The sequence below is a fragment of the Pantoea sp. PA1 genome (genome assembly GCF_056856975.1).
On sequence record NZ_JBXGEE010000004.1, the window covers coordinates 1 to 57671 of the forward strand.

Annotated in this window: 51 protein-coding genes, 4 tRNA genes and 2 rRNA genes (1 of these 57 running past the window's edge); 34 read left to right on the forward strand and 23 right to left on the reverse strand. The window is 56.5% G+C overall.

What is annotated here, in order from left to right; genetic code table 11:
- Position 1 precedes the first annotated feature (1 nt).
- The 3 genes from rrf (AC1V0D_RS15565) (at position 2) to rrf (AC1V0D_RS15575) (ending at position 357) form a co-directional block, all read left to right on the forward strand.
- A 5S ribosomal RNA gene (gene rrf, locus AC1V0D_RS15565) occupies positions 2-117 on the forward strand.
- A gap of 14 nt (positions 118-131) precedes the next feature.
- Positions 132-207, forward strand: a tRNA-Thr gene (locus AC1V0D_RS15570).
- A 34-nt stretch (positions 208-241) separates the two neighbouring features.
- Positions 242-357 (forward strand): 5S ribosomal RNA (gene rrf, locus AC1V0D_RS15575).
- Positions 358-584: 227 nt separating this feature from the next.
- Here rrf (AC1V0D_RS15575) and AC1V0D_RS15580 read toward each other — a convergent pair.
- From AC1V0D_RS15580 to msrP, 14 genes are all read right to left on the reverse strand, one after another.
- A complete protein-coding gene (locus AC1V0D_RS15580; RefSeq protein WP_009087542.1) occupies positions 585-1346 on the reverse strand; it encodes an amino acid ABC transporter ATP-binding protein in 762 nt (253 codons plus the stop codon).
- A gap of 8 nt (positions 1347-1354) precedes the next feature.
- A complete protein-coding gene (locus AC1V0D_RS15585) occupies positions 1355-2455 on the reverse strand; it encodes an amino acid ABC transporter permease (protein ID WP_009087540.1) in 1101 nt (366 codons plus the stop codon).
- A gap of 15 nt (positions 2456-2470) precedes the next feature.
- Positions 2471-3649: an amino acid ABC transporter permease gene (locus AC1V0D_RS15590; protein ID WP_046102627.1), complete on the reverse strand. Its 1179-nt coding sequence runs from the start codon at positions 3647-3649 to the stop codon at positions 2471-2473.
- A gap of 68 nt (positions 3650-3717) precedes the next feature.
- Positions 3718-4743 carry an amino acid ABC transporter substrate-binding protein gene (locus AC1V0D_RS15595; RefSeq protein WP_009087536.1) on the reverse strand — a complete coding sequence of 342 codons (1026 nt, stop codon included), beginning with the start codon at positions 4741-4743 and terminating at the stop codon, positions 3718-3720.
- A gap of 543 nt (positions 4744-5286) precedes the next feature.
- Positions 5287-5583 carry a DNA-binding transcriptional regulator Fis gene (gene fis, locus AC1V0D_RS15600; protein WP_003855228.1) on the reverse strand — a complete coding sequence of 99 codons (297 nt, stop codon included), beginning with the start codon at positions 5581-5583 and terminating at the stop codon, positions 5287-5289.
- Between the two features lie 23 nt (positions 5584-5606).
- Positions 5607-6572 carry a tRNA dihydrouridine synthase DusB gene (dusB, locus tag AC1V0D_RS15605; protein WP_009087532.1) on the reverse strand — a complete coding sequence of 322 codons (966 nt, stop codon included), beginning with the start codon at positions 6570-6572 and terminating at the stop codon, positions 5607-5609.
- A 367-nt stretch (positions 6573-6939) separates the two neighbouring features.
- A complete protein-coding gene (prmA, locus tag AC1V0D_RS15610; RefSeq protein WP_111209016.1) occupies positions 6940-7821 on the reverse strand; it encodes a 50S ribosomal protein L11 methyltransferase in 882 nt (293 codons plus the stop codon).
- A gap of 16 nt (positions 7822-7837) precedes the next feature.
- A complete protein-coding gene (gene panF / locus AC1V0D_RS15615; RefSeq protein ID WP_046102624.1) occupies positions 7838-9283 on the reverse strand; it encodes a sodium/pantothenate symporter in 1446 nt (481 codons plus the stop codon).
- Positions 9273-9515: a YhdT family protein gene (locus AC1V0D_RS15620; protein WP_009087527.1), complete on the reverse strand. Its 243-nt coding sequence runs from the start codon at positions 9513-9515 to the stop codon at positions 9273-9275. Before AC1V0D_RS15620 ends, panF begins: the two co-directional genes overlap by 11 nt.
- A 73-nt stretch (positions 9516-9588) precedes the next feature.
- Positions 9589-10938 (reverse strand): acetyl-CoA carboxylase biotin carboxylase subunit, encoded by a 1350-nt coding sequence (gene accC, locus AC1V0D_RS15625; RefSeq protein ID WP_009087525.1) that lies wholly within the window; start codon positions 10936-10938, stop codon positions 9589-9591.
- 11 nt (positions 10939-10949) lie between these two features.
- Positions 10950-11411: an acetyl-CoA carboxylase biotin carboxyl carrier protein gene (gene accB, locus AC1V0D_RS15630; RefSeq protein WP_009087523.1), complete on the reverse strand. Its 462-nt coding sequence runs from the start codon at positions 11409-11411 to the stop codon at positions 10950-10952.
- Positions 11412-11436: 25 nt separating this feature from the next.
- The gene (gene aroQ / locus AC1V0D_RS15635; protein WP_009087521.1) at positions 11437-11889 is read right to left on the reverse strand and encodes a type II 3-dehydroquinate dehydratase; all 453 of its coding nucleotides are present in this window, start codon (positions 11887-11889) and stop codon (positions 11437-11439) included.
- Between the two features lie 232 nt (positions 11890-12121).
- Complete coding sequence (gene msrQ / locus AC1V0D_RS15640) at positions 12122-12724, reverse strand: protein-methionine-sulfoxide reductase heme-binding subunit MsrQ (RefSeq protein ID WP_140924845.1); 603 nt, start codon at positions 12722-12724, stop codon at positions 12122-12124.
- Positions 12725-12727: 3 nt separating this feature from the next.
- Positions 12728-13732, reverse strand: coding sequence for a protein-methionine-sulfoxide reductase catalytic subunit MsrP (gene msrP, locus AC1V0D_RS15645; RefSeq protein WP_482907740.1), 1005 nt, complete (start codon positions 13730-13732; stop codon positions 12728-12730).
- A 284-nt stretch (positions 13733-14016) separates the two neighbouring features.
- Here msrP and csrD point away from each other — a divergent pair, with 284 nt between their 5' ends.
- The 8 genes from csrD to tldD all read left to right on the forward strand — a co-directional run bounded on the left by csrD (position 14017) and on the right by tldD (position 26526).
- Positions 14017-15966: an RNase E specificity factor CsrD gene (gene csrD, locus AC1V0D_RS15650; protein WP_058956523.1), complete on the forward strand. Its 1950-nt coding sequence runs from the start codon at positions 14017-14019 to the stop codon at positions 15964-15966.
- Positions 15967-16277: 311 nt separating this feature from the next.
- Positions 16278-17321 carry a rod shape-determining protein MreB gene (gene mreB / locus AC1V0D_RS15655; RefSeq protein WP_003855260.1) on the forward strand — a complete coding sequence of 348 codons (1044 nt, stop codon included), beginning with the start codon at positions 16278-16280 and terminating at the stop codon, positions 17319-17321.
- A 147-nt stretch (positions 17322-17468) separates the two neighbouring features.
- Entirely contained in the window at positions 17469-18491 is a 1023-nt protein-coding gene (mreC, locus tag AC1V0D_RS15660; RefSeq protein ID WP_009087515.1) for a rod shape-determining protein MreC, read from the forward strand.
- Positions 18488-18976, forward strand: a complete 489-nt coding sequence (gene mreD, locus AC1V0D_RS15665; RefSeq protein ID WP_009087513.1) for a rod shape-determining protein MreD — start codon at positions 18488-18490, stop codon at positions 18974-18976. Before mreC ends, mreD begins: the two co-directional genes overlap by 4 nt.
- A gap of 8 nt (positions 18977-18984) precedes the next feature.
- On the forward strand, positions 18985-19578 hold the full coding sequence (locus AC1V0D_RS15670; RefSeq protein ID WP_167429631.1) for a Maf family protein: 594 nt from the start codon (positions 18985-18987) through the stop codon (positions 19576-19578).
- Positions 19568-21037, forward strand: coding sequence for a ribonuclease G (rng, locus tag AC1V0D_RS15675; protein WP_009087509.1), 1470 nt, complete (start codon positions 19568-19570; stop codon positions 21035-21037). Before AC1V0D_RS15670 ends, rng begins: the two co-directional genes overlap by 11 nt.
- Positions 21038-21185: 148 nt before the next feature.
- Positions 21186-25016: an AsmA2 domain-containing protein YhdP gene (gene yhdP, locus AC1V0D_RS15680; protein WP_482907741.1), complete on the forward strand. Its 3831-nt coding sequence runs from the start codon at positions 21186-21188 to the stop codon at positions 25014-25016.
- A 64-nt stretch (positions 25017-25080) separates the two neighbouring features.
- Entirely contained in the window at positions 25081-26526 is a 1446-nt protein-coding gene (gene tldD, locus AC1V0D_RS15685; RefSeq protein WP_009087505.1) for a metalloprotease TldD, read from the forward strand.
- Between the two features lie 33 nt (positions 26527-26559).
- Here the strand turns inward: tldD and aaeR are convergent, their stop codons facing one another.
- A complete protein-coding gene (gene aaeR, locus AC1V0D_RS15690; protein WP_009087503.1) occupies positions 26560-27477 on the reverse strand; it encodes an HTH-type transcriptional activator AaeR in 918 nt (305 codons plus the stop codon).
- Between the two features lie 232 nt (positions 27478-27709).
- On the opposite strand from aaeR, the gene aaeX reads away from it, so the two are divergent.
- From aaeX to AC1V0D_RS15715, 5 genes are all read left to right on the forward strand, one after another.
- Positions 27710-27913 (forward strand): p-hydroxybenzoic acid efflux pump operon protein AaeX, encoded by a 204-nt coding sequence (aaeX, locus tag AC1V0D_RS15695; protein ID WP_009087501.1) that lies wholly within the window; start codon positions 27710-27712, stop codon positions 27911-27913.
- A 7-nt stretch (positions 27914-27920) separates the two neighbouring features.
- Positions 27921-28853, forward strand: a complete 933-nt coding sequence (aaeA, locus tag AC1V0D_RS15700) for a p-hydroxybenzoic acid efflux pump subunit AaeA (RefSeq protein WP_009087499.1) — start codon at positions 27921-27923, stop codon at positions 28851-28853.
- Between the two features lie 9 nt (positions 28854-28862).
- Positions 28863-30815 carry a p-hydroxybenzoic acid efflux pump subunit AaeB gene (gene aaeB / locus AC1V0D_RS15705; protein WP_046102620.1) on the forward strand — a complete coding sequence of 651 codons (1953 nt, stop codon included), beginning with the start codon at positions 28863-28865 and terminating at the stop codon, positions 30813-30815.
- Positions 30816-30928: 113 nt separating this feature from the next.
- On the forward strand, positions 30929-32380 hold the full coding sequence (locus AC1V0D_RS15710; protein ID WP_482907742.1) for an NAD-dependent succinate-semialdehyde dehydrogenase: 1452 nt from the start codon (positions 30929-30931) through the stop codon (positions 32378-32380).
- Positions 32381-32435: 55 nt separating this feature from the next.
- On the forward strand, positions 32436-32705 hold the full coding sequence (locus AC1V0D_RS15715; RefSeq protein WP_009087492.1) for a barstar family protein: 270 nt from the start codon (positions 32436-32438) through the stop codon (positions 32703-32705).
- Between the two features lie 53 nt (positions 32706-32758).
- Here the strand turns inward: AC1V0D_RS15715 and yhcN (AC1V0D_RS15720) are convergent, their stop codons facing one another.
- The 4 genes from yhcN (AC1V0D_RS15720) to argR all read right to left on the reverse strand — a co-directional run bounded on the left by yhcN (AC1V0D_RS15720) (position 32759) and on the right by argR (position 34694).
- The gene (yhcN, locus tag AC1V0D_RS15720) at positions 32759-33022 is read right to left on the reverse strand and encodes a peroxide/acid stress response protein YhcN (protein WP_009087490.1); all 264 of its coding nucleotides are present in this window, start codon (positions 33020-33022) and stop codon (positions 32759-32761) included.
- A 91-nt stretch (positions 33023-33113) separates the two neighbouring features.
- Complete coding sequence (locus AC1V0D_RS15725) at positions 33114-33377, reverse strand: YdgH/BhsA/McbA-like domain containing protein (protein ID WP_482907743.1); 264 nt, start codon at positions 33375-33377, stop codon at positions 33114-33116.
- 74 nt (positions 33378-33451) lie between these two features.
- A complete protein-coding gene (gene yhcN / locus AC1V0D_RS15730) occupies positions 33452-33715 on the reverse strand; it encodes a peroxide/acid stress response protein YhcN (RefSeq protein WP_009087487.1) in 264 nt (87 codons plus the stop codon).
- Between the two features lie 508 nt (positions 33716-34223).
- Positions 34224-34694, reverse strand: coding sequence for a transcriptional regulator ArgR (argR, locus tag AC1V0D_RS15735; RefSeq protein ID WP_009087485.1), 471 nt, complete (start codon positions 34692-34694; stop codon positions 34224-34226).
- Positions 34695-35122: 428 nt separating this feature from the next.
- Between argR and mdh the strand changes: the two genes are divergently transcribed.
- The gene (gene mdh / locus AC1V0D_RS15740) at positions 35123-36061 is read left to right on the forward strand and encodes a malate dehydrogenase (RefSeq protein ID WP_009087483.1); all 939 of its coding nucleotides are present in this window, start codon (positions 35123-35125) and stop codon (positions 36059-36061) included.
- Positions 36062-36332: 271 nt separating this feature from the next.
- On the opposite strand, the gene mscM is transcribed toward mdh, so the two are convergent.
- The 3 genes from mscM to rsgA form a co-directional block, all read right to left on the reverse strand.
- A complete protein-coding gene (gene mscM, locus AC1V0D_RS15745; RefSeq protein ID WP_046102617.1) occupies positions 36333-39665 on the reverse strand; it encodes a miniconductance mechanosensitive channel MscM in 3333 nt (1110 codons plus the stop codon).
- A 14-nt stretch (positions 39666-39679) separates the two neighbouring features.
- Positions 39680-40579 (reverse strand): archaetidylserine decarboxylase, encoded by a 900-nt coding sequence (asd, locus tag AC1V0D_RS15750; RefSeq protein WP_009087480.1) that lies wholly within the window; start codon positions 40577-40579, stop codon positions 39680-39682.
- Between the two features lie 170 nt (positions 40580-40749).
- A complete protein-coding gene (rsgA, locus tag AC1V0D_RS15755) occupies positions 40750-41799 on the reverse strand; it encodes a small ribosomal subunit biogenesis GTPase RsgA (RefSeq protein WP_009087478.1) in 1050 nt (349 codons plus the stop codon).
- A 101-nt stretch (positions 41800-41900) separates the two neighbouring features.
- Between rsgA and orn the strand changes: the two genes are divergently transcribed.
- From orn to AC1V0D_RS15775, 4 genes are all read left to right on the forward strand, one after another.
- Positions 41901-42449 (forward strand): oligoribonuclease, encoded by a 549-nt coding sequence (orn, locus tag AC1V0D_RS15760; protein ID WP_337021882.1) that lies wholly within the window; start codon positions 41901-41903, stop codon positions 42447-42449.
- 154 nt (positions 42450-42603) lie between these two features.
- Positions 42604-42679, forward strand: a tRNA-Gly gene (locus AC1V0D_RS15765).
- 24 nt (positions 42680-42703) lie between these two features.
- Positions 42704-42779: transfer RNA gene (locus AC1V0D_RS15770), tRNA-Gly, on the forward strand.
- A 25-nt stretch (positions 42780-42804) separates the two neighbouring features.
- A tRNA-Gly gene (locus AC1V0D_RS15775) sits at positions 42805-42880 on the forward strand.
- Positions 42881-43230: 350 nt separating this feature from the next.
- On the opposite strand, the gene queG is transcribed toward AC1V0D_RS15775, so the two are convergent.
- Positions 43231-44370, reverse strand: coding sequence for a tRNA epoxyqueuosine(34) reductase QueG (gene queG, locus AC1V0D_RS15780; protein WP_046102615.1), 1140 nt, complete (start codon positions 44368-44370; stop codon positions 43231-43233).
- On the opposite strand from queG, the gene nnr reads away from it, so the two are divergent.
- The 13 genes from nnr to rnr form a co-directional block, all read left to right on the forward strand.
- Positions 44369-45889, forward strand: a complete 1521-nt coding sequence (nnr, locus tag AC1V0D_RS15785; RefSeq protein ID WP_072052749.1) for a bifunctional ADP-dependent NAD(P)H-hydrate dehydratase/NAD(P)H-hydrate epimerase — start codon at positions 44369-44371, stop codon at positions 45887-45889. The two genes, queG and nnr, sit on opposite strands and share 2 nt — an antisense overlap.
- On the forward strand, positions 45886-46362 hold the full coding sequence (tsaE, locus tag AC1V0D_RS15790; protein ID WP_150030246.1) for a tRNA (adenosine(37)-N6)-threonylcarbamoyltransferase complex ATPase subunit type 1 TsaE: 477 nt from the start codon (positions 45886-45888) through the stop codon (positions 46360-46362). The genes nnr and tsaE overlap by 4 nt, the downstream gene beginning before the upstream one ends.
- Positions 46359-48020: an N-acetylmuramoyl-L-alanine amidase AmiB gene (gene amiB / locus AC1V0D_RS15795; protein ID WP_058956517.1), complete on the forward strand. Its 1662-nt coding sequence runs from the start codon at positions 46359-46361 to the stop codon at positions 48018-48020. The genes tsaE and amiB overlap by 4 nt, the downstream gene beginning before the upstream one ends.
- A 48-nt stretch (positions 48021-48068) precedes the next feature.
- Positions 48069-49925, forward strand: a complete 1857-nt coding sequence (mutL, locus tag AC1V0D_RS15800; protein ID WP_482907744.1) for a DNA mismatch repair endonuclease MutL — start codon at positions 48069-48071, stop codon at positions 49923-49925.
- Positions 49918-50868: a tRNA (adenosine(37)-N6)-dimethylallyltransferase MiaA gene (gene miaA, locus AC1V0D_RS15805; protein ID WP_046102612.1), complete on the forward strand. Its 951-nt coding sequence runs from the start codon at positions 49918-49920 to the stop codon at positions 50866-50868. Before mutL ends, miaA begins: the two co-directional genes overlap by 8 nt.
- Before the next feature lie 104 nt (positions 50869-50972).
- The gene (gene hfq / locus AC1V0D_RS15810) at positions 50973-51284 is read left to right on the forward strand and encodes an RNA chaperone Hfq (protein WP_009087468.1); all 312 of its coding nucleotides are present in this window, start codon (positions 50973-50975) and stop codon (positions 51282-51284) included.
- A 73-nt stretch (positions 51285-51357) separates the two neighbouring features.
- A complete protein-coding gene (gene hflX / locus AC1V0D_RS15815; protein ID WP_009087467.1) occupies positions 51358-52638 on the forward strand; it encodes a ribosome rescue GTPase HflX in 1281 nt (426 codons plus the stop codon).
- 92 nt (positions 52639-52730) lie between these two features.
- Positions 52731-53969: an FtsH protease activity modulator HflK gene (gene hflK / locus AC1V0D_RS15820; protein WP_009087466.1), complete on the forward strand. Its 1239-nt coding sequence runs from the start codon at positions 52731-52733 to the stop codon at positions 53967-53969.
- Positions 53970-53972: 3 nt separating this feature from the next.
- Entirely contained in the window at positions 53973-54977 is a 1005-nt protein-coding gene (hflC, locus tag AC1V0D_RS15825) for a protease modulator HflC (RefSeq protein WP_009087465.1), read from the forward strand.
- Between the two features lie 56 nt (positions 54978-55033).
- Entirely contained in the window at positions 55034-55234 is a 201-nt protein-coding gene (locus tag AC1V0D_RS15830; RefSeq protein WP_009087464.1) for a DUF2065 domain-containing protein, read from the forward strand.
- 166 nt (positions 55235-55400) lie between these two features.
- A complete protein-coding gene (locus tag AC1V0D_RS15835; RefSeq protein WP_009087463.1) occupies positions 55401-56699 on the forward strand; it encodes an adenylosuccinate synthase in 1299 nt (432 codons plus the stop codon).
- Between the two features lie 218 nt (positions 56700-56917).
- Entirely contained in the window at positions 56918-57361 is a 444-nt protein-coding gene (gene nsrR, locus AC1V0D_RS15840) for a nitric oxide-sensing transcriptional repressor NsrR (protein ID WP_111208582.1), read from the forward strand.
- A gap of 16 nt (positions 57362-57377) precedes the next feature.
- Positions 57378-57671: the 5' end (the start) of a ribonuclease R gene (rnr, locus tag AC1V0D_RS15845; protein ID WP_009087461.1), read on the forward strand. It continues 2199 nt past the right edge of the window; 294 of the gene's 2493 nt are visible here — the first part of the coding sequence; it begins with the start codon at positions 57378-57380; its stop codon lies beyond the right edge, outside the window.

Here is a 57671-nt window from a genome sequence, read left to right on the forward strand (position 1 = left end):
GCCTGGCGGCTTTAGCGCGGTGGTCCCACCTGACCCCATGCCGAACTCAGAAGTGAAACGCCGTAGCGCCGATGGTAGTGTGGGGCCTCCCCATGCGAGAGTAGGGAACTGCCAGGCATCAAATTTAGTGTGCTGATATGGCTCAGTTGGTAGAGCGCACCCTTGGTAAGGGTGAGGTCCCCAGTTCGACTCTGGGTATCAGCACCAGTTAAGACACGAGTTCGGTAAAGAAAAGAATTTGCCTGGCGGCTGTAGCGCGGTGGTCCCACCTGACCCCATGCCGAACTCAGAAGTGAAACGCCGTAGCGCCGATGGTAGTGTGGGGTCTCCCCATGCGAGAGTAGGGAACTGCCAGGCATCAAATAAGAGAGAGCCCTTCGCGTATGCGAAGGGCTTTTTTCGTTGTGGCTGCAGAAAACGGAGCAGCGCCTTTTCCGGTTATCATTAGGAAGAAAAAGCGTCGTCGCCTCAGCCTGTGCTCCTGTGCTACCCAGCCCCAGCCCGAAACCCCTTTACTGACCTTTATTCGGGCCATAAAAAACCCGGCACCAGGCCGGGTTGTAAATAGCGAGCAGTAGTGCCGGTCAGTGAATAACCTGAGATAAAAACGCCCGGGTCCGTTCCGATTTAGGATTCGCAAAGAACTCCTGCGGCGGAGCCATTTCAACGATCTCACCGCGATCCATAAAGATCACCCGGTCTGCAACGGTGCGGGCAAAGCCCATCTCATGCGTCACGCACAGCATGGTCATCCCATCCTCTGCCAGACCAATCATGGTATCCAGTACCTCTTTTACCATCTCCGGATCCAGCGCCGAGGTTGGCTCATCAAACAGCATAATTTTCGGCTTCATGCAGAGTGAACGGGCAATAGCAACGCGCTGCTGCTGACCCCCCGAAAGCTGACCGGGGAATTTATGGGCATGTTCCGCAATGCGCACGCGTTGCAGATAGTGCATGGCCAGCTCATCGGCTTCTTTTTTAGGTATCTTTCTCACCCACGTCGGGGCCAGTGTGCAGTTCTGCAGGACCGTCAGATGCGGAAACAGATTAAAGTGCTGAAAGACCATTCCTACTTCGGTGCGCACGCGTTCAATGTTACGGATATCATCGTTAAGGTGAATACCGTCAACAACAATACGTCCCTGCTGATGCTCTTCCAGATGGTTAATACAGCGGATCGTGGTCGATTTGCCGGAACCAGAAGGCCCGCAAAGCACAATGCGTTCACGCGGCTTAACCTGCAGGTTAATGTCTTTCAGTACATGGAATTGTCCGTACCATTTATTCACGTTCTCAAGCGAAATCATCAACGCGTCGGAAGAGTGTGTCATAGAGTCAGTCATGTAAAACCTCAGTGCGATGTACGCCCGGTGTGAAAGCGCTTTTCCAGATACTGGCTGTAGCGCGACATGCTAAAACAGAAGATCCAATAGACCAGTGCAGCGAAGACGTAGCCTTCGGTCGACATGCCCAGCCAGGTGGGGTCCACCGTGGCCTGCTGAACGCTGCTGAACAGATCGAAAAGACCGATGATGATGACCAGGCTGGTATCTTTAAACAGAGCGATGATGGTATTTACCAGCCCGGGGATGGTGAGTTTCAGTGCCTGTGGCAGGATCACCAGCATCTGGGTTTTCCAGTAACCCAGCGCCAGAGACTCAGCCGCTTCATACTGACCTTTCGGCAACGCCTGCAATCCCCCGCGTACCACTTCCGCTACATAGGCGGACTGAAACAGAATGACGCCAACCAGGGCGCGCACCAGCTTATCGATGGTGGTGCCTTCAGACATAAACAGCGGCAGCATCACCGACGACATAAACAGCACGGTAATCAGCGGCACGCCGCGCCAGAACTCAATAAAGATAACCGACAGCGTGCGCACCACAGGCATACGGGAGCGACGGCCAAGAGCCAGCAGAATCCCCAGCGGCAGTGCGCCCGCAATCCCAACCGATGCAATAATCAGCGTCAGCGTTAATCCACCCCACTGACGTGTCTCAACGCGCTCCAGTCCCAGATAGCCGCCATACAGCAGAAACCAGACAATCACCGGATAGATGACGGCCCAGGCAGCAATATAGCGCCCGCGGAAGGGCAGGCTCTTCAGGAACATCGGCACAATCGACACCAGGCCAATGATCAGCGCCAGGTTGATACGCCAGCGCAACTCATGCGGATAGAGGCCATACATGAACTGACCGAAACGGGCATGGATAAAGACCCAGCAGGCGCCCTCTTTCGTACAATCGGCGCGGGTGGAGCCGATCCAGTTAGCCTGAAAGACCAGCCAGTTCAGCGCAGGCGGGATCACATGCCAGATTATCCAGATGCACAACAGCGTCAGTAACGTGTTAAACCAGCTGGAAAAGAGATTTTTACGCGCCCAAAGCCAGGCGCGACTGACCGGCGTCGTCGGGACGGGGGTCGTTTCATGCGTAGTTACAGACATAGTCATCCCGTTCTCTTAACGCTCAACCAGCGCAATTTTGCGGTTGTAGACATTCATAAGCAGTGATATCAGCAGGCTGATGATCAGGTACACGCCCATCGTGATAGCAATCGTTTCGATGGCCTGGCCGGTCTGGTTCAGGACCGAGCCGGCAAACAGCGACACCATATCGGGATATCCGATAGCCGCGGCCAGTGAGGAGTTCTTCACGATGTTCAGGTACTGACTGGTCAGCGGGGGAATAATCACGCGCATGGCCTGAGGAATGATCACCTGACGCAGCGTCACCGGATTCGGCAGACCCAGCGAACGTGCGGCTTCGTGCTGACCGTGCGGTACCGACTGGATGCCGGAGCGAATCACTTCTGCAATAAACGACGAGGTATAGATCGACAGGGCCAGCGTCAGTGCCGCCAGCTCCGGGATCATTACCGAGCCGCCACGGAAATTGAATCCGCGCAGCTGCGGCACATCCCAGTGCGTTGCGGCGCCAAACCCAAGATGCGCCAGAACCGGAAAAAGAATCAGCATCGCAACGGCGGCAGGCCAGGTGCGACGTAACTCGCCGGTTTTCAGCTGATGCTGACGGTTGAAGCGGTAGAGACCATAGCTGATGGCTACGGCCAGAAGCAGCGCGATAACAAACGGCCAGCTCCCCGGAGCATAGGTCGGCCACGGCACATAGAGCCCGCGATTACTGACATAGGCCAGGTCAAACGCATTCAGCGCCTGCCGTGGGCCAGGCAGATTGCGCAATACCGCAAAGTACCAGAAGAAGATCTGCAGCAGTGGCGGGATATTACGGAAGGTTTCGATATAGATGGTTGAGAGTTTCCGCAGCAGCCAGTTATCAGAAAGGCGGGATAATCCCACCGCGAATCCGAGAATGGAGGCGAAAACGATACAGAGTGCCGAGACCAGCAGCGTGTTGGTTAAGCCAACCAGAAACACGCGCGCGTAGGTATCGTCCTCGGTGTACTCAATCAGATGCTGAACGATACCGAAACCGGCAGTGCGCTCGAGAAAGCCAAATCCTGATGTAATGCCGCGATTGGCAAGGTTGATAATGGTGTTATGCACCAGATAACCCACCACACCAAGCACTGCGATAACGGCAATGAACTGATAAATCCAGGCGCGAACCGTGGGATTACCAAATGAAAAATCCCTTTTCACGGTTGGGCGTTGTGACATGTTGAAACCTCAGTAACGAAAGCTGTGGCAGGGCACCGCAGAAGGCGGTGCCCGATTGGCGAGGTCTGTTAACGTACCGGCGGAGCGTACTGAATACCGCCCTGGTTCCACAGCGCGTTCTGACCGCGTGCGATCTTCAGAGCACTGTCTTTACCGACGTTACGATCAAAGCTTTCCTGATAGTTGCCTACCTGCTTGATGATGTTGTAGGCCCACTTATTATCCAGCTTCAGATCTTTACCAAAGTCACCCTCAGCACCCAGCAGATGCGCCATATCTGGCGTGGTCGGCTTGGCTGTCATCTGATCAACATTCTTCGAGTTGATACCCATCTCTTCCGCATTCAGCATAGCGAAGAGCGACCATTTCACGATGGTAAACCAGTCATCATCACCACGACGCACCAGTGGCCCCAGGGGTTCTTTGGAGATCACTTCTGGCAGCACAATAAATTCATCTGGTTTGCCCAGCTTAATACGCAGTGCGTAAAGCTGAGACTGGTCAGAAGCCAGGGTATCACAGCGGCCGCTGTCCAGCGCTTTGGCTGATTCATCTGAACGGTCGAAGGTGACCGGCGTGTACTGCATTTTGTTGGCTTTGAAGAAGTCCGCGACGTTCAGCTCGGTATCGGTGCCTGCCTGAATACAGACGGTCGCGCCATCCAGCTCTTTCGCACTTTTCAGGCCCGCTTTCTGGTGAGTCAGGAAGCCGATGCCGTCGTAGTAGTTCACGCCCGCAAACAGGAAGCCCATGCCGCCATCACGCGAGGAGGTCCAGGTGGTATTACGAGAAAGCACATCCACTTCGCCTGACTGCAGCGCGGTAAAACGCTCTTTCGCGGTCAGTGGGGTGTATTTCACTTTGGTTGCATCGCCAAACACAGCAGCAGCCGTTGCCCGACACACATCCACATCGATACCGGTGAACTTGCCGCTGGCATCCGCATAGGAGAAGCCCGGCAAGCCGTCACTGATCCCACATTGAACAAAACCTTTTTTCTTAATTGCATCCAGTGTGGCGCCGGCGTGTGCTTGCTGAGTAACGGCAACCAGCGAGGCGGCAGCGATCAGCGTAGAGAGCATCATCTTTTTCATAAAGCATCCTGTGTGGCGGGATCGTATTGTTATGTTTGCGCACTTTAGTGTGCGTTTTCCTGTCTGTGGCGGTCAGCCATTCACGACTCTGCAAAGCTGATGCCAGGTTTGCAGGAGCCTGAATTTGTATGAAAGAACAGTTAATAATCGGAAGCACTTAGAAAGTTCCGCTAATATGGCGCACCAAAAGGAAGCAAAGCGAGTCGACCCGATCACATTTAGTGCAAATAGTTTCACTATATGGAAGCAATGTGAGCCTTCGCGCAGGGAGGCATGTATGAAGGAGACACGTTACTTTTTAATGCGCGGAAAGTCACACACCCGGAGCGGAAGGGCGCTGTCAGGGGGCAGGGCATTCAGATCAGCCTGTAATCCCGGCTGGGAGGAGGAAGAAGAGAGGGCGAAATATCACGTCTGCGATTGCAACTATAGTTACCATATGAGAGGCAACTGTTTCATCCCAGAGGTCACCGCTTTGTGCCATACCGCACAAATAAAAACGCCAGCCCGAAGGCTGGCGTGATTAACAGACAGAACTCAGAATCAGTTCATGCCGTATTTTTTCAATTTCTTACGCAGCGTACCGCGGTTGATACCCATCATCAGGGCAGCGCGGGTCTGGTTGCCACGGGTATACTGCATCACCATGTCCAACAGAGGCTGCTCGACTTCAGCCAAAACCAGCTCATACAGGTCGCTCACATCCTGACCATTCAGTTGAGCAAAATAGTTCTTCAGTGCCTGTTTAACCGAATCACGCAAAGGTTTTTGAGTTACCTGATCCTGTGAGTTAACGGTAGAAACGGTCAGTACGTCAGAATTTACGCGTTGTTCGAACATAGTTCTTTCAGCTCTTTATTTCGTTACGCAAGATTTTCGAAGTATGCCTCCAACGCCTCCAGCTGTTCGCTGGCATCCTCAATGGCGTTGAATGTGCGCCGAAACTGGTCATTCGGGGCGTGCTCCTGCAGATACCAGGAGACGTGCTTTCGCGCTATACGGTATCCCTTGCCTGAACCGTAAAAGTCGTGCAGCTCACGTATATGCGAAACAAGCAAGCGCTTGACCTCTGCCAGTGGCAGCGGAGCAAGCAGCTCCCCAGTGTCCAGATAATGCTGGATTTCCCGGAAGATCCACGGTCTTCCCTGAGCAGCGCGTCCTATCATCAGAGCATCGGCCCCTGTATAGTCGAGCACCGCTCTGGCTTTATGCGGGTCAGTTATGTCTCCATTCGCGATAATCGGAATGGAAACACTCTGCTTAACTGTCCGAATGCTGTCATATTCAGCTTCTCCGTTGAACAGGCAGGCACGAGTGCGGCCATGTATCGTCAGAGCCTGTATACCGCAGCGTTCAGCCAATTGGGCAATCGCGACACAGTTCCTGTTTTCAGGATCCCAGCCAGTACGAATTTTCAGCGTAACCGGCACGTTCACTGCATTAACCACTGCGGAGAGAATGGACTCCACCACGGCGGGATATTGCAGTAAGGCTGACCCCGCCATTTTGCGGTTAACCTTCTTGGCAGGGCATCCCATATTAATGTCGATAACCTGTGCACCAGCCTCGACATTAATGCGTGCAGCTTGCGCCATTTCGCTGGGATCGCAACCGGCAATCTGCACGGCGCGAATGCCTGGCTCATCACTGTGAACCATGCGCAAACGAGATTTGTCACTGGCCCAGACTTCGGGGTTCGAAGACAACATCTCAGAAACTGCCATACCTGCGCCCATTTCGTGACACAGCGTCCTGAATGGCCTGTCGGTAATACCGGCCATAGGCGCCGCAATCAGTCGATTTCTCAGCTGGAGGTTTCCAATACGCATGAAGTCAGAATGGCCATACTGTGTCTGCAAGGCGGCGTATATTACGCATTTTTGCAGGAAGATGAAAGGCCAAACTTTGAACAATCAGCAAGAAAGATCAATGAAATCCGGGTGATGATCGGGTGTGTTTTTAATTACACTTTAATATCAATGATTTACTGATTTATGCTGAAATTGTGAACAAAAGTTTTTCCAGAAAAGTACGGCAATTCGCCAGATAAAAAACGTCACATGCCGTGATTAATGGCACAACTCTCCATGCCTGCCTGGAAAAGCCCGCAACTTACGCTGCGGGCTGGCTGATTATGCTGTTTGGCCCCGTTGTGCCGGCTACCGGCACCGCCGTGAGCCAAGGCCGAGGCTGACTTCAGGATTTGATGCCGGTAATCCGGCACCACTCCTCTTTCACCGCAACCGGGTCAAGCGTGAACTGACTTTCATAGGCTTCGCAGACACCTTCCGCCTGGCTCTCCAGCACGCCTGAAAGGCCGAGGTGACCGCCAGACTTAGGCAGCACGCTGATCAGCGGTGCCAGCTCACGCAGCGGACCGGCCAGGATGTTGGCGACCACTACATCCGCCTGCAGGTTTTCAGGCTGCTGGTGGGGCAGATAGAGCGACAGACGATCGGACACGCCGTTGCGCTCAGCGTTATCGCGGCTGGCCTGAATCGCCTGCGGATCGATATCAATACCGATTGCCTGAGCCGCGCCAAGCTTAAGCGCCGCGATCGCCAGGATCCCGGAACCACAGCCAAAATCGATCACCGTTTTGCCCGTCAGATCCAGCCCGTCAAGCCAGGTAAGGCAGAGGGAGGTTGTCGGATGCGTGCCGGTGCCAAACGCCAGGCCTGGATCGAGCATGACGTTGACCGCGTCCGGGTCGGGCACATCGCGCCAGCTCGGACAGATCCAGAGGCGCTCACCGAAGCGCATCGGATGGAAGTTCTCCATCCACTCGCGCTCCCAGTCTTTGTCTTCGATCTGCTCGATCCGGTGACGAAAATCGGCGCCTAACAGCGGATGCTGCGCCAGCTCGGCGGTAATCAGGCTCATATCGGTTTCAGCATCGAACAGGCCGATAACATCGGTGTCGCCCCACAGGCGGGTCTCACCCGGCAGCGGCTCATAAACCGGGGTATCGTGCGTATCCTGGAAGGTCACTGAGACCGCACCGATATCCATCAGGGCATCGCTCAGCGTTTCCGCGTGTTCACCTGAGCTGTTAATTTTGATTTGAATCCACGGCATAACGTTTCTCTTTCCGTCAATGTTGCGGCGCGTCGACCGGTTGCGGCGCGCGTCCAAACAGGTTGCCCACTAAAAATGCCAGAAGGCTCAGAAGCAGGGAGGGCACGATGGGGTGAAAGCCCAGAATCTGCAGTTTCAGGCTCGCCAGAAACGCATAGCAGCCACCACCCACCACCATGCCGGTGATGGCACCTGCGGCATTGGCGCGTTCCCAGTAGAGACCGAGAACCAGCGGCCAGAGGAAGACCGCTTCAAGACCACCAAAGGCCAGCAGGTTAAGCCAGATAATCATATCGGGGGGATTCCATGCCGCGATCAGCAGCAGGAGACCCAGGGCGAAAGTAATGGTGCCAGATAACAGTCGCAGCCGCGCCTCATTTTCCATCTGGTGCGGGGCGACCCGCAGATAGAGGTCTTTGATCAGCGTCGCCGACGCCTGAAGCAGCTGGGCATTAATCGTCGACATAATGGCAGCCATGGGCGCGGCCAGAAACAGTCCGGCCGCTAACGGCGGCAGCACGGTAATCATCAGGGTCGGAATGACGCTGTCCGGCACGGTCAGATTTGGCAGTACCGCCCGGCCAAGCGCACCGGCCAGATGCATGCCCAGCATCAGCACTACCACCACAATGGTGCCCAGAATGATCGCCCGATGGACAGCCTTACTGTCCCTGTAGGAGATACAGCGCACCGCCGTGTGCGGCAACCCGATAACGCCAAAGCAGACCAGCACGATAAATGAGCTGAGGAAAGTTGGGGTGATAACCTCTCCTGGCCCCTGCGGTGAGAGCAGTGCGGGGTCGATGTCATGCAGTTTCTGAACCGCCGTGCTCAGGCCGCCCGCCTGATGAATCACCGCAAACAGCAGCAGGAAGGTGCCAATCAGCATCACAACGCCCTGCATAGCGTCGTTAAGCACGCTGGCGCGAAAGCCGCCAAACGCGGTGTAGAGGGCGATCGTGCCGCCAAAAATCAGCAGGCCGGTGTCATAGGGGATACCGGCAGCGGTTTCGAGCAGCCGCGCACCGCCAATAAACTGTACCGTCATGGCACCGATAAACGCGATCAGCAGGCTCAGACTCGCCAGCCAGATCAGTAGCGGGCTCCGATAGCGCGCATAGAGCATGTCATTCAGCGTGACCGCATTATGCTGACGCGCCAGGATGGCGAACTTTTTCCCCAGCACCCCCAGCGAAAGCCAGACAGCGGGCACCTGCACCATCGCCAGCAGCACCCAGCCCAGCCCATATTTATAGGCGGCACCGGGCCCGCCTATAAATGAGCTGGCGCTGATATAGGTCGTGGTGATGGTCATTGCCAGCACAAATCCGCCCATGGAGCGGCTGCCGAGGAAATATTCCGTCAGGAAACTGCCTTCACGCCGTTTGCGAACGGCAAATACCGACAGTGCGGCGATCAGCACCAGATAGATCAGCAGCGGCAGGATAATTTCACTGTTCATTTTTCTCCTCCAGCGGCATGTCGCGAAAAATCACCCGCACCATCAGCCAGCACAAAAAAATGAAGAACAGGGGGGCAAACAGGCAGGAGAGTTCAAACCAGCGCGGCAGACCGGTGATGCCGGTGTCATTACCACCCAGCCAGGCGGAAAGCCCCCAGACAGCGAGCCAGAGCAGGGTGAGATAGAGCGACCAGCGCGCCTCTTTATGTGCCTGTATAAAACGAGCATCCATGATTCAACCTTAACGCCCAGCGGCAAAAGAAAAAGGCCGGATTAACCGGCCTCTGACTGACTCAGCGTTGCAATTACTTCTCGTGCAAGCCGAGTTTTTTCTCCAGATAGTGGATGTTGGTTCCACCGTGCTGGAAATTCTCGTCGGACATGATTTTCATCTGCAGGTCGACGTTGGTCTTGATACCGTCGATGATCAGTTCCGCCAGGGCATTTTTCATGCGGGCAATCGCCACGTCACGCGTTTCGCCATAGGTGATCAGCTTGCCAATCATGGAGTCATAATAAGGCGGCACGGTGTAACCGGAGTAAATGTGCGACTCCCAGCGCACGCCAAAACCGCCTGGCGCGTGGAAGCGGGTGATTTTACCCGGGCTTGGCAGGAAGGTTACCGGATCTTCGGCGTTGATACGGCACTCGACCGCATGTCCGCGAATGATCACATCATCCTGTTTGATCGACAGTGGCTGACCAGCCGCAATGCGCAGCTGCTCTTTGATCAGATCGACACCGGTGATCATCTCGGTCACCGGATGTTCCACCTGAATACGGGTGTTCATCTCGATGAAGTAGAATTCACCGTTTTCATACAGGAACTCGAAGGTACCTGCGCCGCGATAGCCAATTTCGATACAGGCTTTGGCACAGCGGTTGCCGATAAAGCTGCGCAGTTCCGGCGTAATGCCTGGCGCTGGCGCCTCTTCGACCACTTTCTGGTGACGACGCTGCATGGAGCAGTCACGTTCGCCCAGATAGATGGCGTTGCCCTGACCATCGGCCAGTACCTGAATCTCGATGTGGCGAGGATTCTCCAGATACTTCTCCATGTAAACCATGTCGTTGTTGAAAGCCGCTTTGGCTTCCGCTTTCGTCATGTTGATGGATTGTTCCAGATCTTTGTCGCTGCGCACAACGCGCATACCACGACCGCCGCCGCCGCCGGACGCTTTGATGATGACCGGATAACCAATGCGCTGAGCAAAGGCACGGTTTTTTTCCATATCATCAGTCAGCGAACCGTCAGAGCCTGGGACGGTCGGGACGCCCGCTTTCTTCATCGCGTTGATCGCAGAAACCTTGTCACCCATCAGGCGAATGGTGTCCGCTTTCGGACCGATAAAGATAAAGCCAGAGCGTTCAACCTGCTCGGCAAAATCGGCATTCTCAGAAAGGAAGCCGTAGCCTGGGTGAATCGCCACTGCGCCGGTGATCTCTGCAGCAGAGATCAGCGCCGGGATGTTGAGGTAACTTTTGACTGACTGCGCCGGGCCGATGCAGACGGTTTCGTCTGCCAGCAGCACGTGCTTCAGGTCACGGTCCGCGCTTGAGTGAACCGCAACAGTCTTGATGCCCAGTTCTTTACAGGCACGAAGAATGCGCAGCGCGATCTCACCGCGGTTAGCAATAACAATTTTATCCAGCATGATCTGCCCCGTTACTCGATGATAACCAGTGGCTCGTCAAATTCGACCGGCTGACCGCTTTCAACCAGAATGGCTTTCACCACGCCGGATTTGTCAGCTTCGATCTGGTTCATCATTTTCATGGCTTCGACGATGCACAGCGTATCGCCCGCGTTCACTTTCTGACCGACTTCCACAAAGGCTTTCGCGTCCGGGCTCGGCGTGCGGTAGAAGGTGCCTACCATCGGTGAACGCACGATGTGACCGCTGATCTCAGCCGGTGCGGCTTCGGCAACGGCTGCAACAGGGGCCACAGCGGTGGCCAGCGCAGGCTGTTGTACCGGTGCAGCGTAAGCCTGCTGCATAACCGGGTAACCTGCGTTTGCAGGTGCGCGGCTGATGCGAACGGACTCTTCACCTTCAGAGATTTCCAGCTCAGAAATGCCAGACTCTTCAACCAGTTCGATCAGTTTTTTAATTTTACGAATATCCATGAGTGGGGTTCCGTACTCAGTTTGATTAATTAGTTTGAGACAGGCGTTTTACTGCCGTTTGTAAAGCCCATGTGTAGCCGTCAGCGCCAAGCCCGCAAATCACGCCAGCAGAGACATCAGAAAGATAGGAGTGATGACGGAAGGGCTCGCGTGCATGCACATTGGAGAGATGAACCTCGATAAACGGTATTTCTACCGCTAACAGGGCATCACGCAGTGCGACACTGGTATGGGTAAACGCGGCAGGATTAATGATGATGTAATCCACATTGCCTTTGGCCTCATGAATGCGATCAATAAGCTGAAATTCAGCGTTGGTTTGCAGGTGGCTCAACTCCACATTCAGCTGGTCTGCCTGATGCGTTAAATCGTCAACGATCTGACGCAGCGTGGTATGACCATACTTCTCAGGTTCACGCGTTCCCAACAGGTTCAGGTTGGGTCCGTTTAAAAGCAGAATATGTAATTTATGCGCCATCTTGCTGCCATCTCCCGCAATCATTGAGGCATCGCGTAAAATACCTTGCGAATCTCCATTTGTCACCTTTCACGGTGAAAAAGAAGACCCGACGAGCAATAAAGCCGGGCATTATATCCGTTTCGTGTCATTTCGCAGCAAAATACTGGTCTTATCTGCGAAGATGATCGGATGTGGCCTGCGGGCCACATCTTTTATCAGAAAACAGCAGCGGAAAACAACGGGTGAGAGCCTAGCGGGGCCACCATTTGAGAAACTTTTTGTAACGCCAGGCTAACAGTATCGCAGCAAGCAGGGCGTAGATAAGTGGCTGGGGTGACAGGATTTTTACCGACCAGATATAGTGAACCGGCACCAGGATCGCGACAAGATAGACCGCGTTGTGCAGGGTTTGCCAGCGTTTTCCCAGCCTGCGCTGCGCGCGCTGAAACGAGGTCACCGCCAGGGCCAGCAGGATAAACCAGCTGATGATGCCCAGCGTGAGATAGGGACGGGAGATCAGCTCGCTGCCCAGCAGACGCAGATTGTCCACACCCAGCTCCAGCAGGTAATAGCTCAGCAGATGAAGAGAGGCCCAGACAAATGTCCAGACGCCCAGCAGGCGGCGGGTGCGGATTAGCAGCGGCTGCCTGCCGTAACGCGCCAGCGGTGAGACCAGCAGCGTTCCCAGCAGCAGTTTCAGCGCCATTCGTCCGGTAAAATGCTGAATATCTTTCGCTGGATCGGCACTCAGCCCGCCCTGCATCGCGGCAAAAATCAGATAAACCAGCGGCAGCAGGGCCGCCAGATGCAGGATCACCTTTAAACCGGTTATCTGTTTTAACGACAGGCGCACCACCTAGTAGTTCTCCCGTAGATCGAGACCGCGATAGAGCGAGGCGACCTGCTCGCCATAGCCATTAAACAGCAGGGTCGGCTGACGCTCGACCTTCAGGCTGCCGCCAGGGCCGATAAAACGCTCGGTGGCCTGCGACCAGCGCGGATGATTAACGTGAGGATTCACGTTGGCGTAAAAACCATACTCATCAGCGGCAATCTGGTTCCAGGTCGTCGGCGGCTGATTGCTGGTCAGCGTGATTTTTACGATCGATTTGATCCCTTTAAAGCCATATTTCCACGGCACCGTCAGGCGAATCGGTGCGCCATTCTGCGGGGGCAGCGCTTTGCCATAGACGCCGGTCGTCAGTATCGTCAGTGGATGCATCGCCTCATCCAGACGCAAACCTTCGACATAGGGATAGTTGAGACCACCGCCAATAAAGCGATCTTTCTGGCCCGGCATCTGCTCAGGATCGTAAAGCGTCTGAAAGGCGACGAAACGCGCTTTGCTGGTAGGTTCGGCCAGCGAAATCAGCTTGTTCAGTTCGAAGCCAATCCAGGGCACCACCATCGACCAGGCCTCCACGCAGCGCATGCGATAAATCCGCTGCTCCATGGCGAACCGTTTAAAGATCTCATCCATATCCAGGGTCACGGGCTTAGCCACTTCCCCATCGATGGTCAGCTTCCAGGGCTCGGTTTTCAGCGTGCCGGCATTGGCGGCCGGATCGGCCTTATCCAGACCAAACTCATAGAAGTTGTTATAGCCGGAGACCTTATCCGCCGGGGTCAGGGTCAGATCGGCCTGATACTGCGCCGGTTTAGTAAAGTCCAGCGGGCGGCCTGCCGGCGCTGGCGGGCGATCGTTTCCCTTGAACCAGCTGAGAATGTCGGCGTTTGCCACGCCAGGCACGCCGATGGCCGCGGCGCTCAGCCCCAGCGTTTTCAGCACCTGGCGGCGCTTCATATTAAAGATGCTTTCCGGCGTAACGTCGGCTTCAGTCAGGCAGGGTGTACGTTTCATGGGCCTTCTCCAGACAGATTCTTATCGACCAGCATGATGACTATCGCTGATGTCGGCCACTTTCGCTGCGAAAATGTGAAATTTCCTGGCTGGGCGGGGCGATGAGAATGCACTGAAAAGTGCCGGGGTTCACGTCAGCAAGACAATCCCGACGATATACTTCGGCTTCTGGCGTTCGGGCACTGCCGTCAGCGGTAAATTATGCTATTTTGCTCGCGTTTTCGTCAGGCTGACGGTACAAGGTTGGGTGATCCGGTTATCACCGCAGTAATACAGGCACAGGGATGCGATTAACCACAAAATTATCTGCGTTTATTACCTTTCTTAGCCTGCTGGCCATGTCACTGATGCTGGCTGGCTGCGCATTCAGTTTTTTCTGGTTCAGTCATCAGCGCGTGGAACATCGGGCACAGATCCTGGCGGTCCAGGTGGATCAGGCGATGCTCACCCAGACCCCGGATCAGCTGCATACCTGGCTCACGTCGATCATGCCAATTATGAATGCGGAGCAGATTTTACTGCACAACGGCAGGCAGACGCTCCTGACGCTCTCCCGTCATGAAAACCCGATGCTGGAAGATGAGCCCAACCGCTTTATCCAGTTCGAAGTGCCGCTGATGCATCAGACCGGCTTACAGCTGCGGGTTGTCACCCTCGATCCTGCCAAAACCTGGCTACGCTCCATCACCGGCACCTCGACGCTGGGCATTCTGTTTACCATCATACTGGTCATGAGTCTGATGCTGCTGATGATGCATCGCTGGCTCAGCCGTCAGTGGCGTGGCATGGAGCATCTCGAAGTGCGGGCCGAGGCGATTATCAACGGCGAACGCGGCGTCATGCCGAAGCGCGGCGTGGATGAGTGGCCGCCCAGGGCGAGCCGCGCGCTGGATCTGTTGCTGGTGGATGTGCAGGAAGCCGCCGAACAGCGTGTGCGTATCGACACGCTTATCCGCACCTTTGCCGCCCAGGATGGCCGGACCGGCCTCAACAACCGACTCTTTTTCGACAATCAGCTGGCGACGCTGCTGGAAGATCAGGAAGATGTGGGCACCCACGGCGTGGTGATGATGGTGCGGCTGCCCGATCTGGATACCCTGCAGGAGACGCTGGAGCCCGCGCTGGTCGACGAGTACCTCTTTAACTTCGTCAACATGCTCTCTACCTTTGTGCTGCGCTACCCAGGGGCGCTGCTGGCGCGCTATTTCCGCAGTGATTTTGCCGTGCTGCTGCCGCATCGCAGCCTTAAAGAGGCGAACAGCATTGCCGACCAGCTGATCAACGCGGTGGATTCACTGCCGCCGATGCGTCAGGTGAACCGTGATGATTTGATTCACATCGGCATCAGCGCGTGGCACAGCGGGCAGACCGTGCCGCAGGTGATGGAGAATGCCGAAATGGCCACCCGCCGCGCGGCGTTACTGGGCGGCAACAACTGGACCAACGGTGCAGGCAATCCGCAGGACGCCGGGCGGGGGAGTGTACGCTGGCGTACCCTGCTGGAGAATACGCTCAGCCGGGGTGGTCCGCGGCTCTATCACAAACCTGCCGTCAATATTGAAGGCAAGGTGCAGCACCGGGTGATGCTGACCCGCATCTTCGATGGCGACAAAGAGGTGCTGGCCGCCGAATATATGCCGCTGGTGCAGCAGCTGGGTATGGCGGATGCCTGGGATCGCCAGCTGATGACCCGCATTGCGGCCCTGTCTGAACTCTGGCCGGAAGAGACCCTGGTCATCCCGCTGACGATGTCCTCACTCCTGCAACGACCCTTTGTGCTCTGGCTGCAGAACATGCTGCTGCAGTGCCCGAAAGGACAAAGAAAACGATTTTTATTTGAACTTGCCGAGGCAGATGTCTGTCAACACATCAACCGCTTAACACCAGTATTCCGTGCGCTTAAGGCGTTTGGTTGTCGGGTGGCGGTGAATCAGGCCGGTTTAACCGTGGTGAGCAGTGCCTATATCCGGCAGCTGCCGCTGGAGCTGATCAAGCTGGATGCCGGCCTGGTGCGCAACATTGAGCGGCGCACTGAAAATCAGCTGTTTGTGCAGAGTCTGCTGGAAGTCTGTAAATCCACCGGCATTCAGGTGTTTGCCACCGGTGTTCGCACCCGATCAGAGTGGCAAACATTAGTGTCGCTGGGTATAGCAGGCGGGCAGGGTGATTTTTTTGCCCCTTCGCTTCCGGTTAACAGTAACGTGAAGAAGTATTCCCAACGTTACCGTATTTGATGAATTGCCGTCCTGATGACGGCAATTAGCGCTTTTTTGTCATGTTAAGTCTCGTCTGCACCCATAACCCGACTGCCGGAAATGTTAAATTTTATGTCGGGAATGGAAAGGCGAAAGGCGGAGAAAAGCAGGAGTGATGGCGTCTGGTCGCCATTCTGCCGATTTCTGTTACGGGTTCAGATGACTTAAACGCAATCAGGCCTCTTTTTTCACCGAAGCAGAACGTTTTTGCGCCTTGTGGCAGCTTCGTGTGGTTGGTAAAGTAAGCGGATTTTATTTTCCGCCCCCAGCTTGCAGGATTATCCCTTAGTATGTTTAAAAAATTTCGTGGCATGTTTTCCAATGACTTGTCCATTGACCTGGGTACCGCGAATACCCTGATTTACGTAAAAGGACAGGGCATCGTGCTGAACGAGCCTTCCGTGGTCGCTATTCGCCAGGATCGTGCCGGTTCGCCGAAAAGTGTCGCGGCCGTAGGTCATGACGCCAAACAGATGCTCGGCCGTACGCCAGGCAATATCGCCGCTATTCGTCCGATGAAAGATGGCGTTATCGCTGACTTTTTCGTTACCGAAAAGATGCTGCAGCACTTCATCAAGCAGGTTCACAGCAACAGCTTTATGCGTCCCAGCCCACGCGTGCTGGTTTGCGTTCCCGTCGGTGCCACCCAGGTAGAACGTCGTGCGATTCGTGAATCCGCTCAGGGCGCAGGCGCGCGTGAAGTCTTCCTGATTGAAGAGCCTATGGCTGCCGCAATCGGTGCAGGCCTGCCTGTTTCCGAAGCGACCGGTTCAATGGTAGTCGATATTGGTGGCGGTACCACGGAAGTGGCGGTGATCTCACTGAACGGCGTGGTTTACTCCTCCTCTGTCCGTATTGGTGGCGATCGCTTCGATGAAGCTATTATTAATTATGTGCGTCGTAACTACGGTTCACTGATTGGTGAAGCGACGGCAGAACGTATTAAGCATGAGATCGGTTCAGCTTATCCGGGCGATGAAGTCCGCGAAATTGAAGTGCGTGGCCGTAACCTGGCAGAAGGTGTACCGCGTGGCTTCACGCTGAACTCCAACGAAATTCTTGAAGCGCTGCAGGAGCCGTTAACCGGTATCGTTAGCGCGGTGATGGTTGCCCTTGAGCAGTGTCCGCCAGAGCTGGCCTCGGATATCTCCGAGCGCGGTATGGTGCTGACCGGTGGTGGTGCGTTACTGCGCAACCTGGATCGCCTGCTGATGGAAGAGACGGGCATTCCGGTTGTGGTTGCTGAAGATCCACTGACCTGTGTGGCACGCGGTGGCGGCAAGGCGCTGGAAATGATCGACATGCACGGCGGCGATTTGTTCAGCGAAGAATAATTGCCTCAACCGGTTAAGAACGCAACGATCATGCAGGGGAGTAGCATGTGAACCGGCGAAATCTGGCCGGTACAGTGCGTTCAGCCCAGGGAAGCGCGGTGGTCAGCCGTCGCTTCCTTACCCGTTGTCGAGGATCACGCAGATTATATGAAGCCGATTTTTAGCAGGGGGCCTTCCCTGCAGTTGCGTCTTTTCCTGGCGGTTGTCGTGGCGATTGCCATCATTATCGCCGACAGTCGTGTGGGGTCTTTTACCCAAATACGCAACTATCTGGATACGTCGGTCAGTCCGTTTTACTTCCTGGCGAATGGGCCACGTCAGCTGCTGGACGGCGTCTCAGAGTCGCTGGCATCCCGTCAGCAACTGGAGCAGGAAAACAAAGCGTTACGTCGTGAGCTCTTCCTGAAAAACAGTAACCTGCTAATGCTGGGGCAATATAAGCAGGAAAACGCACGCCTGCGTGAACTGCTGGGTTCACCGCTGCGTCAGGATGAGCAAAAGATGGTGACGCAGGTGATCTCTACCGGCACCGACCCTTACACCGACCAGGTGGTGATCGACAAAGGCAGCGTAAACGGTGTCTACGAAGGTCAGCCGGTCATCAGTGATAAGGGCGTGGTAGGGCAGGTCATCGCCGTCGGGCAGTTGACCAGCCGCGTTCTGCTGATCTGTGATGCGTCCCATGCGCTGCCGATTCAGGTGCTGCGGAATGATATCCGTGTGATCGCCGCCGGTAACGGCTGTACTGAAGATCTTCAGCTTGAGCATCTGCCGGGCAACACAGACATTCGCGTTGGTGATGTGCTGGTCACCTCCGGCATCGGGGGACGTTTCCCTGAAGGTTATCCGGTGGGTGTGGTCTCCTCTGTTAAAGTGGATACCCAGCGCGCTTATACGGTGATTCAGGCGCATCCGACAGCCGGTCTGCAGCGTCTGCGCTATCTGCTGTTGCTGTGGGGAGCGGATCGCAATGGCGATATGCCGTTACCGCAGGATGAAGTGCATCGCGTCGCGAACGAGCGTCTGATGCAGATGATGCCGCAGGTGTTACCGCCTGCCGGGGAGATGGGACCGCCTGCACCTTCTGCACAGATGGGCCCGCCGGCCCCTTCCGGTAGCAGCAGCGGACAGAGCAGCAGCACCACGCGTTCACGCGGGGGCCAGCCTTGAGTCGATATCGCAGCCAGGGACGTTGGGTCATCTGGCTCTCTTTCCTGGTTGCGCTGATCCTGCAGATCATGCCGTGGCCGGATGAGATCTACATGTTCCGCCCCTCATGGCTGCTGCTGATTCTGATCTACTGGGTGCTGGCACTGCCGCACCGGGTCAATGTTGGCACCGGATTTATGCTCGGTGCCATCATGGATCTGATTGCCGGGTCTACACTCGGCGTGCGTGCCCTGGCGCTCAGCATCATCGCCTACCTTATCGCCTTTAAGTTCCAGTTATTCCGCAACTTAGCGTTGTGGCAGCAAGCGTTAATGGTTATGGTGCTGTCACTGGCGATGGATGTCATCGTCTTCTGGGCTGAATTCCTGGTAATCAACGTTTCATTCCGACCTGAAATTTTCTGGAGCAGTGTTGTCGACGGTATTCTCTGGCCCTGGCTATTCTTGTTAATGAGAAAAATTCGTCGTCAGTTCGCTGTTCAATAAGGAAATTTATGGTAACCCTTTATCTTGCTTCCGGTTCACCGCGTCGGCGTGAGCTGTTAACTCAGCTTGGGCTGACCTTCGAGCGCCTTGTGACGGACGTTGAAGAGCAGCGTCAGCCGGATGAAGCGGCAGAGGCCTATGTGCGCCGTCTGGCCAATGACAAAGCACAGGCTGGCGTCAGACTGGCCGCGCAGGATCTGCCGGTGCTAGGCGCCGATACCATCGTGGTGCTGAATGGCAGCGTACTGGAGAAGCCGCGCGATGCTGATGATGCCCGCGAGATGCTGCGCAAACTTTCCGGACAGTCGCACCAGGTGATGACGGCGGTGGCGCTGGCCGATCGTCAGCAGGCGCTGGATTGCGTGGTGACGACGGATGTGACCTTCCGCACCCTGACCGCCACCGACATCGACGACTATATTGCGACCGGCGAACCGATGGATAAAGCGGGAGCCTACGGAATCCAGGGCAGGGGCGGAAATTTTGTCCGCAAAATTAATGGAAGCTACCACGCGGTGGTCGGATTACCTTTGGTTGAGACAGCGGAGTTACTCAGCCATTTCCAGTCACTGCGTGCCGTAAGGGGTCACCATGACGGCTGAATTACTGGTTAACGTCACGCCTTCTGAAACGCGGGTTGCCTATATCGACGGCGGCATCCTTCAGGAGATTCACATTGAACGTGAGGCGCGGCGCGGCATTGTGGGCAATATTTACAAGGGACGAGTAAGCCGTGTACTGCCCGGCATGCAGGCCGCCTTTGTTGATATCGGCCTGGAAAAAGCCGCCTTTCTGCACGCCTCAGACATCATGCCGCACACCGAGTGTGTCGCGGGTGACGAAAAGAAAAATTTTGTTGTTCGCGACATCGCCGAGCTGGTGCGCCAGGGTCAGGATCTGGTGGTGCAGGTGGTCAAAGATCCGCTGGGTACCAAAGGGGCCCGGCTGACCACCGACATCACGCTGCCGTCGCGTTATCTGGTCTTTATGCCGGGGGCATCGCATGTGGGTGTCTCTCAGCGCATTGAGAGTGAAAAAGAGCGCGAGCGGCTCAAAGCGGTGGTGGCAGACTACTGTGACGACCTGGGCGGCTTTATCATCCGTACCGCCGCAGAGGGGATCGGAGAAGAGGAGCTGGCGCAGGACGCCGCGTTTCTCAAGCGTCTCTGGACCAAAGTCAGCGAACGCAAAAAGCGTAACCAGACCCGCTGCCTGCTCTACGGTGAGCTGGCGCTGGCGCAGCGTATTCTGCGTGATTTTGCCGGGGCCGCCCTGGATCGCATCCGGGTCGACTCCCGTCTGACCTGTGAAATGCTGGTGGAGTTTACTGCGGAATATATTCCGGAGATGGCGGGTAAGCTGGAGCTCTACAATGGCAAACAGCCTATCTTTGACCTGTTTGATGTCGAAAATGAAATTCAGCGCTCGCTGGATCGTAAGGTTGAACTGAAGTCGGGTGGCTATCTGATCATCGATCAGACCGAAGCGATGACCACCATCGACATCAACACCGGTGCCTTCGTCGGCCACCGTAATCTGGATGAGACGATCTTTAACACCAATGTGGAAGCGACGCAGGCGATTGCCCGCCAGCTGCGACTGCGTAATCTGGGTGGCATCATCATCATCGACTTCATTGATATGAATAATGAAGATCATCGGCGCCGGGTGCTGCATTCGCTGGAGAGCGCACTCAGCAAGGATCGGGTGAAAACCGGGATTAATGGCTTTTCGGCACTGGGGCTGGTGGAGATGACGCGCAAGCGAACCCGCGAAAGCATCGAGCATATCCTCTGTCAGGATTGCCCGGTCTGTAAGGGACGCGGCACGCTGAAAACGGTTGAGACGGTCTGCTATGAGATTATGCGTGAGATTGTCCGCGTTCATCACGCCTACGATTCCGATCGCTTCCTGGTCTATGTTTCGCCGACGGTGGGGGAGGCGCTGAAAAGCGATGAGTCTCATGCCCTGGCGGAGGTCGAAATCTTTGTCGGCAAGCAGGTTAAAGTGCATGTCGAAGCGCTCTACACTCAGGAGCAGTTCGACGTTGTCATGATGTAACGCCGGCCCGCGCGCTGGTTTCTCCGGCTGCCGGGCTGAAAAAACGCCCTTGTTTGGGATAAAATGCGTGTTTTACCGCTTTTGTCTGAAGACGGTCGGGTACGAGAGCCAACTATCCGTCGTTTGCGGAACACAAGGAGAGGCGTGAGTGAGGCAGTTGCCGAGGATTTTGTTACTGCTGGTCGCGGCAATCATCGTGATTGTCGCGCTGCTGGTCAGCGGATTGCGTCTGGTGATGCCGCATCTCGACAGCTATCGCAGCAACCTTCTGCAATTTATCTCCGATCGCAGCGGCGTTCCGGTCAGCGCCAGTCAGCTGCAGGGCAAATGGGAAAATTTCGGTCCCACCCTGCAGGTTCGCGATCTCAGCGTCGATCTCCGCGAGAACGGCAAACTCACCATCTCACGCATCAATCTTGCCCTCGACGTCTGGCAATCCCTGCTGCACTGGCGCTGGCAGTTCCGCGACCTCACTTTCTGGCAGCTGCATCTCGACACGAATCGTCCCTTACTCGACAACGATAAAGAGAAAAACAGTTTCCGTCCGGCGCAAATCAACGAACTTTTCCTGCGGCAGTTTGACCACTTTGACCTGCGCGACAGCACCATCGGTTTCCGCACGCCGTCCGGTCAGCATGCCGAGCTGGCCATTCCGCGCCTGACCTGGCTGAATGAGAAAACCCGCCACCGGGCAGAAGGGGAAGTGAGCCTGTCGAGCTTTACCGGCCAGCACGGTGTGGTTCAGGTGCGGCTCGATCTCAACGACAGCAACGGTTTACTGAATGACGGGCGTATCTGGATGCAGGCCGACGATGTCGATGTGCGTCCGTGGCTGGGTCGCTGGATGCGCGACAATACCCGGCTCGACAGCGCCCGCTTCAGTCTGGCGGCGTGGGTGAACCTGCGCGATGGCGACATCTATGCCGGCGATCTGCTGTTGCGTCAGGGCGGTGCCAGCTGGCAGGGCGAGAGCGGACCACACCGGATTGAGGTTGACGGGCTGACCGCGCATCTGTCGCGCTTCCGGAATGGCTGGGTGGTCAATGTGCCGCAGACCCGCCTCAGCACCGACGGCCAGACCTGGCCCGCCGGTCACTTCTCCCTGCTCTGGCGTCCTGAGGATAAGCAGATGTCGGGCACTGACGGCCAGCCTGAGGTCCGGGTGCGCGCCACACAGCTGGTGCTGCGTCATCTTGCCCCTGTTATTCCCCTTTTCGCACCGCTCTCTCCGGCGCTGTTTGAAAACTGGCAGAAGTTACAGCCACAGGGCACCGTTGAGGGACTGGCGCTGGATATCCCGTTAGAACAGCCAGAAAAGACCCGCCTGCAGGTGAAATGGCACGATTTCAGCTGGCAGCAGTGGAAGCTGCTGCCGGGCATCAGTCGGTTGAGCGGGGAGGCTCGCGGCAGTCTGAGCAATGGTCAGGTCAGTGTGGCGATGGGAACCGCCACCGTTCCCTATGGTGACATGTTCCAGGCACCGCTGGAGATTAAACGGGTCACCGGGGCGCTGCGCTGGCTGCGCGATGAACATGGCCTGACGCTGGCGGGTGAGGATCTGGATCTGCAGGCGCGCTCACTCCGGGCGCGGGGCGACTTCAGTTATCAGCAGAACCGTGGCGCGGAGCCGCGTCTCGATATTCTGGCCGGTATCCGGGTCACTGATGCAGGCGATGCCTGGCGCTATTTCCCGGTGCCGCTGATGGGCAGGGGACTCACGCACTATCTGAGCGGGGCCGTGAAGGGGGGCAAAGTCGACAACGCCACGCTGCTATTTGCCGGTAATCCGGCGCTGTTCCCGTTTAAACACAACGATGGCATGTTCCAGGTCTGGGTGCCGCTGCGCCAGGCGACTTACGCGTTTCAGCCTAAATGGCCGGCGATCAGCAATCTGGATATCGACCTCAACTTCCTGAATGACGGACTGTGGATGCATGCCCCGCTCGCCCGGCTGGGTGACGTTGAAGCGCGCAACGTCAGCGCGGTCATCCCTGACTATCTGAAAGAGAAGCTGATCATCGATGGGGATATCCATGGCGAAGGCCCGCAGGTTGCGGACTATTTTCAGCAGACTCCGCTGAAGTCGTCGCTGGGTGCCGCACTGGAGCAGCTGCAAATCACGGGCGGCGTAGGGGGTCATCTGAATCTCGATATTCCGCTGGACGGTAAGCAGGTGCACGCGCGCGGCAATGTCGATCTGCATAACAACTCGCTGTATATCAAACCGTTAAAAACGACTATCGCTAACCTCTCTGGCCGCTTCCGTTACGATAACGGCAATCTGGCCAGTGAAGATTTGCAGGCGAACTGGTTTGGTCAGCCCCTGGGCGTCCGGTTCAGCACCACCGAGAACCCGGATGATTTTGGCGTTAACGTCAAACTGCAGGGCGACTGGCAACCGGCCAGAATCAGCCCGATTCCGGCCGCCGTCAGTAAGCAGCTGGGCGGACATCTGCCCTGGCAGGGGAACGTCGATATCACGCTACCCCATCATGGCGGAGCGCGCTATGAAGTTGCCCTGAACGGCAATGCAAAAGAAGTGAGTAGTCGCTTACCTGCACCGCTCGACAAGAAAGCCGGTGAGACGATGCCGGTTACCATTGAGGCCAGCGGCGACCTGAACCACTTCGATCTCAGCGGCAGCGTCAGCGCAAACCACCGTTTTAACAGCCGCTGGCTGCTGGAGCCGACGCTGCGCGTGGATCGCGGCATCTGGCTGAATGATGCCCAGAAGAAACCCGAGCTGCCCGACCAGGCCGGAATGGTGCTGAATCTGCCTGCGCTGGATGGCGAAGCCTGGGTCGGGATGCTGGCAGCCGGAGGCGCGACGGGCGGCAGGTCGTCAGGTGGCGGCAGCGATTTCCAGACCGGCGGCGTGACGCTGCCCGGCAATATCACGCTGCGCAGTCCGGCGGTCACGCTGGCGGGGCAGCAGTGGCATGAGGTTGAGGCGACGCTGGCACAGCGTTCAGCCGGCAGTGGCAACGTCAGCGTCAGGGCGCAGGAGCTGCGTGGTGAGCTGTCAATGGCACCACAATCCCCGTGGCAGGTGAATCTGGATTACCTTTATTACAATCCGCAGTGGAACAGCGAGACGGCCAGAGGCAGCAAAGCGAGCACTCAGCAGGCCAGTAATATTGATTTCAGTCAGTGGCCGGCTCTGCAACTGCGCTGTAAGGAGTGCTGGGTACTGGGGCAGAAATATGGTCAGGTCTCTGCGATGCTGCAACCCAAAGGGGATACGTTAGCGCTTACTAACGGCAAGGTGGATACCGGCAGCTCACAGCTGAAAATCAGCGGGGAGTGGGTGAATCGCCCGAACGACCCGCGTACCTCGCTAAAGGGCACGCTGAAAGGTCCTAATATCAATAATGCGACCAACTGGTTTGGCGTAAATACGCCGCTGCGTGATGCGCCATTCGACATTGCCTACGACCTGCACTGGCGGTCGGCGCCGTGGCAGCCCTCCGCAGAGACGCTGAGTGGCACCCTCAAAACACACTTTGGCAAAGGCCAGATTGCGGATGTGGACACCGGCACGGCTGGTAAGATCCTGCGACTGGTAAGCTTTGATGCACTGCTGCGCAAGCTGCGCTTCGATTTCAGCGACACCTTTACCAACGCGTTCTATTTCGATTCGATTAATGGCACGGCCTGGATCGAGAACGGCGTGATGCGCACCGATAATCTGCTGGTGGATGGGCTGGAAGCTGACATCGCTATGCAGGGCAATCTCGACCTGGTGAAGCGTCAGATCGATATGGAAGCGGTGGTGGCACCGGAGATCTCCGCCTCGGTGGGTGTCGCGACCGCCTTCGCGATTAACCCGGTGGTGGGCGCGGCGGTTTTCGCCGCCAGTAAGGTGCTGGCTCCCTTGTGGAACAGGATATCGTTGCTGCGTTATCACATCAGCGGGCCGCTGGATAAACCGGAAATCAATGAAGTGCTGCGTAAACCGCGTGAAACAGACAACAAGTGAATTTGACGCCGTACCGGAATTACCGCAGGCTATGATTATCTGAGCACATAATGAGTGAGAAACGATGACTCTGAACCTGGTAAGTGAGCAGTTACTGACTGCTAACGGCATTAATCAGCAGGACCTATTTTCCCTGTTAGGGCAGCTTTCAGAACGTCGTCTGGATTATGCCGACCTCTATTTTCAGTCCAGCTTCCACGAATCCTGGGTGCTGGAAGACAAAATCATTAAAGATGGCTCTTACCATATCGACCAGGGCGTGGGCGTTCGCGCGGTCAGCGGTGAAAAAACCGGCTTCGCCTATGCAGACCAGATTACGCTGAATGCGCTGCGTCTCTCCTCTGACGCCGCTCGCAGCATTGTCCGTGAACAGGGCAACGGCAAGGCACATACACTTTCTGCCGTCATGAACCGTTCGCTTTACCCGGCGGTCGATCCGCTAAACAGCCTGACGCGTGAAGAGAAAATTGCGCTGCTGCATCGCGTTGACCAGGTCGCCCGAGCGGCGGACCCGCGCGTGCAGGAGGTCAATGCCAGTCTGACCGGCGTTTACGAGCAGGTGCTGGTGGCTGCGACGGATGGCACGCTGGCGGCGGATGTCCGTCCGCTGGTGCGTCTCTCTGTCAGCGTCCAGGTGGAAGATCAGGGTAAACGTGAGCGCGGCGCCAGCGGCGGCGGTGCACGCACCGGTTATGCGTTTTTCCTGGCCGATGAGAATGGCGAAGTGCGTGCTGACGCCTGGGCGCGTGAAGCCGTTCGCATGGCGCTGGTTAATCTCTCTGCCGTGGCGGCCCCGGCGGGCGCATTGCCGGTGGTGCTGGGCGCGGGCTGGCCTGGCGTGCTGCTGCATGAAGCGGTGGGGCACGGTCTGGAAGGCGACTTCAATCGCCGTGGCACCTCCGTGTTCAGCGGTAAAATCGGTCAGCAGGTCGCGTCAGAACTCTGCACCGTGGTGGATGACGGCACCCTTGAAGGGCTGCGGGGTTCACTGGCGGTCGATGACGAAGGCGTGCCGGGTCAGTACAACATGCTGATTGAGAATGGCGTGCTGAAAGGCTACATGCAGGACAAGCTGAATGCGCGACTGATGGGCGTCAGCCCGACCGGTAACGGTCGCCGCGAATCCTATGCGCATCTGCCCATGCCGCGTATGACCAACACCTATATGCTGGCCGGCAAATCAACGCCGCAGGACATCATCGAAAGCGTTGAATATGGCATCTATGCGCCCAACTTTGGTGGCGGCCAGGTGGATATCACCTCCGGCAAGTTTGTCTTCTCCACCTCAGAGGCCTATCTGATTGAGAAGGGCAAGATCACCAAACCGGTTAAAGGTGCAACCCTGATCGGCTCCGGTATTGAAGCGATGCAGCAGATCTCGATGGTCGGTAATGACCTGGCGCTGGATAAAGGCGTGGGCGTCTGCGGCAAAGAGGGGCAGAGCCTGCCGGTCGGTGTGGGTCAGCCAACGCTGAAGCTGGACAAACTCACCATCGGCGGCACCGCCTGATGTGACCCCGACAACCCGCCCGCTGGCGGGTTGTCAGCTTTTGCGGTGCAGCTGATACTGTTCCGCAACCTGCTCAAAATAGCCGGTCAGATAGTCGATACAGACCTGTACCTTGAGCGGCAACTTATCCTTCTCGGTATAGAGCGCATAGACCGGTCGCGGATCGGACTGATATTGCGGAAAGAGAATATCGACCTCACCTGCGGTGATCTCATCAATCACCCACATCATCGGCACATAGGCGATGCCGTTACCGGACTTCAGCCAGCGTAGCAGCGTCAGCGAATCATTGGTGACAAACCGTCCCTGCGGTGCCAGCCGGGTGACGATGCCTTCTGGCGCAATCAGCTCGAAGTTGTTGTCGGGCCGTACGCTGTATTCCAGCCAGGAAAAGTTATCGATATCCCCCGGTTTCTCCGGCGTGCCATGCTGCGCCAGATAGCTCCTGGCGGCGCACACCACCATCGGCATCGCGCCAAGGCGACGTGAAAACAGGCTGGAATCTTTTAAGGCCCCGACCCGAATCACCAGGTCCAGACCGTCCGCGATCAGGTCCGGAGCGGGGACGCCGGTCACCAGGTTTACGCTCAGCCCCGGATAGTCGCGCAGCATATCGCTGGTCATGCCCGCTAACACGTTCTGTGCCATGGTCGAGGAGCTGCCGATACGCAGCACCCCAATGGGCGTGTTGTTAAACGCATAAAGCTGTTCATGCACCTGCGTCGCTTCCGCCAGCATACGGCGGCAGCCCTGATAGTAGATTTTGCCCGCTTCGGTGAGCCCGATACTGCGGGTACTGCGATTCAGCAGCTTAACCTGTAACGTATCTTCCAGCTTTGCGACGATCTGGCTGATTGAGGAGACACTCAGATGAAGCTGACGCGCCGCCGCGGTAAACGAACCAAGTTCGACCACTTTGGCGAAGACAGACATGCCCTTCAGTCGTTCCATTATTTACTCTGGCTTAAAAGTGATTTAGATCACATTCTGTAGAAAACTTATAGTCAGGCGCGTTATTATAAGCGCGCCGGGGTATCTCCCGGTGACTCTTCATTGCCTGATGCTCTGTGATGATACGCTATTATTAAGCCAGCTGCGGTTTGTATCGCGCTGTCAGCTGGGTTTGCTGTGACAGCTGAAAAGGCAAAGGAGACTCCCGGCAAGGTTGAACTAAGGATTTCTGATGAGTGTGCTTCCGGTATTTGTCATGTTTGGGCTCTCGTTTCCGCCCGTATTCATCGAACTTATTCTCTCACTGATGCTGTTCTGGTTAGTGAAACGTGTGCTGACGCCGAGCGGTATTTACGATCTTGTCTGGCATCCGGCACTTTTTAATACAGCGCTTTACTGCTGTGTGTTTTACCTTGTCTCCCGTTTATTAGTCTGAGGTTTAAGTGAAAGCACTCATAAGAAAAATCGCGCGTTACGCGATTACGCTCCTGCTGGTCATTATTGCTGTGGTTATCATCTTCCGTGCCTGGGTGTTCTATACCGAATCCCCCTGGACGCGTGATGCGCGCTTCGCGGCAGACGTAGTGGCGATCTCACCTGACGTGACCGGCCTGATCACCGACGTTCCGGTGCACGACAACCAGCTGGTGAAGAAGGGCGACACGCTGTTTGTGGTTGACCGTCCACGCTATCAAAAGGCGCTCGAGCAGGCTCAGGCAGACGTGGAATATTACCAGGCGCTGGTGAGTGAGAAGCGGCGCGAAGCCGGCCGCCGTAACCAGCTCGGCACTTCGGCGATGTCGCGCGAGGCGATTGAGCAGTCCAACAACGATCTGCAGACCAGCGAACATCAGCTGGCGAAATCTGTGGCGACACGCGATCTGGCGAAGATCGATCTGGAGCGCACCACCGTGAAAGCGCCCTCCGATGGCTGGGTCACCAACCTGAATGTCTATCAGGGCGAGTTCATTACCCGCGGCTCTGTGGCGGTCGCCCTGGTGCAGCAGCACTCCTACTATGTGCTGGCCTATCTGGAAGAGACCAAGCTGCATGGCGTAGAGAAGGGTTTCCGTGCGGAAGTGACGCCACTTGGCAGCAACATTGTGCTGCGGGGTACCGTAGACAGTGTGGCGGCCGGTGTCACCAACAGCAGCAGCTCGGTCGACAGTAAAGGCATGGCAACGGTCGATTCCAACCTGGAGTGGGTCCGTCTGGCGCAGCGTGTTCCGGTGCGCATCCGTCTGGATCAGCAGCCCGGCAACCGCTTCCCGGCCGGGACAACGGCGACCGTGGTCATTACCGGTCAGGCCGATCGTCAGCCTGAGCAGGTTTCACCGATGGTCCGCCTGTTTAATCGCCTGCGTGAGTTTGGTTAAGAGGGCGATATGATTGAGTTCCTGCGGTTCCCGGTAAAACTGACCTTTGCGCTGGTGTTAGCGCTGATGGTCGGCTTTCACTTCAACCTCGAAACGCCGCGCTGGGCGGTGATGACTGCCGGTATTGTGGCGGGCGGCACCGCGTTTGCAGCGGGGGGCGATCCCTATTCGGGGGCGCTTCGCTATCGTGGCGTTTTGCGTATTATCGGGACCTTTATCGGCTGTATCGCCGCGCTGACCATCATGATTGCCACCGTTCGTGCGCCGGTTGTGATGCTGCTGCTGTGCTGCATCTGGGCAGGGCTCTGCGTCTGGCTCTCTTCGCTGATCAAAGTTGAAAACTCTTACGCACTGGGACTGGCGGGCTACACCGCGCTGATTATCGTGGTGACCGCTGACGCCAGCGGCGGTCTGACCCTGGTGCCGCAATATGCGGTCGAGCGCTGCAGTGAAATCGTGCTCGGCATTCTGTGTGCCATTCTGGCCGACATGATCTTCTCACCACGCTCGATCAAAAAAGTGATCGATGCGGAGGTCGACTCGCTGCTGGTGGCGCACTATCAGCTGCTGCAGCTCTGCGTCGCCCACGGTGACAAAGAGGAGGTCGATAAAGCCTGGAGCGCGCTGGTCCGGCGCACCACCGCCCTTAACAGCATGCGCAGCCAGCTGATGATGGAGTCGTCACGCTGGAAGAACAGTAACCGCCGGCTGCAGATGCTTAATACCCTGTCGCTGACCCTGATTACGCAGGCAGCCGAAACCTTTCTGATCCAGAATTCGCGTCCGGACTACATCCCCCCTCAGTATCGCCTGATGATTGAGAAGCCCGCCACGACGGTTGATGAGGTGCACAAGCGGATGAAGGTGATGCGGCGGGTGATGGGGGCCAGAGACAAAACGGCCCCGGTGACGCTGAGCAGCTGGGTGGGTGCCGCGACGGAATATCTGCTGCTGCTGAAAGGTATCCGAAGTAACAGCCGGATCACGTCGCTGGAGGAGGAGATCCTGCAGCGTGAGGTGGTGATTCAGGCGCGCTCCGCCGAAACACACCATGCGATGATCAACGGTATCCGCACCTTTGTGGCGACCGCGCTGGGCTCTCTGTTCTGGCTCTACACCGGCTGGACGTCAGGCAGTGGCTGTATGGTCATGCTGGCGGTTATCACTGCGCTGGCGATGCGGATGCCTAATCCACTGATGATGGCAAAAGATTTTCTCTACGGCATGACGGTTGCGGTGCCGCTGGGCGCGCTCTACTTTATGTATGTGCTCCCCTCGACCCAGCAGAGCGCACTGCTTCTCTGCATCGCCATCGGCCTGTTGGGCTTTATCGGAGGCATCTTCATTCAGCGGCGTCAGCTCGGCACGCTGGGGGCGCTGATCGGCACGCTTAACGTGCTGGTTCTCGATAATCCGATGCAGTTCCACATCAACGTCTTTCTCGACAATGTGCTCGGCCAGGTCATCGGCTGCTTTGTGGCGATGATGGTTATTCTGCTGATTCGAGACAAATCAAAGGCCCGCACCGGCCGTAAGCTGCTGAACCGCTTTATGTATGCGGCGGTTTCAGCCATGACGACTAATCAGGCGCGTCGGCGTGAAAACCATCTGCCGGCCCTCTATCAGCAACTGTTTCTGCTGCTGAACCTGTTTCCGGGTGATATCAATAAATATCGTATTGCCCTGACGCTGATCATCGGTCATCAGCGGCTGCGTGACGCAGACATTCCGATTAACGCGGATCTCTCTGCTTATCACCGGCAGCTGCGCTATACCGCTGACCGGGTCATCTCTGCCAGCAGCGATGACAAGCGACGCTACTATTTTGAACGCCTGCTGAAAGAGCTGGACCTCTATCAGGAGAAACTGGTCCATTACGAGGCGCCTGTCAGCGTTACGGAACCGGTAAAACGCCTGGCCTTGATGCTGGATAAGTACCAGAACACGCTCATCCAAATCTGAATCTGGCCGCTGCGATCGGCAGCGGCCTGCGCAATCCCCGCCCGTCACAAAACCTGTCGCTTTTGCCAACTATACTCTTCAGACGGAAGCGTAAAACTGACAGGAGCGAATCAATGACATCACTGCAACAGAGCGAGCTGTTTCAGACCGGCTATCTGGCAGACGGCCAGTGGCACCCGGCGACATCCACCTTTGACGTAACCAATCCGGCAACCGGCGAGGTCATTGCGCAGGTCGCCAAAGCGGGCAAGGCTGAAACGGAACAGGCGATCGCTGCAGCAGAACGCGCCTTTCCCGCCTGGCGTGCGCAGACGGCAAAAGCGCGTGCTGAGATTCTCACTCGCTGGTACCAGCTCATCATCGAGAACAAACGCTGGCTGGCCGAACTGATGACGACGGAACAGGGCAAGCCACTGAAAGAGGCGGAGGGCGAAGTGGAGTATGCCGCCAGTTTTATCCAGTGGTTTGCCGAACAGGCGAAGCGAGCCAATGGCGAGATCATTCCGCCCGCCAAAGCGGGTTCCCGCATCCTGGCCACCCGCGAACCGATTGGCGTTGTGGCCGCCATCACACCGTGGAACTTCCCGATGGCGATGCTGACCCGCAAGCTGGGACCCGCACTGGCCGCGGGCTGTACCGGCATCATCAAACCCGCTAATAACACGCCACTCTCCGCCTTTGCCCTGCTGGCCCTGGCGAAACAGGCTGGTGTCCCGGATGGCGTGCTGAACGCCGTAGCGGGTGACACCCATGCCATCAGCGACGCCATTATGGCCAGCAAAGCGGTGCGGAAGATTTCGTTCACCGGTTCAACCCAGGTGGGCAAGCTGCTGATGCGCAATGCGGCCGAAACCATGAAGAAAGTGTCCATGGAGCTGGGCGGTAACGCGCCTTACATCGTCTTTGACGATGCCGACATCGATGCCGCCGTACAGGGTGCTATTGCGAACAAATTCCGCAATGCGGGTCAGGTGTGCGTCAGTGTGAACCGTTTCTATATCCACAATCGTGTTTACGATCGTTTCACCACGCAGCTGGCCGCAGAGGTGAACAAGCTTAAGGTGGGTAATGGTTTGGACGAGGGCGTGATTGTCGGGCCATTAATTGAAGCGTCGGCGGTGGAGAAAGTGGAGCAGCACGTCAATGACGCGCTGGCAAAAGGTGGCAAACTGCTGGCCGGCGGCGAGCGCCATGCGCTGGGCGGCAACTTCTGGCAGCCAACCGTGATCGCCGAAGCACACGAAGGGATGCAGCTTGCTCAGGAAGAGACCTTTGGCCCGGTTGCCGCCTGCTTCCGCTTCGATGATGAAGATGAGGTGATCCGCCGCGCCAATGATACGCCATTTGGCCTGGCCGCCTACTTCTACACGCAGAATCTGCAGCGGGTGTTCCGCGTTTCAGCGGCGCTGGAAAGTGGCATGATCGGCATTAACGAATGTGCCGTTTCAACCGAGCTGGCACCCTTTGGCGGCGTCAAAGAGTCGGGTCTGGGCCGTGAGGGTTCGGTACTCGGCATGGAAGAGTATCTGGAGGTCAAAGCGCTGCATCTGGGCGGTTTGGGCTAGCAGAAGGGCACGGGCGGCGAAGGTCGCCCGCAGACGGAGCATGGGAGCCGTCAGCATGAAAACCGAGCGTTTTGATTTTAATGAAATTGTCGACCAGGCCCATTTTTTCCGCCAGTTCAGCGAGCGATTCGCGCTGGATGAGCGTCGCATCTGCGATCTGGATGGGTTATGGGATGTGGTGACGGGGGATCTGCTCCCGATGCCGCTGGAGATTGAGTTCATCAATCTGGGCAGAGGACAGCGACGGCGTTATGGGGCCCTGATTTTACTCTTTGATGAAGCTGAAGAGGAGCTGGAAGGTCAGCTTCACTTTAACGTCAGATGAAAAAAGGCCCCGGCGAGCGGGGCCAAAGGGTTCGTCATGATAGTGACGAGGAATTACTTATAAAGCTGTGCGGTGATGTGGTAGTTGTCACCGGTACGCGCCTCGATCACTTTATAGGCGCTGGCACCCTGTTCATCGGCTTTCTGAGACAGTTCAGCGCGATAATCCATCGGTGCACCCGCGGTACCACTGATGGTTACGGTGCCCGCAGGCTGCAGGTTCTGCGTCTGATCGCCGGTTACCAGCTGCGCGGCGGAAGCGCCGAAAGCCATAACGGAAAGCAGACTGACTGTAGCGATGGTTGTTTTGATGTTCATGTTCGTTTCCTCATTACATTCAACAACCTGCGGTTAATCATTGGTGCGGGTCGTCGATAGTTTCAACGCCACAAGGCGTCATCACGGTGAATTATTTATACAACTCAGCGGTCACATGCCAGGTGTTGTCCTGGTTGTTTTCGATGATGCGATAGTGGCTTGCGCCCTGCGCATCCGCTTTCTCCGACAGGACCTGACGGATATGCGTCTGGTCGCCGTTACGGCCCGCAATGCTGATGGTCTGGTTCATTGACTGCAAACCCTGCGCCTGTTCATTGGAAACCAGGCTGGCGGCACTGGCACCTGCTGAAAACAGGGAGATGCTCAGTGCAGCGATGGCAAGTTTGATTTTCATTTTCTGCTCTCCTGAAATTCTGCTTACGCTCTCCGGCACGCGGCTTATCGCGTCAGACGGAGTGAGGCGACGCCTTAGTTATAGAGCGCGGCGGTCGCGTGGTAATTGCCGTTGTTGTAAGCCTCGATGACGCGATAGGCTTTTGCGCCCTGCTGATCGGCTTTGTCGCTCAGTTTCTGTCGGATATCCATCGGTGAGCCCGCTACACCGCTGACACTGATGGTGCCGACAGCCTGCAGATCCTGTGCCTGAGAGGCGGTGATAGATTCTGCTGCCACAGCACCGAATGACAGGGCAGAGAGCACGCTAAGAGCAGCGATGGTAGTTTTTACGTTCATGAAATTTTCCTCGTCGTCTGTTTTTATCTTTTTAGTTAGTGTGATTTGCATCACGAAAAGAAGTATAGGACTAATAACGTCAGAAATTAATACCGCGCTAATAATGTTTTTTTGTGATTCTTTATCCTTATGGCTACTTTTAATAACCGGACGTTATAAAAACAGGGTGAAAAATGAGCTTTGAGCGTGTTTTAACAGCAGAAACAAGGGGATAAATGACTTTAACGTTTCGTGCGAAAGAAGGCGGTATATCGGGCTGGTGTTTGATCTGGATCCGGGCAATGCGGCCGGTTTAGTGATGTAAAGCAGTGTAAAATAGCGCAAAAGGTGAAGCAGACGACGCTATCTGACCACCAGCCTGCTGCCTGAAAACGGGGGCAAGCCTCGCAGAACGGTAGTCACGAGAGGAGCGCGTAACGGGAAGAGGAGAAGCGCAAACCGCAGAGAAAGCGCGGGCAGAGAGATGAACTGACGACCAGGCTCAGGATGGCTGGCCGCCAGTCCGCGATCAGAGTTCCTGTTCAAACAGGTTGAGGATCGCGCTGTGCAGTTGCTTGACCGTGAAATCACGCGCACGGGTAATAAAGATGGTGTCATCCCCGGCAATGGTGCCAAGAATTCCTTCCGACTTTCCTAATGAATCCAGCAGGCGTGCAATCAGCTGTGCTGCGCCCGGACTGGTGTGAATGACCACCAGCGCATCGTTGTAGTCGATATCCAGCACCAGGTTTTTTAACGGGCTGGTGGTCGTCGGCACACCCAGCTCGGCAGGCAGGCAATAGACCATTTCCATTTTGGCATTACGGGTGCGCACTGCGCCAAACTTGGTCAGCATCCGCGAGACTTTGGACTGGTTGATATTTTCAAAGCCCTCATCCTGAAGCGCCTGAACAATTTCGCCCTGGGAACTGAATTTTTCTTCTTTTAATAAGGCCTTGAAAGCCTTGATCAGATCGTCTTGTTTCGATGGGTTTCGCATAGGTTACCAATAAATAGAAAGAATAACCGCGCATCCGCCCGCGGCAGAGTGGTGATTATGCATTTAAATGCATTTTTATGCAATCGGTCGATTGATGAGCAGGGTTCGGGCGGCTAGCGGGCGGCGATAATAGCAAATAAATCCCTTCAGACCAAAACCCCTGTCACAGCCCCGAAAGGCGAAGGTTGCAAAGTTGTTATACTATTGGTGGTGTAGTAACAGAAAACGAACATAGCCGTTCTCTGTCTGACGACGGCACGGTTGTCGGTCATTCAGGCGACATGATAAGTAACTTTTGAATCCGGCGATTAAGTGTGAAAACACGTAGAATTAACAGCGGATTATCATTATCGCCTGAGCAGTTGATTAAGGTCTGACACAGATAGAATTTCGGCCCATCTCTGCCCCACCTTAATAAGGAGTCAAGAATGAAAGTTGCCGTTCTCGGTGCCGCTGGCGGCATAGGCCAGGCGCTCGCACTTCTGCTCAAAACCCAGCTTCCGGCAGGTTCAGCACTCTCACTGTATGACATCGCCCCGGTGACACCGGGTGTTGCCGTTGATCTCAGCCATATTCCCACTGCCGTCACTATTGAAGGGTTCAGCGGAGAAGACGCGACGCCAGCCCTGAAAGGTGCCGACGTGGTCCTGATTTCAGCAGGTGTCGCACGCAAACCCGGTATGGATCGTGCGGACCTGTTTAATGTTAACGCCGGTATCGTCCGTAACCTGATAGAACAGGTGGCGGCAACCGCGCCAAAAGCCCTGATCGGGGTGATCACTAACCCCGTCAACACCACCGTTGCTATCGCGGCGGAAGTGCTGAAAAAGCATGGCGTCTACGATAAGAACCGTCTGTTTGGCGTCACCACGCTGGATATCATTCGCGCCAATACTTTTGTCGCGGCGCTGAAAGGCAAGCAGCCTGACCAGGTTGAAGTACCGGTGATTGGCGGCCACTCTGGCGTGACCATTCTGCCGCTGCTCTCTCAGGTTAAAGGGGTGAGCTTCAGCGATCAGGAGGTGGCGGATCTGACCAAACGTATTCAGAACGCCGGCACCGAGGTCGTGGAAGCCAAAGCCGGTGGCGGTTCGGCCACGCTGTCGATGGGGCAGGCAGCTGCGCGTTTCGGGCTGTCACTGGTACGCGCGCTGAATGGCGAAGCGAACGTGGTGGAGTGTGCCTATGTGGAAGGCGAGGGCGAACATGCGCGCTTCTTCTCACAGCCGCTGCTGCTGGGTAAAAACGGGATTGCTGAACGCAAGCCGATCGGCACACTCAGTGCGTATGAGCAGCAGGCGCTGTCAGGCATGCTGGAAACCCTGAAGAAAGATATCGAACAGGGAGAGGCGTTCGTTAAGCAGTAGCAGACGTCGCTGACTGAAAACGCCCGGCTTTCGTCGGGCGTTTTGCATTCATGACAATATCAAATCAGAAGCCTCTGACCGCCACTGAGACGTTCAGAGTACAGGGAACACGGGCAGAAGAGGAAAGCGTCCCGCGCCATGGACGGCACGGGCCGAGCGGCCAGGGATTGGCTTTAGCGCCTTTCCGATCTGCCCGTGTTCCCTGTGCAGGCTCGATCTTACCGCGACTCCCCCTGTACTTCACTTCCCCGACTCTGCCAGGCATGCTCTCTTACAGGCCACCTGATTTATAGGCACGGGCCGCCGGTGTCCCGTTACTGGCAGGCAGCTTCTTACCCAGGGTCTCCATGCGCATCTGGAAAGGCGGGAACGGCATCTCAATACCGTGCTGCTCAAATCCGCGCAGGATGAGCTGATGCAGCTCGTGACGCAGGGGCATACGATGTCCCATCTCAGCGGCATGCACCCGGAGTTCAAACAGCTGAATCCCCTGCTGCAAATCTACCAGGAAGGCTTCCGGCTGCGGTGTATCCAGCACATAACTGCAGCGTTCCGCCGCCTGCGTCAGGATGGTGGTGACCTGTTCGCTGCTCACTTTGGCCGGGGCCGGGATGGTAAGCACCACACGCGTAACGGAATCGGAGAGCGACCAGTTAATAAACTGTTCGGTGATAAAGGCCTTATTCGGCACGATAATCTCTTTGCGGTCCCAGTCGGTAATGGTGGTAGCACGTGTGTTAATCCGCGTAATGCTGCCGGTCAGGTCGCGAATCGTCACGGTGTCGCCAATACGAATCGGTTTTTCAAACAGAATGATCAGGCCTGAGATAAAGTTGGCAAAAATCTCCTGCAAACCAAACCCCAGTCCCACACCTAATGCGGCAACCAGCCACTGCAGCTTCGACCACTCAATGCCGATCATGGAGAAACCAATGAGTCCGCCAATCAGCAGCAGCAGATATTTGGTCAGTGTGGTGATGGCGTAGCCGGTGCCCGGCGTCAGATTAAGATGCTGTAACAGCGCCAGCTCGAGCAGGGCTGGCATATTGCGCACCAGCTGAGTCGTGATGATAAACACCAGAATAGCAATCAGTACCGACCCCAGGGTAATCGGCTGAATCGACTCCACGCCCTGCACGGAGGTGCTGACATCCCACAGCTGGATATTCTCCAGGAAGCCGAAGGCCGAGTGAATTTCGGACCACAGGACAATCACCGAGACCAGGGCGATCAGTGTCAGAAGGGAGCGCACCAGCCGCAGCGACTGCGCACTGATCGCATCCAGGTCGATCACCGGCTCCTCGACTTCAATCGCGTCGGTGTTCTGGGTGCCTTGCTCTTTCTCTTCTTCACTGCGCGCCCGGTTCGCCAGCATATCGGCACGGCGCTGACGGGCGCGATCAAAGCCCAGACGCCGCCGCTGAATCAGCATCCAGCGGCGAATGATGTGGTAGATGACCAGCAGCAGGAACCAGATAGCGACTGAGGTTTCCAGACGGGCCAGCAGCGCCTGCGCGGTCGCCAGATACCCTACGGCAGAGGCGAGGGCTGCCATCAGCGGCATGGCGATCATCATGTTCCAGAGCATCCGGTTCACTATGTTATCGCCGTTCCCCTCTTTATCGAGATAGAGCGGGATGCCGGAACGCTTCAGGCTGACGGTGACGATGCTGATGGCCCCGCAGATCAGGATGAAACAGAGGCGGCCCAGCGATGCTGAGAACTTCCGGTCTTCAAGATTACCAAAGGCGATAAGCAACATGATCAGCGGCACAATCAGCCCGATACTCAGCGAGTAGTAGCGCATGGCGCGCGCGACCCGGTTCTGCGGCCAGCGGAAATGGACGATGAACAATCCGTTGGGGCGGGCAAAGGCGGCGCTGATCATGAATGCCCACAGCAGCGGCAGCGTGGCGGTAATGCCATCACCAATCGCCACTGCGATAGGGTAGGGCCAGGCGTTCTGCAGGCCGTACCCCAGCGTACCCCACAACACCGGCAGCGGCAGCGCCACCAGAATCGACCAGAACACGGTGCGGATGGTCAGACGGAAGCGATCCTGTGTCACTTTGCCGACTTTGCTGGCAGAACGATCCAGAAAAGCATTGAAGTGGCGGCGCGAGCTGATACTGAAGCCAACCAGCAGCAGCGCACCAATAATCGGCAGCACCGTGTTGCGACTGGTAAACATCATTGCTATCGCTTTCCCAAGCTGACCCAGCGTATCCAGCGACAGCAGCCGGGAAAGATCTCTCGCCAGGTCCAGCGGATAGCTCAGCCCAATCGGGCTGACGTCGGCGGTCCAGAAGAGATAGCGGTGCGTCGCATCTTTGACTTCACTCAGCGCATCCTGAAGCTGTGTATTGCCGACCTTCAGCTTGGTGATCTCCAGAATCAGCGTGTCACAGCCGGAGATCAGCGAATTGAGCAGTTCACGCTGGGTACGGAGCTGCGCATCGAGGATACGCTTCTGCTCGGCGGTAAAGGGCTGACCATTGGCCTGATGCCCCTTGCGCAGGGTTTCCTGCTGCGCCATCAGATCTTCGTAGTAGAGACGCTGCACGCGAAGTTGCGCCATCTCGCTGTCAATCTGCTGAGACTTTGGCATCTCGGGCAGTCGCGCAACCTGCGCCCGCAGCGCTTCACCCAGCAGGTTAGAGGCACCCAGCCACTGCGACTGCTCACGCAGCGTCGAGAGAGCCTGACGAACCTGAATGATCTGGTTAGTGGCGAGACGCTGTTGCGACGCAACCAGATCCATCCGCTGCGCCTGCTGATTCAGGGCGACAGAGAGTTCACGGTTAACCCGGAACTGATCGCTGATATCCTGCGGCAAATCACCGCTGTTTTCTGCCAGCTGCTCGGTGCGGGCCAGCGCAACTTCGGCTTCGCGTTGCCGCTGGTCATTGAGTTGATTGCGCAGCGCCTGCAGGTAGTTATCCAGCTGCGTTGCTTTACGCTGATGGGCTTCCGCCCGCATCCGCGCCAGTTCCTGACGGTTATTGGCAGAGAGTTGCGCCAGGTCAAGCTCATCGACGAGTGCTTTATTCGCCGCATTTTCCGCCTGGCGAGCCGCCAGCTGGAGCTGCCCCTGCGGTGAGCTGCTGTTGCTGGCACTCTGCAGACGACGCTCACTCTCCGTCATCGCCCGGCGGGCATCCGTCTGCTGCTGCGGCAGTTGCGACAGCGAATCACTGATTTCCCGCGCCCGATCCTGCTCCTGGCGCGCCTGGCGCCCCTCTTCCAGAAGCTGACTGCTGACCTGCAGGATCTCCTGATCCAGTTCGGCGCTGCTCATATTACTGCGCACTGTTTTTCCGCTGTCGCTGAGCGTGGCGATCTGCTGACGCAGCTCCCGCGCCAGACGCGGAAAATCATCAATGACCTGCTGATACTGCGCTGCGCGCTCCAGGGAGTCATCACGTTCAGAGAGGAAATTCAGGGCGGCTTCAATCGACTGGATCTGCTCTGCCTGCGCGGGCGAGCTTTTGGCCGATTTTATCTCTTCCAGCTGCTGTTTGAGCTGGCTGGCGTCAGGAAGGCTGGCCGCAAAGGCCGGGCTGCTGAGCCAGAGGCTCAGCAGCAGGAGGAGAATCGAACGCACGGAGGACACTCAATTTAGTCGACGATGACGTCGGAGAGGTCTGTCGCGACCGGCAGCGCCAGGGCCAGCGGTTGTCCCAGACGGGTTTTACTTTCCGCTTCCAGGCTTTCAGCCAGTTTGACGCGACCCGGTGCGAACAGGTTGATGACGGTAGAGCCGAGTTTGAAGCGACCCATCTCCTGACCTTTCAGCAGGACCACGGCGCCTTCATCATCCGCTGCCGGATAGTGCCAGCGCTTAATTACGCCTTCACGCGGTGGCGTAATCGTGCCTGCCCAGACGGTTTCGATACTGCCAACAATGGTGGCGCCCACCAGGATCTGCACCATCGGCCCGATATCGGTTTCAAAGTAGCAGATGACGCGTTCGTTACGGGCGAACAGGTTCGGGATGTTACGCGCGGTCAGCGGATTGACCGAGTAGAGATCGCCAGGCACATAGATCATCTCACGCAGGATACCGTTGCACGGCATATGAACGCGGTGATAATCACGCGGGGCCAGATAGGTCGTGACGAATTCGCCCTCCACAAACCGGGCCGCCATTCGCTCATCACCCGCCAGCAGTGCTTCAAGCGAGTAGTGATGACCTTTGGCCTGGAAAATCTGGTCACCGTCGATGTGGCCGAGCTGGCTGATAGCGCCATCTGCGGGCAGGGCGATCAGGCTGGCGTCAGCATCCACCGGACGCGCATCCTCTTTCAGCGGACGCACGAAAAAGTCATTAAACGTCCGATAGCTGGCGGTGTCGGGCTTTCGTGCTTCCGCCATGTCGACTTTGTAAAACCAGACAAAGATGTCAATGACCAGTTTGGTCAACCAACCACCGCGGCGACTGGCGCCCCAACCGGCGAGTTCAGTCAGCCATTTCTTCGGGAGAATATGATTCAAGCCGAGTTTTAAACGATCAAACACCTTAGCCTCCTGGCTATTTTATGACGTTGAAAAAAAGGAAGCGGATTGTAGCAGTGCCCCGTTCTGATGGCGACTATACCTGATTCCGCGCATGCTGCACGGTCTGGATCGACGAACGGAAGGCACCTCGCAAAATCTTGTGGTCAGACCGGATCACGCGGTTATACCGGTTAACTCTCACCGTCAGGGAAATTTTTACGCGTTTTTACCTGCGCCATGCTCTCCAGGATACGGTGGTAGTTGTCGAAACGGGAGCGATGAATTTTACCGGCTTCCACCGCTTCGCGAATCGCACAGCCCGGGTCGCTGCCATGTTTGCAGTCGCGGAATTTGCATGCACCCAGGAAGGCGCGAAATTCGACAAATCCGCGGGTAATCTGTTCCGGCTCCAGATGCCATAAGCCGAACTCGCGCACGCCGGGTGAGTCAATAACATCCCCGCCGTGCGGGAAGTGATAGAGCCGTGAGGCGGTGGTGGTGTGCTGACCTAAGCCGGAGCCGTCTGAAACCTCATTGGTCAGAATCGCGAGCTGCTCTTCTTTGTCAAAGCCGAGCAGGGCGTTCAGCAGGCTCGACTTGCCGACGCCGGACTGACCGGCAAAGATACTGACGCGATCGGTTAAGGCGGCTTCGAGATCGTCCAGGCCATTTTTCGCCCGGCTGGAAACCATCACTACGCGATAGCCAATCGCACGGTAGATATCCATCTGCTCATCGACCACGGCGCGCGCGCGCTCATCCAGCAGATCGGTTTTGTTGAGGACCAGTAGCGGCTCGATCTCCAGGGTTTCGCTGGCCACCAGATAGCGATCGATGATGTTAAGCGACAGCTCCGGCAGGATCGCAGAGACAATAATGATCTGATCGATGTTGGCCGCCATCGGCTTCACACCGTCGTAAAAATCGGGACGGGTCAGCACGCTGGTGCGTTCATGCACCGCTTCCACAATCCCTTTGCCGCCGCTGGTTGCCGGACGCCACAGCACCCGATCGCCGGTCACCAGCGAACGGATCGTGCGGCGGATATTGCAGCGGTGGGCAACGCCTGCGCTATCCTCAACGTCAGCGTGCATGCCGAAACGGCTGACAACAACCCCATCTGCGGCTTCCCCAAACAGGTTGTCGTCCGCTTCCGGGCGCTCTTTACGCTGATTGAGACGGCGATCGTGGTTAGCGCTTACGCGGCGTTGTTGGCCCTTCGACAGTTTATTTTTACTCACTCACCCTCACAGCATTAGCCAGATTTCGCCCGGCTGGGCAAAACGTCTATGATACACCTTATTCATTGTGAATGACGACTATAGCAACCGCAGGAAACAGCATGGCTACTGGAAATGAACAGAACCTGATCTGGATTGATCTTGAGATGACCGGGCTTGATCCGGCTCACGACCGTATTATTGAGATTGCGACCCTGGTGACTGATGCCAACCTGAATATTCTGGCGGAAGGGCCGGTTATTGCGGTTCATCAGTCTGACGCGCAGCTGGCGCTGATGGATGAGTGGAATGTCCGCACCCACACCAACAGCGGTCTGGTTGAGCGGGTGAAGGCGAGCACGATTGACGATCGCGCGGCTGAGCTGACCACCCTGGAATTTCTGAAGCAGTGGGTGCCGGCGAACACCTCACCTATCTGCGGCAACAGCATCGGGCAGGATCGGCGCTTCCTGTTTAAGTACATGCCTGAGCTGGAGGCGTACTTCCACTATCGCTATCTGGATGTCAGCACCCTGAAAGAGCTGGCCCGCCGCTGGAAACCCTCTATCCTGCCAGGCTTCAAAAAAGGCGGCACACACCAGGCGCTGGATGATATCCGCGAGTCAGTGGCGGAGCTTGCTTACTACCGCGAACACTTTTTGCAGCTTTAATCCGCGAAGGGTGCGCATGAAATCGCCAGGTTGCCGATTTAATCGGCAAACGCGCTGAAAACGAAAAATTCTGCTTTCAGACGCTTGCAGCAGCAACGATTTCTCGTATAATGCGCACCCCGTACCGGTGAAGAATTTAGAGTCGGTACAAGGCGCGGGAATAGCTCAGTTGGTAGAGCACGACCTTGCCAAGGTCGGGGTCGCGAGTTCGAGTCTCGTTTCCCGCTCCAGTTTTAATCAGCAGTACCCTCTTTGCGGGAATAGCTCAGTTGGTAGAGCACGACCTTGCCAAGGTCGGGGTCGCGAGTTCGAGTCTCGTTTCCCGCTCCAGTTTTGTTTAGCAGTGCCCTTCTATGCGGGAATAGCTCAGTTGGTAGAGCACGACCTTGCCAAGGTCGGGGTCGCGAGTTCGAGTCTCGTTTCCCGCTCCAGATTTAACATCAACCTCATTGTGATCAGTTATCCGACGGTTTATCGTCGTCTGATTTTGATTGTCAGCCTAAGGTTATCCACAGCACGGCACCCCATCGTCTGCGCCTTTTACGGCGATCTGTAAAATGTTTCTGAACAGAGTTATCCACAGCTTTATCGTTAAAACGAAGCGGTAGACTCATTATTAAATAAACACAACTTTTTCTTAAGTTGTTGATATTTATGATTATGAAGATATTTCAATTTGTTATTCCAGCGTGAAACGCCCGTTATTGCAGTTGAATGACAACAGCTTTTTATTTTTATTCACAGCGTGTGGAAAACGATAAACTGCCGGCTGGCTGGTTAATCACGCATCACGGGGTAAACCTTTTTCAACGGCACGCACCAGACGTTTCTGCTGAGCAGGCTGTACGTCCACGACGAGTTGCTGGCGTTTCTGCTGCTGACAGGCGACCGCCCACAGAATATGTTCATCCAGCAGTTCACTCTCTCCGAGCCGCTGTTCCAGTACTGGCACAATATCCGCTGACCAGGGCGCATTACCCAGCGCCACCGCAATATTACGCAGCCAGCGCAAATGACCAATCCGTCGAATTGCCGAGCCTTCGGTGATACGCAAAAATTTCGCCTCATCCCACTGAAACAGATCGATAAGCTCCGGTGCATGCAGGGCCGCGCGGGGAGAGAAGTCACTTTCATCGCTGAGTTGCCCGTAACGATTCCACGGACAGATCAACTGGCAGTCATCACAGCCATAAATCCGGTTGCCCATCAGCGGGCGAAACGCTTCCGGGATCGCCCCTTCCAGCTCGATAGTGAGATAGGAAATACAGCGCCGGGCATCCACGACGTAAGGCTCAACGATAGCGCTGGTCGGGCAGATGGTCATGCAGGCGACACAGCGGCCACACTGCTCCTGCTGCGGCGTATCAATCGGCAGGGGGATATCGATCAGCAGCTCGCCGAGGAAAAACCACGAGCCAGCTTCACGATTCAGAATCAGCGAATGTTTGCCTGTCCAGCCCAGTCCTGCTTTAGCTGCCAGCGGTCGCTCAAGCAGCGGGGCCGAGTCCACAAAGGGCCGGAAGTTAAGCTCGCTGCAATGCTGCTGGATCATTTCTCCGAGCTTTTTCAGGCGATTGCGTAATACTTTGTGGTAATCGCGGCCTAATGCATAACGGCTGACATAGCCCAGTCGGGGATTTTTCAGCGTGCTGGCAAAGGCGGCTTTGGCCGGAAGGTAGTTCATGCGAACGCTGATGACGCGCAGCGTGCCGGGAAGCAGTTCATGCGGACGCGCCCGCATCATGCCATGTCGCGCCATCCACTCCATCTCGCCATGATACTGCTTCTCCAGCCACGCCTGCAGGCGCGGCTCTTCCGCACTGAGATCGGTATCGGTGATGCCGACCTGCTGAAAGCCGAGATCTAATCCCCACTGTTTAATCTGTTGTGCAAACTGATGAAGATCGAGAGGGTATGACATGAGTGACCAGGATTCGAAGAGAAACGACCGCAGTTTACCATATTCTGTCTGGCCTGCGCAGGCGGTGGCGCAGCTTGAGCAGCAGGGAGCCGATGCCCTTGGCATTACCCTATATGAACTGATGCTGCGCGCCGGGCAGGCTGCCTATGAGCATCTGAACCGGCACTGGCCTGATGCCCGCCACTGGCTGATTTTGTGCGGCCACGGTAACAATGGCGGGGATGGCTATGTGCTGGCCCGACTGGGACAGGCCGCGGGTAAAACCATCACGCTGCTGGCGTGTGACAGTGAAAAAGCGTTACCGGAAGAGGCGCAGCGCGCCCGGGACGCCTGGCTGGATGCGGGCGGCGAGATCCATGCAGCTGGTGCGGCCTGGCCAGAGCAGGTGGATGTGATTGTCGATGCGCTGCTGGGCACCGGCACACAGCGCGCGCCTGCGGAACCCTATGCCACGCTGATTCAGCAGGCAAACGCCCATGCGGCACCGATCCTCGCCATCGACATGCCGTCCGGCTTATCCGCGCGAAACGGCACGACGCCCGGTGAGGTGATTAACGCCACGCATACCCTGAGCGTCGTGGCACTGAAGCCGGGCCAGCTTACCGGCAAAGCCCGCGACGTTATCGGCACGCTCTATTATGCCGACCTTGGCCTGGCGACGTTTCTCGCGGGAGAAACCGCGCCGATGGCGCGTTATGATGCCAGCGCACTGACCCGCTGGCTCAAGCCGCGCAAACCCACCTCGCATAAAGGCAACCATGGCCGTCTGCTGGTCGTCGGAGGCGATGCCGGAACGGCCGGGGCAGTGCGCATGACGGCTGAGGCCGCGTTGCGCACCGGCAGTGGATTGGTGCGAGTACTCACTCACAAAGATAACATTATCCCGATCCTGACAGCCCGCCCCGAAGTGATGGTCGATGAACTGACCGATGAACGCCTGAAAGAGGCGCTGGAGTGGGCCGATGTCATCGCGGTCGGGCCTGGATTAGGACAGCGCGAGTGGGGTAAGCAGGCGCTGAAAGCAGTGGCAGGCAGTGAAAAGCCGATGCTTTGGGACGCAGATGCACTTAACCTGCTGGCAATCAGTGCGGAGAAACGTCAGAATCGCATCATTACGCCGCATCCTGGCGAAGCGGCACGTTTGCTGAATATCGAGACCAGTGAAATTGAGAGTGACCGCTTACATGCAGCGCAGAGACTGGCGCAGCAATATGGTGGCGTAGTGGTACTGAAAGGTGCCGGTACGATTATTGCCAGTGAGCAGGGCGAAATGGCCTTTGCTGATGTAGGCAATGCCGGTATGGCCTCCGGCGGTATGGGCGACCTGTTGAGTGGCATCATCGCCTCGCTGATGGGTCAGCAACTGCCGCTGTTCGGGGCGGCCTGCGCTGGCTGTGTGGCGCATGGTGCCGCAGCCGATGCGGTGGCGGCACAACGCGGCACGCGCGGTATGCTGGCAACAGATTTACTGGATCTACTGTGGCAGTTTGTTAATCCTGAGATGAATAAAGAAGCATGAAGACCTGTGTTATCTCTTTGCCCGATGAGGCGGCTACGCTCAGTTTGGGCGCTCAGCTGGCGCGCGCCTGTGGCAGCGCGGCAGTAATTTATCTCTATGGCGATCTGGGGGCGGGTAAAACTACCTTCAGCCGCGGCTTTCTTCAGGCGCTTGGCCATCAGGGCAACGTTAAAAGCCCCACTTACACGCTGGTGGAGCCTTATGCGCTGGGTGATCGCACCCTTTATCATTTTGACCTCTACCGCCTGGCCGATCCCGAAGAGCTGGAGTTCATGGGGATCCGCGACTATTTCAGCGGCGAGGCAATCTGTCTGGTCGAATGGCCGCAGCAGGGCGCAGGTTTTCTGCCGTCGCCCGATGTCACACTGACGCTGCGCTATGTGGGTGAGGCGCGGGAAGCGGAGCTGACGGCACAATCCGCAGCCGGACAGCAATGGATTGAATACGTTGATCAGGGCAGGGATCAGGCATGATGTCACGGATGAAAATCGCGCTGGTGACACTGCTGCTGCTGGTCTGTACGCCGCTGTTTGCCGCCACGTTGTCCGATATTAAAGTGGCTAACGGCGACAGCCAGGCCACCATTACTCTGAACTTTGCCGGACAGCCTGTTTACGGCTTCTTCCCGCTGCGCAATCCCGATCGTGTGGTGCTTGATGTGCGCCAGAGCGGCGTGGTTCAGGGACTGCCGCTGAACTTTAGCGGGGAAAATATCGTAAAGCGGATTCGGACCAGTACCCCGAAAGATAAACAGAGTGTGCGGCTGGTGTTTGAGCTGACGCAGGCGGGGAAAACCCGTGCGGTTACCCAGCGCAATGGCAACAGCTACAGCGTGGTCTTTACGATTACCGGTAAAGCGCCGGCGGTGACGCGCAGTGCACCCGCTCCGGTGACAGCCCCGTCGCGAGCGCCCGTCCAGAGTGCCGCTGCCAATCCGTTTAACGCCAATCCGGTTACCTCAGTGAGCAGTTCCGCCAGCACGGTACGCCCTGGCGCGACGGTCAGCCACAACGACACGGTGATTGTGGCGATTGACGCCGGGCATGGCGGTCAGGACCCGGGCGCCATCGGACAGCGCGGGCTGCAGGAGAAGAACGTCACTATCGCGATTGCGCGTAAACTGCGGGTGCTGCTGAACAACGATCCGATGTTTAAAGGCGTTCTGACCCGCGATGGTGACTATTTTATCTCGGTGATGGGCCGTTCTGACGTAGCGCGTAAAGCTAATGCGAACGTGCTGGTGTCAATCCATGCGGATGCGGCGCCGAGCCACGCAGCAACCGGTGCATCGGTCTGGGTCTTATCCAACCGCCGTGCCAATAACGAGATGGCTAACTGGCTGGAGCAGAAAGAGAAACAGTCTGAGCTGCTGGGCGGCGCAGGCGACCTGCTGGCTAACAGCCAGGCGGATCCCTACCTCAGCCAGGCGGTGCTGGACCTGCAGTTTGGTCACTCGCAGCGCGTCGGATATGACATCGCGCAGAAAGTGTTGCAGCAGCTGCGCGGCGTCACCTCGCTGCATAAACGGCTGCCTGAACACGCCAGCCTGGGCGTGCTGCGTTCACCTGACATTCCTTCTCTGCTGGTGGAAACCGGCTTCATCAGTAATTCCTCGGAGGAGCGACTGCTTGGCAGTAGCGCACACCAGGATAAGATTGCGCAGTCGATCTACAAAGGTCTGCGCACTTATTTCCTGGCGCACCCGCTGCAATCCATCCCAAAGGAGGAAAACCGGCCGCTGGGCTCGTCGCCGGCGGTTAGCGTCGCCAGCAACCCGGCGACCGGGGTGACGCAATATACGGGGGCAACGCAGCGTCATACGGTGACGCGCGGTGAGACGCTTTCCGGTATTGCCGCGAAGTATGGCGTCAGTATGGCGACGCTGCGTGAGCTGAATACGCTGAAGCGGGATGTGGTCTGGGTCGGACAGCGGCTGAAGGTGCCCGCCACTGCCACGGCCAGCCGCACGACCCGCGCCCGGGGTGTTGTGCGGCACAAAGTGGTCGTCGGGGATTCCCTGACCGGTATCGCCGCACACTATGGCGTCAGTCCGAAAGCGATAATGCAGACCAACAATCTGAAGTCGACCAACGTAATGTTGGGGCAGAACCTGAAAATCCCTGCATCCTGATTGTTCGCCCGGCCACGCGCCGGGCTGTCAGCCAAAAGGATATCCACCATGCCGATACAAATTTTACCGCCTCAGCTGGCAAACCAGATTGCGGCGGGGGAAGTGGTTGAGCGTCCTGCATCGGTTGTAAAAGAGCTGGTGGAAAACAGCCTTGATGCTGGCGCAACGCGCATTGACGTTGATATTGAAAAAGGGGGCGCAAAGCTTATCCGCATCCGTGACAACGGCTGCGGCATCGTGAAAAGCGAACTCTCGATGGCGCTCGCCCGGCACGCTACCAGTAAAATTGCCTCGCTGGATGACCTGGAGGCGATCATGAGTCTGGGGTTCCGGGGCGAAGCGCTGGCCAGTATCAGTTCGGTCTCCCGCCTGACCTTAACCTCGCGTACTGCCGATCAGACCGAAGCCTGGCAGGCTTATGCCGAAGGGCGTGAGATGGCGGTGACGGTCAAGCCGGCTGCGCACCCCTGCGGCACCACGCTGGAAGTGCTGGACCTGTTTTATAACACCCCCGCGCGGCGCAGATTCATGCGCACCGAGAAAACCGAATTTGGTCACATCGACGAGGTGATTCGTCGTATTGCGCTGGCGCGGTTTGATGTCGCCTTTTCACTCAGCCATAACGGCAAAATGATGCGCCAGTATCGGGCCGTCAGCGAGGAGAGTCAGCGCGAACGGCGGCTGGCCGCCATCTGTGGCACCACCTTTATGCAGCATGCGCTGCGCATCGACTGGCAACATGACGATCTTTCGCTGCGCGGCTGGGTCGCCGATCCCGCCGGGTCGCGTCAGGTCAGCGAGCTGCAATATTGCTACGTCAATGGCCGCATGATGCGTGACAGGCTGATCAACCACGCTATCCGCCAGGCTTTTCAGGACCAGCTGCAGGATGAGCAGCAACCCGCTTACGTGCTCTATCTGGAGATCGATCCGCATCAGGTGGATGTCAACGTCCATCCGGCCAAACACGAAGTGCGGTTTCATCAGTCACGTCTGGTGCATGACTTTATTTATCAGGGCGTGGTCAGCGCGCTGCAGGCGGTTGCCGCACCAGCTTTGCCCGCGCTGAAAGCAGAAGAACCGGCCCCACGCTGGCAGCCGGAGAATCGTCAGGCCGCCGGAGGCAACCATTTTGCCCAGCCTGCGACCTCCGCCAGTGAGAACCGACCGGCCGCGCCCACCCGTGAGCCAGCCCCCGCATGGCAAAACAAAGAGAACGTCTATCGTCAGCGTGAAGGCGCGGTTTATCAGCAGCTGCTGAAAACGCCTGCCGCCAGTGCGGCGGCGCCTGAAGCCCGCGAACCGGCTGCGCGGCGTCAGCCGGAGAAAGCCACGCCGCTGGCGGCCCATGCGCAGAGTTTTGGCCGGGTGCTGACCGTCCTGCAGAACCACTATGCGCTGCTGGAACAGGACCAGAAACTGTTCCTGATGGCGCTGCCGGTCGCGGCGCGCTGGCTGAAGCAGGCGCAGCTCGAACCGGGCGAAGAGGGGCTTAAACCGCAGCCCCTTCTGATTCCGGTGCGCCTGAAAATGGCGCGGGAGGAGTGTCAGGCCGCCAAAGAAAACAGCAGTCTGCTCAGTCAGATGGGTATCGATCTGCAGCCTGACGGTGACCACGTGACCCTGCGTGCGGTGCCTTTACCGTTACGAACACAAAATTTACAAATCTTGATTCCTGAACTGTTAGGCTATCTCGCCCGGCAGCAGGAGAACTCTGCGACGCAGCTGGCCCAGTGGCTGGCACGGCGTCAGGATGCAGCGTCCTCCGACTGGAATCACTCACAGGCGATCAACCTGCTGGCAGAGCTCGAACGGCTTTGCCCACAGCTACTGAAATCGCCACCTTCAGGCTTGTTACAGCCCTTAGAGATTGAGAGCGCGATTAACGCGTTGAAGCATGAGTGAACTGAACCAGGCTGGCCGGCCAAAGGCGATTTTTTTGATGGGACCCACTGCATCGGGTAAAACCGCATTAGCCATTGAACTGCGCAGGCAGTTACCGGTGGAACTAATCAGCGTCGATTCTGCCTTAATCTATCGTCAGATGGATATTGGTACGGCAAAACCGTCGGCTGAGGAGTTAGCAGTGGCCCCCCATCGTCTGCTCGACATCCGCGATCCCGCAGAAGCCTATTCGGCTGCGGAGTTCCGGCGCGATGCTTTAGCAGAAATGGCGGATATCGTTCAGGCTGGACGAATTCCGTTGCTTGTTGGTGGAACCATGCTCTACTTCAAGGCGTTACTTGAAGGATTGTCGCCGTTGCCCTCGGCCGATCCCGACGTTCGTCAGCAGATAGAGCAAACGGCGCGTGAAAAAGGCTGGGAAGCTTTGCACCGCCAGCTGTGTGAGATCGACCCGGTTGCTGGTAGTCGTATTCATCCGAATGATCCGCAGAGACTTTCGCGAGCACTGGAAGTTTTTTTTATTTCGGGTAAAACTTTAACGGAACTGACAAAAACCTCCGGTGAAGCGTTACCCTACGACGTGCATCAGTTTGCCATCGCCCCCGCGAGCCGCGAACTGTTGCACCAGCGCATCGCGTTACGTTTTGAGCAGATGTTGGCGTCAGGATTTGAAGCGGAGGCTCGGGCCCTGTTTGCACGAGGTGATTTGCATACGGACATGCCTTCCATTCGTTGTGTTGGCTATCGTCAGATGTGGTCTTATTTATCAGGCGAAATCGATTACAGCGAGATGGTTTATCGGGGAATTTGCGCAACCCGGCAGCTCGCTAAGAGACAGATGACCTGGTTACGTGGCTGGGAAAACGTTCACTGGCTTGACAGTGACGAGCCCCGGCTGGCGCGTGATACGGTGTTACAGGTTCTTAGTGCGAAGCATGGGTGATTGTGTACAATTGATGAGTTATCGTGCGCAAATTTTTACGCAGTTTTTTTCAGAACCATAGGTTCTACGAGCAACAAACAACAAGCATATAAGGAAAAGATAGAATGGCTAAGGGGCAATCATTACAAGACCCGTTTTTGAACGCACTGCGTCGTGAACGTGTTCCGGTTTCGATTTATCTGGTTAACGGTATTAAGCTGCAGGGTCAGATTGAGTCATTTGATCAGTTCGTCATTTTGTTGAAAAACACGGTAAGTCAGATGGTTTATAAACACGCCATTTCTACCGTTGTTCCTTCACGCCCGGTTTCTCACCATAGCAATAATACCGGTGGCGGCAGCAACAATTACCATCATGGTGGCAGCAACACATCTGCGCAGCCACAGCCACAACAAGACGGCGATAACGCAGAATAACGCGTCGCCGTACAGCCAGGATCGGAGAACAGTGGTTTTCCGTCCTGGTCTTTTATTTTAGCGAGGTTATAGCTTGTTTGACCGTTATGATGCCGGTGAGCAGGCCGTACTGGTACACATCTGGTTCTCCCAAGACAAAGAAGTAGAAGATCTGCAGGAGTTTGAAACCCTGGTCTCTTCTGCTGGCGTTGAGGCGCTGCAAGTGGTAACTGGCAGCCGTAAAGCGCCACACCCCAAGTATTTTGTCGGTGAAGGAAAAGCCGTTGAAATTGCCGATGCGGTAAAAACAACAGGAGCATCGGTCGTCTTATTCGATCATGCCCTTACGCCCGCTCAGGAAAGAAACCTCGAGCGCCTGTGCGAATGCCGGGTCATTGATCGCACCGGTTTAATTCTGGATATCTTTGCCCAACGGGCACGCACCCACGAAGGTAAATTGCAGGTCGAGCTGGCACAGCTTCGCCATCTCGCCACACGTCTGGTGCGCGGCTGGACCCACCTTGAACGCCAGAAGGGCGGAATTGGTTTACGGGGTCCGGGTGAAACCCAGTTAGAAACAGACCGCCGGCTGTTACGCGGACGCATCAGCCAGATTCTGTCTCGCCTTGAGCGGGTTGAAAAGCAGCGCGAACAGGGGCGTCAGTCACGTGCCAAAGCGGATGTGCCGACCGTTTCGCTGGTGGGGTATACCAACGCCGGCAAATCGACCCTCTTTAATGCCATGACCTCGGCCAACGTCTTTGCCGCAGACCAGCTGTTTGCGACGCTCGACCCTACGCTGCGCCGTCTGAATGTGGCTGATGTCGGGGAAGTCGTGCTGGCGGACACGGTCGGGTTTATTCGCCATCTTCCTCACGACCTGGTTGCCGCGTTTAAAGCCACGCTGCAGGAGACACGCCAGGCGACGCTGCTGCTGCACGTGGTTGATGGCGCCGATGTTCGCGTCACCGATAATATGGCCGCCGTCGATGCCGTCCTCGAAGAGATTGAGGCGGATGAGATCCCGACGCTACTGGTGATGAATAAAATCGATATGCTCGACGGATTTGAGCCGCGTATCGATCGCAACGAAGAGAATCTGCCGATTCGTGTCTGGCTCTCTGCCCAGACCGGTGCAGGCCTTCCGTTGCTCTGGCAGGCGCTCTCTGAGCGGCTGTCCGGGGAGATTGCTCAGCATGCATTACGTCTGCCACCGGAAGCGGGGCGACTTCGCAGTCGCTTCTATCAGTTGCAGGCGATTGAGAAAGAGTGGAATGAAGAAGACGGCAGTGTAGGATTGCAGATACGTATGCCCATTATTGAATGGATGCGTTTATGTAAGCAGGAACCGTCGCTGACCAGTTACATTGTTTGATATTGCCAAAACGCATTTACCTTAACATTAGACGATTGTCGCATCCGAAAAATGAAGGGTAAAAACCGTAATTACAATAAATGGAGTAGAACATGGCGTGGAATCAGCCCGGAAATAACGGACAGGACCGCGACCCGTGGGGAAGCAGCAATAATCAAGGCGGCAACTCTGGGGGGAATAAGGGAGGACGGGAATCCGGGCCTCCTGATCTGGATGATATCTTCCGTAAACTGAGCAAGAAGCTTGGCGGACTGGGCGGTGGCAAACAGAGCGATAACGGTCAGCGCGGCTCCGGCAGCGGTGGCAAACTGGCTGGCATCGTCGCGGTAGCGGCGGTCGTCATCTGGGCTGCAAGCGGTTTCTACACCATCAAAGAAGCGGAACGGGGCGTGGTCACGCGTTTCGGTAAGTTCAGTCACCTGGTCGAACCGGGTCTGAACTGGAAGCCGACCTTCATCGATCAGGTTCGTGCGGTCAACGTCGAGTCGGTGCGCGAACTGGCGGCGTCTGGCGTCATGCTGACCTCCGACGAAAACGTGGTGCGCGTAGAGATGAACGTGCAGTACCGCGTGACCGATCCGGAACGCTATCTTTATGCGGTCACCAGCGCCGACGACAGCCTGCGTCAGGCGACTGATAGCGCGCTGCGTGGCGTAATTGGTCGTTCCACCATGGATCGCATCCTCACCGAAGGCCGTACCGTGGTGCGTAGCGATACTCAGCGTGAAATTGACGAGACGATTCGCCCGTACAACATGGGCATCGCGGTACTGGACGTCAACTTCCAGGCGGCCCGTCCGCCAGAAGAGGTGAAATCTGCGTTTGATGACGCTATTGCCGCACGTGAAAACCGCGAGCAGTACGTCCGTGAAGCGGAAGCCTACGCTAACGAAGTTCAGCCTCGAGCGAATGGCCAGGCGCAACGTATTCTGGAAGAGGCGCGCGCTTACAAAGAGCGAACCGTTCTGGAAGCGCAGGGTGAAGTGGCGCGTTTCGCCAAGATTCTGCCGGAGTATAAAGCGGCGCCAGAGATCACCAAGGAGCGTCTCTATATTGAGACCATGGAACGCGTACTGAGCCATACCCGCAAAGTCCTGGTTAACGATCGCGGTAATAATCTGATGATGCTGCCGCTGGACCAGCTGATGCGTGGCGGTCAGGCTGCATCCGGCCAGCACGGTCAGAAGGGCGGCACCAGCTCGTCACTGCCTGCGCTCTCCGATCGCAATGCCAGCCGCAATGACACGTCGTCATACAGTCCGGACAACATCATGGATCAGCGCCGGGCGAATGCTCAGCGCAGCGACAGCCAGCGCGAAGGGAGAGAGTAATCGATGCGTAAGCCAATAATATTTTTAATTATCGTCGTGCTGGTGGCGCTCTATGCGTCGCTGTTTGTGGTGCAGGAAGGCGAGCGCGGCATCGTGCTGCGCTTCGGTAAAGTCCTGCGCGACGGCGAAAACAAGCCGCAGGTGTTTGAGCCGGGTCTGCATTTCAAGATCCCATTCCTGGAAACGGTTAAGACGCTGGATGCACGTATCCAGACCATGGACAATCAGGCCGATCGCTTCGTCACCAAAGAGAAGAAAGATCTGATCGTGGACTCCTACATCAAGTGGCGTATCAGCGACTTCAGTCGTTACTACCTGGCCACCGGTGGCGGGGATGTCTCTCAGGCGGAAGTGCTGCTGAAACGTAAGTTCAGTGACCGCCTGCGTTCTGAAATGGGCCGTCTGGATGTGAAAGATATCGTTACGGATTCCCGCGGTCGCCTGACCACTGACGTGCGTGACGCGCTGAACACCGGTTCTGTCGGCAGCGATGATGAAGTGGCGACGCCAGCGGCGGATGACGCGATTGCCAGCGCAGCGGCCCGTGTTGAGCGTGAAACCAACAGCAATGAGCCCGCTCCGAATCCGAACAGTATGGCCGCGTTAGGTATTCAGGTCGTTGATGTGCGCATCAAGCAGATCAACCTGCCGACCGAAGTGTCTGATGCGATCTTCAACCGCATGCGCGCTGAGCGTGAAGCGGTTGCACGCAGCCAGCGTTCACAGGGTCAGGAAGAGGCGGAAAAACTGCGCGCCCAGGCGGACTATCAGGTCACGCGTACGCTGGCCGAAGCGCAGCGTGAAGCGCTGATCACCCGCGGTGATGGTGATGCGGAAACGGCCCGGTTGTTTGCCGATGCGTTCAGCAAAGATCCTGACTTCTACGCCTTTATTCGTAGCCTGCGTGCTTACGAAAACAGCTTCAGCGAAAATCAGGACGTGATGGTGTTAAGCCCGGATAGCGACTTCTTCCGATATATGAAGGCGCCCTCTAACGCGACACGTTAAGAACTGATATAACCTACAGGCCGACAATGTTGTCGGCCTTTTTTTTGGGTATCAGAATGAAAACAAGCATCTGGATGGCACTGGCGCTGGTGTTGGTGCTCGAAGGGTTGGGGCCGATGTTTATGCCACGCCTCTGGCGACGCATGATCCTGTCGATGACCCGCTTACCGGATCGTCTGCTGCACCGTTTCGGTGGCGGACTGGTGGTAGCAGGCATGGTCATCTACTGTATGCTGAGTCTGCACGGCAACGTCTGAAACCGTGGCTGAAACCGGCTAAATTGTGCCTTTTTGCGCCAGAATCCCCAACATGTTGTAGTGATCAAAACTCAGGCAAAAAAGCGCGCAATCGTATGCTAAAAGTGCTGAAAACAGCGGGATCAGATGGTAGAATCCTTTTTTAAGCAATCGGTGATTTTGAGAAATGGGTAAGAACGTCGTCGTACTGGGCACCCAATGGGGTGACGAAGGTAAAGGTAAGATTGTAGACCTTCTGACTGAACGCGCGAATTACGTTGTGCGTTATCAAGGCGGCCACAATGCGGGCCACACGCTTGTCATCAACGGTGAAAAAACCGTCCTCCACCTGATCCCTTCTGGCATTCTGCGCGATAACGTGACCAGCATCATTGGTAACGGTGTTGTGCTCTCTCCTGAAGCTTTAATGAAGGAGATGAAAGGTCTGGAAGCGCGCGGGATTCCGGTACGTGAACGTCTGCTGATTTCTGAAGCCTGTCCGCTGATCCTGCAATATCATGTTGCGATGGACATGGCGCGTGAACGTGCGCGCGGTGCCAAAGCGATCGGGACCACCGGCCGTGGCATCGGACCGGCTTATGAAGATAAAGTGGCGCGTCGCGCACTGCGCGTCAGCGACCTGTTCAACAAAGAAACCTTTGCTGCCAAGCTGAAGGAAGTGGTCGATTTCTACAACTTCCAGCTGGTGGAGTACTACAAAGAGCCAGCCGTCGATTTCGACAAAGTGCTGAGCGATGTGATGGAAGTCGCTGACATCCTGACCGGCATGGTGGTTGACGTCTCTGAACTGCTGGACAGCGCGCGTAAGCGTGGCGATCTGATCATGTTTGAAGGCGCGCAGGGTACCCTGCTGGATATCGACCACGGGACCTATCCTTACGTGACCTCGTCCAACACCACCGCAGGTGGCGTGGCGACCGGTTCAGGTATCGGTCCGCGTTATGTCGACTACGTGCTGGGTATTGTGAAAGCGTACTCCACCCGCGTAGGTGCAGGCCCGTTCCCGACCGAGCTGTTCGATGAAACCGGTGAGTTCCTGTGTGCACAGGGCAACGAGTTTGGTGCGACCACCGGACGTCGTCGTCGTACCGGCTGGCTGGATGCGGTAGCCGTTCGCCGTGCAGTTCAGATCAACTCCCTGTCAGGTTTCTGCATGACCAAGCTGGACGTGCTGGATGGCCTGAAAGAGGTGAAAATCTGTGTCGCTTACCGTATGCCGGATGGCCGCGAAGTGACTTCTACGCCGCTGGCAGCAGAGAACTGGGAAGGCATTGAGCCGATCTACGAAACGCTGCCAGGCTGGAGCGAGACAACGTTTGGCGTTAAGACGCTGGAAGGTTTACCTCAGGCGGCGCGTGATTACATCAAGCGCGTTGAAGAGGTAACGGGTGTGCCGATTGATATTATTTCAACCGGTCCCGATCGCAGTGAAACAATGATTCTGCGCGATCCGTTCGACGCATAATGATTGAGGCCGGACGCTGTCCGGCCCTTGTTTTTCCACTCTCTGATGCCACTTATCTTCCCTTCGCTTGTCAAACCCGGTGCTGACTGAAAAAAACGCACGGCCAATCACACTCTGGTTTATCATCGTAGTTAATCGAATGGCGATCCGATTTAATCCCGACACCCATTGTAAGGCGAACAATGTCATGCCACGCCTGAAGGTTCACTGAGGTTACTGTGCAGCTCACGAGTTTTACTGATTATGGCTTACGGGCCCTGATTTATCTGGCCTCGTTACCCGAGGGCCAGCAGACCAATATTACTGCGGTAACCGACACGTACGGTTTGTCGCGTAACCATATGGTCAAAATCATTAATCAGCTGAGCCGGGCGGGCTATGTCGCTGCAACACGGGGTAAAAATGGCGGTATTCGTCTGGGTATGCCGCCGCGTCAGATTGTGATTGGTGAAGTGGTCCGCAGGATGGAGCCGCTACAATTAGTCGATTGCCCCTCCTGCTCCATTTCGCCCGCCTGCCGTCTTAAACAGGCGCTGCATGATGCAGTACAGCGATTTTTGCAGGAGCTGGATAACTATACGCTGGCCGATTTGGTCGAAGGCAATACGCCACTTTATGAAATCATACTGTCCAGATCGCCGGCGGATATAAATATTAAATGACATCGGAGGAACCGTTATGTCAAAAGATCCTTTTCAGGATAGAGAAGCTGAAAAATACGAAAACCCTATTCCAAGCCGTGAATTTATCCTGGCTTTATTAGAAAAACGTGAAAAACCGGCCAGCCGTGAAGAGCTGGCTGAAGAGATGAATCTGCACGATGAAGAGCAGCTTGAGGCGCTGCGTCGCCGCCTTCGCGCCATGGAGCGTGATGGTCAGCTGGTCTTCACCCGCCGTCAGTGTTATGCCCTGCCAGAACGCCTCGATCTCCTGCGCGGTAAAGTTATCGGCCATCGTGATGGCTACGGCTTC

What these genes read in the sequence shown, in the direction of transcription:
- argR (WP_009087485.1), bottom strand. Translation starts at nt 34,694, where the DNA reads ATGCGAAACCCATCGAAACAAGACGATCTGATCAAGGCTTTCAAGGCC.
- AC1V0D_RS15710 (WP_482907742.1), top strand. Translation starts at nt 30,929, where the DNA reads ATGACATCACTGCAACAGAGCGAGCTGTTTCAGACCGGCTATCTGGCA.
- AC1V0D_RS15830 (WP_009087464.1), top strand. Translation starts at nt 55,034, where the DNA reads ATGAAAACAAGCATCTGGATGGCACTGGCGCTGGTGTTGGTGCTCGAA.
- queG (WP_046102615.1), bottom strand. Translation starts at nt 44,370, where the DNA reads ATGTCATACCCTCTCGATCTTCATCAGTTTGCACAACAGATTAAACAG.
- tldD (WP_009087505.1), top strand. Translation starts at nt 25,081, where the DNA reads ATGACTCTGAACCTGGTAAGTGAGCAGTTACTGACTGCTAACGGCATT.
- AC1V0D_RS15835 (WP_009087463.1), top strand. Translation starts at nt 55,401, where the DNA reads ATGGGTAAGAACGTCGTCGTACTGGGCACCCAATGGGGTGACGAAGGT.
- tsaE (WP_150030246.1), top strand. Translation starts at nt 45,886, where the DNA reads ATGAAGACCTGTGTTATCTCTTTGCCCGATGAGGCGGCTACGCTCAGT.
- AC1V0D_RS15590 (WP_046102627.1), bottom strand. Translation starts at nt 3,649, where the DNA reads ATGTCACAACGCCCAACCGTGAAAAGGGATTTTTCATTTGGTAATCCC.
- yhcN (WP_009087490.1), bottom strand. Translation starts at nt 33,022, where the DNA reads ATGAACATCAAAACAACCATCGCTACAGTCAGTCTGCTTTCCGTTATG.
- mdh (WP_009087483.1), top strand. Translation starts at nt 35,123, where the DNA reads ATGAAAGTTGCCGTTCTCGGTGCCGCTGGCGGCATAGGCCAGGCGCTC.
- AC1V0D_RS15670 (WP_167429631.1), top strand. Translation starts at nt 18,985, where the DNA reads ATGGTAACCCTTTATCTTGCTTCCGGTTCACCGCGTCGGCGTGAGCTG.
- AC1V0D_RS15585 (WP_009087540.1), bottom strand. Translation starts at nt 2,455, where the DNA reads ATGTCTGTAACTACGCATGAAACGACCCCCGTCCCGACGACGCCGGTC.
- AC1V0D_RS15595 (WP_009087536.1), bottom strand. Translation starts at nt 4,743, where the DNA reads ATGAAAAAGATGATGCTCTCTACGCTGATCGCTGCCGCCTCGCTGGTT.
- aaeR (WP_009087503.1), bottom strand. Translation starts at nt 27,477, where the DNA reads ATGGAACGACTGAAGGGCATGTCTGTCTTCGCCAAAGTGGTCGAACTT.
- miaA (WP_046102612.1), top strand. Translation starts at nt 49,918, where the DNA reads ATGAGTGAACTGAACCAGGCTGGCCGGCCAAAGGCGATTTTTTTGATG.
- fis (WP_003855228.1), bottom strand. Translation starts at nt 5,583, where the DNA reads ATGTTCGAACAACGCGTAAATTCTGACGTACTGACCGTTTCTACCGTT.
- mutL (WP_482907744.1), top strand. Translation starts at nt 48,069, where the DNA reads ATGCCGATACAAATTTTACCGCCTCAGCTGGCAAACCAGATTGCGGCG.
- accC (WP_009087525.1), bottom strand. Translation starts at nt 10,938, where the DNA reads ATGCTGGATAAAATTGTTATTGCTAACCGCGGTGAGATCGCGCTGCGC.
- dusB (WP_009087532.1), bottom strand. Translation starts at nt 6,572, where the DNA reads ATGCGTATTGGAAACCTCCAGCTGAGAAATCGACTGATTGCGGCGCCT.
- yhcN (WP_009087487.1), bottom strand. Translation starts at nt 33,715, where the DNA reads ATGAACGTAAAAACTACCATCGCTGCTCTTAGCGTGCTCTCTGCCCTG.
- prmA (WP_111209016.1), bottom strand. Translation starts at nt 7,821, where the DNA reads ATGCCGTGGATTCAAATCAAAATTAACAGCTCAGGTGAACACGCGGAA.
- hflC (WP_009087465.1), top strand. Translation starts at nt 53,973, where the DNA reads ATGCGTAAGCCAATAATATTTTTAATTATCGTCGTGCTGGTGGCGCTC.
- AC1V0D_RS15580 (WP_009087542.1), bottom strand. Translation starts at nt 1,346, where the DNA reads ATGACTGACTCTATGACACACTCTTCCGACGCGTTGATGATTTCGCTT.
- hfq (WP_009087468.1), top strand. Translation starts at nt 50,973, where the DNA reads ATGGCTAAGGGGCAATCATTACAAGACCCGTTTTTGAACGCACTGCGT.
- orn (WP_337021882.1), top strand. Translation starts at nt 41,901, where the DNA reads ATGGCTACTGGAAATGAACAGAACCTGATCTGGATTGATCTTGAGATG.
- aroQ (WP_009087521.1), bottom strand. Translation starts at nt 11,889, where the DNA reads ATGGCGCATAAATTACATATTCTGCTTTTAAACGGACCCAACCTGAAC.
- hflK (WP_009087466.1), top strand. Translation starts at nt 52,731, where the DNA reads ATGGCGTGGAATCAGCCCGGAAATAACGGACAGGACCGCGACCCGTGG.
- amiB (WP_058956517.1), top strand. Translation starts at nt 46,359, where the DNA reads ATGATGTCACGGATGAAAATCGCGCTGGTGACACTGCTGCTGCTGGTC.
- msrP (WP_482907740.1), bottom strand. Translation starts at nt 13,732, where the DNA reads ATGAAACGTACACCCTGCCTGACTGAAGCCGACGTTACGCCGGAAAGC.
- AC1V0D_RS15715 (WP_009087492.1), top strand. Translation starts at nt 32,436, where the DNA reads ATGAAAACCGAGCGTTTTGATTTTAATGAAATTGTCGACCAGGCCCAT.
- csrD (WP_058956523.1), top strand. Translation starts at nt 14,017, where the DNA reads ATGCGATTAACCACAAAATTATCTGCGTTTATTACCTTTCTTAGCCTG.
- mreB (WP_003855260.1), top strand. Translation starts at nt 16,278, where the DNA reads ATGTTTAAAAAATTTCGTGGCATGTTTTCCAATGACTTGTCCATTGAC.
- rng (WP_009087509.1), top strand. Translation starts at nt 19,568, where the DNA reads ATGACGGCTGAATTACTGGTTAACGTCACGCCTTCTGAAACGCGGGTT.
- mreC (WP_009087515.1), top strand. Translation starts at nt 17,469, where the DNA reads ATGAAGCCGATTTTTAGCAGGGGGCCTTCCCTGCAGTTGCGTCTTTTC.
- accB (WP_009087523.1), bottom strand. Translation starts at nt 11,411, where the DNA reads ATGGATATTCGTAAAATTAAAAAACTGATCGAACTGGTTGAAGAGTCT.
- aaeB (WP_046102620.1), top strand. Translation starts at nt 28,863, where the DNA reads ATGATTGAGTTCCTGCGGTTCCCGGTAAAACTGACCTTTGCGCTGGTG.
- nnr (WP_072052749.1), top strand. Translation starts at nt 44,369, where the DNA reads ATGAGTGACCAGGATTCGAAGAGAAACGACCGCAGTTTACCATATTCT.
- AC1V0D_RS15620 (WP_009087527.1), bottom strand. Translation starts at nt 9,515, where the DNA reads ATGGATGCTCGTTTTATACAGGCACATAAAGAGGCGCGCTGGTCGCTC.
- AC1V0D_RS15725 (WP_482907743.1), bottom strand. Translation starts at nt 33,377, where the DNA reads ATGAAAATCAAACTTGCCATCGCTGCACTGAGCATCTCCCTGTTTTCA.
- aaeX (WP_009087501.1), top strand. Translation starts at nt 27,710, where the DNA reads ATGAGTGTGCTTCCGGTATTTGTCATGTTTGGGCTCTCGTTTCCGCCC.
- panF (WP_046102624.1), bottom strand. Translation starts at nt 9,283, where the DNA reads ATGAACAGTGAAATTATCCTGCCGCTGCTGATCTATCTGGTGCTGATC.